Here is a 57671-nt window from a genome sequence, read left to right on the forward strand (position 1 = left end):
CGCCTTCTTTTGCTTACTTTTCTTGGCGAGACAAGAAAAGTGAGCGGCTGCCGGGCCGCCCCCGGCGCTCCGTTCCGCCCGGAGAGAGAAAATAATTAAGCTAGAGCGCAGGAAGACATTCCGTGCAGACTACCCAAGAAAACAAGCAAACAATTTCCGAGAAACAACAAAAACAATCCCAAAAAACCCCAGCCGAATAAAACTGGCAAAATCTCGCCTGAGCGACACAAGATTCCATACCTGCGCATCACCAATCATCGGCAACAATCCTCAGTCTCACCTCCGATTTTCGTCGACGAATCCACTTATAACTCCAGGTTAATAATGGCTATGTCATAGCCCTTACATCCCTCCCATGAAATTGAACGACATTAGCAACGCTGCCAGAACAATGCGAAAAGCACCCCCACCAGCAACGCCCATTTTTTGCCTGACCCAGCCTGACCAGCCCGCACAAGAGGATGGACAGCATCAGACAAGTTTTCCGGCGAATAAAAACGGACCAAACGGAGACAACCCACAATGAACGCCTTGAACAAGTTCTTCCGCCTGGAAGAAAACGGCACCACCGTACGCACGGAGCTACTGGCCGGCCTGACCACTTTCCTGACGATGGCCTACATCATCTTCGTCAACCCCAGCATTCTGGGCGATGCCGGCATGCCCAAGGACTCGGTCTTTGTGGCCACCTGCGTGGCGGCGGCTGTCGGCACGCTCATCATGGGCCTGTATGCCAACTACCCCATTGGCCTGGCCCCCGGCATGGGCCTGAACGCCTACTTTGCCTATGCTGTGGTCAAGGGCATGGGCTTCCCGTGGCAGGCTGCGCTGGGCGCGGTGCTGATCTCGGGTTGTTTGTTCCTGCTGGTGAGCGTACTGCGGGTACGCGAGCTGATCATCAAGAGCATCCCGGCCTCGCTGCGCACGGCCATTCCGGCCGGCATCGGACTCTTCCTGGCCATCATCTCCCTCAAGAGTGCCGGCATCGTCGCGGCCAACCCCGCCACCTTCGTCACCTTGGGCGACCTGCACCAGCCGGCCCCGGTGATGGCCATCATTGGCTTCCTGGTGATCGTGGCGCTGGACCGCCTGAAGGTACGCGGCGCGCTGCTGATCGGCATCCTGCTGGTCACGGTGCTGTCCTTCCTCTTCGGCGGCAACCACTTCTCCGGCATCTTCGCCGCCCCGCCCTCGGTGGCCCCGACCTTCCTGCAACTGGACATCAAGGGCGCCATCTCCATGGGCCTGTTGAATGTCGTGCTGGTGTTCTTCCTGGTGGAACTGTTCGACGCCACCGGCACCCTGATGGGCGTGGCCACTCGCGCCGGGCTCATGAAGGAAGGCAAGATGGAGCGTCTGAACAAGGCCCTCATGGCCGACAGCACCGCCATTGTCGCCGGCTCCCTGCTGGGCACTTCCTCCACCACCGCCTACATCGAAAGCGCCGCTGGCGTACAGGCCGGTGGCCGCACCGGCCTCACCGCCGTCGCCATCGCCGTGCTGTTCCTGCTGTGCCTGTTCATCGCCCCGCTGGCCGGTGTGGTCCCGGCTTATGCCACCGCACCGGCGCTCTTCTTCGTGGCCTGCCTGATGCTGCGCGAACTGGTCCACATCGACTGGGAAGACACCACCGAATGCGTGCCGGCCGTGATCACCGCCCTGGTGATGCCCTTCACCTACTCCATTGCCAACGGCCTGGCGCTGGGCTTCATCAGCTATGCCGGACTGAAGCTGCTCACGGGTCGTATGAAGGATGTTTCAGTGGTAATCTGGATCATCGCCGCGGTCTTCCTGTTCAAGATCATCTACCTCGGCGGTGAGTGAGCCCTGCGCGGGAACATGAAGTAAATTGAAAAAATCGAGGAGGCAGCCCGGCACGACACGGGCTGCCTCTTCGGGATCGTGACAAGAGGGAACCCGACAATCGTCCGCAACAATCGCGCGCGGACAATCCGTTTCCTCTTTTGACGACCCCGGCACGTTTCTTGAATGCCATCCGGCCACGGGAGACACCACAGGCCGGCCCCGCCCCAAGCGGACAGGCCGCCTGAAAGCAGATCCAACAACAAGAAGCACGCCCCACGATACGCCCTGGAGCGCGCCATAAAGCAGTCTGTTTTGTAGACAATCCATTTCGAGTAAAGCCAAATGCCAGAGACTACCCGCCCCATCCAGTTCTACTTTCGCGGCCAGACCCACGAAGTAGCAGGCCAACCCACGACCCGCACCGTTCTGCAGCATCTGCGCGAGGACCTGCATTGCACCGGCACCAAGGAAGGCTGCGCCGAAGGCGATTGCGGTGCCTGTACCGTGGTCGTGGGTGAATTGCGCGATGACCGGCTGGAACTGAAGACGGTCAATGCCTGCATTCAATTCCTGCCCACGCTGGACGGCCGCGCCCTGTTCACCGTGGAAGACCTGAAGCAAGCCGATGGCTGCCTGCATCCGGTGCAGCAGGCCATGGTGGAATGCCATGGCTCGCAATGCGGCTTCTGCACGCCGGGCTTCGTGATGTCGCTGTGGGGCCTGTACCTCAAGCACGACAAGGATGGCATCACGCCCGGCAAGCGCGAGATCGACGATGCCCTCTCCGGCAACCTGTGCCGCTGCACCGGCTATCGCCCCATCATCGATGCGGCACGCCGCATGGGCGAACTGCCCAAGGTCGAGTTCGACCGCGAGGCCGTCAAGACCGCCCTGCGCGCCATCGACCAGGACACGCCGCTGGCCGTCACGCATGCAGGCCAGACCTTCCACGCACCGCGCACCCTGGCACAGCTGGTGCAGCTGCGCGCCGAGCTGCCCAAGGCCCGCATCCTGGCCGGCTCCACCGATGTGGGCCTGTGGGTGACCAAGCAGATGCGCGAGCTGGGCGATATCGTCTACATCGGTCGCGTGGAAGAACTGCGCGCCATGCAGGTGCAGGACGGCATGCTGGAGATCGGCGCCGGCGTCTCGCTGGAAGAGGCTTACGCCGAAGCCGCGCGCCATTATCCGCAAGAGCTGTCGGAACTGTGGCAGCGCTTCGCCTCCCTGCCCGTGCGCAATGCCGGCACGCTGGGCGGCAACGTCGCCAATGGTTCGCCCATCGGCGACTCCATGCCCTGGCTGATCGCACTGGGTGCGCAGATCGTATTGGCGTGCGTGCGTGGCCAGCGCGTCATGCCGCTGGAAGACTTCTACCTGGCTTACCAGAAGTCGGCCCTGCAAGCCGATGAAGTGGTGCAGGCCGTACGCATCCCGCTGCCGCGCAAGGACCTGCGCTTCCGGGTTTACAAACTCTCCAAACGCTTCGACCAGGACATCTCTGCGGTCTGTGCCGCCTTCGCGCTGCGTATGGAGGGCGACATCATCGCCGAGGCGCGCATCGCCTTCGGCGGCATGGCCGCCACCCCCAAGCGGGCCGCGCAGGCTGAAGCGCTGCTGCAAGGCGCTGCCTGGAGCGAAGCGCAAGTGCAGGCAGCGATGGCTGCACTTGCACAGGACTATGCGCCCCTGTCGGACATGCGGGCCACCTCGGCCTATCGCTTGCGCACGGCGCAGAACCTGCTCTATCGCTATTGGCTGGAAACCCGCACCGAGGCGCCGCTGGCGCCTCAGGATGTGCGCGCCTTCGCGGTCAGCGCCGCGTGAAGCCCTTGGACCGAACCAGCAGGAGAACCGCATGAACAAGCAAACCGAACAATTCCTCAACACCCTGGTCCAGCCGCCCAAGGACTGGGCCACCGTGGGCAAGCCGCATCCGCATGAATCGGCGATGCTGCACGTGACCGGCGAAGCCACCTATACCGACGACATCGTCGAGCTGCAAGGCACGCTGCATGCGGCGCTGGGGCTGTCGCAAAAGGCCCATGCCCGGGTGCGCGCGATCGATCTGGAGCAGGTCAGGGCCGCGCCTGGTGTGCGCGCCGTCTTCACCGCCAACGATATTCCCGGCGAGAACGAATGCGGCGCCATCATCCACGATGACCCGGTGCTGGCCGATGGCCTGGTGCAATACGTGGGCCAGCCAGTCTTCATCGTGGTCGCCGACAGCCATGACCAGGCCCGCCGCGCCGCACGCCTGGCGGTGATCGACTACGAAGAACTGCCGCCGATCCTGACCCCGCGTGAGGCGCACGCTGCGCAATCCTACGTGCTCCCGCCGATGCACCTGACGCGCGGCGAACCGGCGGTGGCTCTGGCGCTGGCGCCGCACAAGCTGCGCGGCCAGTTCGACGTGGGCGGCCAGGAGCAGTTCTATCTGGAAGGACAGATTTCCTATGCCATCCCCAGGGAGGGACGCGGCATGCACGTCTATTGCTCGACCCAGCACCCCAGCGAAATGCAGCATCACATCGCCACGGTCCTGAAACTGGCCTCGCATGACGTGCTGGTGGAATGTCGGCGCATGGGCGGCGGCTTCGGCGGCAAGGAATCGCAATCGGCCCTGTGGGCCTGCGCCGCGGCGGTGGCGGCAGCGAAACTGAGGCGCCCGGTCAAGCTGCGCGCCGACCGCGATGACGACATGATGGTCACTGGCAAGCGTCACTGCTTTGCCTATGACTATGAGATCGGTTATGACGACGATGGCCGCATCGTCGCTGCAAAAATCGACATGATCTCGCGCGCCGGTTTCTCGGCCGACCTGTCCGGCCCGGTGGCCACACGCGCGGTCTGCCACTTCGACAATGCCTACTATCTTTCGGACGTGGAAATCCACGCCATGTGCGGCAAGACCAACACCCAATCCAATACCGCCTTCCGTGGCTTCGGCGGACCGCAGGGTGCCTTGGCCATCGAATACATCCTCGACGAGATTGCGCGCAACCTCGGCCGTGATCCGCTGGAGATCCGCCGCAACAATTTCTATGGCCCCAGCGAGGCCGAAGGACCGGAGGCGCGCAACGTCACCCATTACGGGCAGAAGGTGGAAGACAACATCATCCACGGCCTGGTCGACCAGCTCGAACGCACCAGCCGCTATCAGGAACGTCGCCGCGCGGTCGCCGAGTTCAATGCCGCCAGCACGGTGCTCAAGAAGGGCCTGGCTCTGACGCCGGTGAAGTTCGGCATTTCCTTCAACGTGCCGCACCTGAACCAGGCCGGCTCGCTGGTGCACGTCTATACCGATGGCTCGGTGCTGGTCAATCACGGTGGCACCGAGATGGGGCAAGGTCTGAACACCAAGGTGGCGCAAGTGGTCGCCCATGCCCTGGGCGTGCCGCTGGAACAGGTGCGCTGCACCGCCACCGATACCAGCAAGATCGCCAACACCTCGGCCACCGCCGCCTCCACCGGCAGCGACCTCAACGGCAAGGCGGCGCAGGATGCAGCCCTGCAGATCCGTGCACGCCTGGCCGAGGTGGCCGCGCGGCATTTTGGCGTGGAGGCAGCATCGGTACGCTTTGCCGATGGACTGGTGCTGGCAGGCGAGCAATCACTGCCCTTCGTCGAACTGGTGATGAAGGCTTATCTGCAACGCGTGCAATTGTGGTCCGACGGTTTCTATTCCACGCCCAAGGTGCATTGGGATGCCAAGCGCATGCACGGTCATCCCTTCTTCTATTTCGCCTATGCGGCGGCGGTATCCGAAGTGGTGATCGACACCCTCACCGGTGAATGGAAACTGTTGCAGGCCGACCTGCTGTATGACGCCGGCGAGAGCCTCAACCCGGCGCTGGACATCGGCCAGGTCGAAGGCGGCTTCATCCAGGGCATGGGCTGGCTGACCACCGAGGAACTGTGGTGGAACAAGGACGGCAAGCTGATGACGCATGCCCCCTCGACCTACAAGATTCCGGCCATCTCGGATTGTCCGGAAGCCTTCCGTACCGAGCTCTATGCCAACAGCAATGTGTCCGATACCATCCACCGCTCCAAGGCCGTGGGGGAACCGCCGCTGCTGCTGCCGTTCTCGGTGTTCCTGGCAATCCGCGATGCGGTATCGGCGGTGGGCGCGCATCGTGTCAATCCCCCGCTGCGCGCACCGGCCACCAGTGAAGCCATCCTCGACGCGGTCGATGCCGTGCGCGCGGCCACGCTTACTCAGTAATACGCGGCGGAGAAACATCATGACCACATGGCTGAGCGCATTGCGTCGCATGCAGCAGGACAGCGTCCCGGCGGTGCTGGTGACGGTGGCACAGATCCAGGGCTCGACGCCGCGCGAGCCCGGAGCGCGCATGCTCTATACCGCCGGGGGCCAGTTCGACACCATCGGCGGCGGCCACCTCGAATGGCGCGCGGCGCAGATTGCGCGGGCCATGTTGCAGGCCGACGCCGACCCGCTGACCAACCGCCGCCGGCTCGAACGCATCGCCCTCGGGCCCAGTCTGGGCCAGTGTTGCGGGGGCGTGGTGTTTCTCTGCTTTGAGCGCATCGAGGCCGATGCCATATCACTGCACACGTGGCAGGCGCTGGAACAGGCGTGGTCCGAAGGCAGCGACCTGTGGCGCGCCCTGCCGCTGGATCAGGACGGGCCGCTGCAACTGATGGATAACGATGGCGAGCCCTGCCCGCCTGATGGCCCCGAACTCGGCTTGCCGCGCGAGGCATTGCGCCACGCGCGGCAGACGCAACTGGTACGCGACGCACAGGGCCGCCGCTGGCTGCTCGACCTGTGCCGGGCACATCAACCGCAGGTGCTGCTGTTCGGTGCCGGCCACGTCGGCGCGGCCATCGTCAAGGTCTTGTCCAACCTGCCCTGCCGGGTGCTGTGGGTCGATGAGCGTGAAGACATGTTCCCGCCCGATCTGCCGCCGCAGATCCGCATCGAGGCTACCGATGTGCCCAATGCTGCGGTCGACATGGCCGAACCCGGCGCGTATTATCTCGTGATGACCCACAGCCACGCCCTCGACCAGCAATTGAGCGAACGCATCCTCAAGCGTGACGATGCGGCGTGGTTCGGGCTGATCGGGTCCATCACCAAGCGCAAGCAGTTCGAGCATCGCCTTGCTGAGCGCGGTTACTCGGCGGCGCAGCTGGAACGCATCACCTGCCCCATCGGCATTCCCGGCATCTATGGCAAGGAACCCGCCAGCATCGCCATTGCCGTGGTGGCGCAACTGATGCAGCTGTGGGAACTGCGCTTTACCCAACCCAAACCCAAGGCATGGCCACTGAGTCTGGCCACACACGCTCTGGACGGCAGAGGCTGAAGGAACACCCTGCCGTCACCCCTTCCGGGAATCCTGTCGACACGTCCTGGCTGATCGCACGGGGTTCCCCTTCGATTCCACTTTCGCAACACGGAAAGCATCGTCACGACCGTGCCTTCCAGTATGATGACCACTGAATCGACGGCCCGCGCCCGTGCGCGCGGCGCCGCCTGCATCGAGGAAACACCATGAGCCCATCCCTGCAAGCCTACCGCGCCAGCCTGCTGTATTTCACCAACGATCCCGCCTTCGACGAGCACGCCACCCAATGGCACAGCGATGGCCTGCTGCTGGTGCAAGACGGCAAGATCCAGGCCGCCGGCGACTACGCCACGCTGGCCGCCACCCTGCCGCCCGGCACCGCCATCGAAGACCTGCGTGGCAAGATCCTTTGCCCCGGCTTCATCGATACCCACATCCACTACCCGCAGACCGACATCATCGGCTCGCCCGCGCCTGGCCTGCTGCCCTGGTTGGACAACTACACCTTCCCGGCTGAGCGCCGTTTCCAGCAACCGGAACACGCCAGCGAGGTGGCCGATTTCTTCCTGACCGAACTGCTGCGCAATGGCACCACCAGTGCCGCCGTGTATTGCACGGTACATCCGCAGTCGGTGGATGCCTTCTTCGCCGCCAGCCATGCACGCAACCTGCGCATGGTGGCCGGCAAATGCCTGATGGACCGCAATGCGCCGGATTTCCTGCGTGATACGGCCGAGTCGGGTGTGCGCGAGAGCGAGGAATTGATCGGGCGCTGGCATAACAAGGGACGTCAGCACTACGCCATCACGGTGCGCTTCGCGCCGACCTCCACCCATGAACAGATGAAGCTGGCCGGCGAACTGGCGGCACAGTATCCGGACACGTATATACAAACCCACGTGGCCGAAAATACCGACGAAGTGAAATGGGTGAAGGAGCTCTACCCCGATGCCCGCAGCTACCTGGACGTATATGACGGCTATGGCCTGATGCGCCAGCGCGCGCTGTATGCCCACTGCATCTGGCTGGACGACCAGGACCGCGCCCGTATGGCGGCCACGCAATCGGCCGCCACCTTGTGCCCGACGTCCAACCTGTTCCTGGGCAGCGGCCTGTTCGACTTCGCCCGTGCCGATGCGGCGCGCGTGCCACTGTCGCTGGCCACGGATGTCGGCGGCGGCACCAGTTTCTCGATGCTGCAGACCATGAACGAGCTCTACAAGGTAGCCCGCATGGGCGGCACCTACCTCCCGGCGCAACGCATGTTCTATCTGGCTACCCTGGGCGGTGCCCGCGCGCTCCAGCTGGAAGGCAGCATCGGCAGCTTCACACCGGGCTGCGACGCCGACTTCATCGTGCTGGATCCGCAGGCCACGCCCTTGCTGGCCCGCCGCAGCGCCACCACCGACAGCCTGGAGGAACAATTGTTCGCACTGGCCATTTTGGGTGATGACCGTACCATCGCCGCGACCTATTCGGCGGGGGTGCGGGTGCATCAGCGCTGAAATCGTTCATATCGGCCCCGATGCGGGGGAAGCCGGGCTTGCCGTTGAGGCAAGTCCGGCTTTTTTTACGGCCCATTTTGTAGCGGTTTATCCCATCTTTTCGAAACCGCTGTGCGACAGCCTGAGGGAACATCAAACCTCAACGTATCCCACATGCAACATCAATTGATTATCTCCATTAATAAACTGATCAATTGATTTAATATTGGAGCTTCCGCCATGTCAGCGACCCGATTGCAGGTGCAACACTTCCTCACCCGCTTGGGTGCCTTGCCCTCCCGGGACATCATCTTGTCGCGTCAGCGCAAGACACTGGAATTCATGGCGCAAATCGATTTCGAGATGGTGGATGTGGTGCGCGAGCTCAAGCAGCTCCGCATCGAAGACTACAGCTACGGCCCTGGCCAGAACGACTGGGGCACAGGCTGGGTCTGGCACTTCGGCAAGACGGTAGCGCAGCACATGGGCGGGCAGGAGCGGGGCCATCGCGTGTACATCAAGCTCTGTCTGGCAATGTCGCGCGAGGGACGCCGGACGACGTGCATGTCATTTCACCCGCCTGAAAGACCAATGCAGTTTCCCTTCAAGAAGCCCCCTGTGCAATGGAGTGTTTGATGGAGTGTTTGATGGACCTGAAGCCCTTTGAAATTTGCCCCAACTGTGCCGGCGAGGGAACAGTGCATCTTGTCAGCACGACGGAAGCCCGTATCGTGAACAAGGAAACGTTTGACGTACCGGTGGATTATTTCGCCTGCGGCCGCTGTGGCGAGAGCTTCCAGACGCTGGACATGGAAGACAGCCTGGTCAAGGCGCGCGCGCTGTATCGCGCGCGGCATGGAATGGTTGAGCCGGACCGGCTGATCGCCTGGCGCAAGTCGCTGGGGCTGTCACAAGTCGAGCTGGCTGCGGTGCTGGGCTGGGGCGTGGCCACCGTGAGCCGCTACGAAAACGGCAAGCTGCAGTCCGACGCGCATGACAAGGCCATGCGCATGGCAATGGGCTCGGTCGACACCCTCATTGAACTGGTCCGCAGTGCGCGTGATCTTGCTCCGCAAGTACGTACCCGGCTGCTGGCCGAACTGGAAAAGCGAGCGGGCGCCGCTGCGCTGGAGAAGGCCTTCGTGAGCACCGCACGTACCGCCCCTGCCGAGAGCCTTCGGCTGGACAAGCTCGAACAAGTCGTGCTCTTGCTCAGCGAAGGCGAAGGTGTCTTCGTGACCAAGCTCAACAAGCTGCTCTTCTACAGCGATTTCAAGCATTACCAGCAGCGAGGAAGAAGTCTCTCGGGGCTGGCTTATGAACGCCTGCCCTACGGACCGGTGCCGTCAGCTTTCCGCCTGCTGTTTTCCCTGCTGGAGCAGCGTGGACTCATCGAACAGACGGAGGTCCAGGTCGGCGCGATGGAAGGGACCCAGGTGCGGGCCTTGCGCAGTGCCGACCGCAATCACTTCGATGAGGACGAACTGGGCCTACTGCTGGCCATCAAGAAGCGCTTTGCCAAGATGAGCGCCAGTGACATTTCCGAAACTTCGCACCGGGAACAGGCGTGGACTCAGACGCCCATGGGCGCCCTGATCGACTACCGGCACGCTGCTGCACTGAGCTTCTGAATCCTTTCAGCGCGGCTGATACAGATAAAGAAAAGCCTCCACCGCCCGCTGGGCCGACGCCTGCAGCTGATCCGCCGGGATCTCGGTGACCACGTTGAGCATGCGCACTTCCATCCATTCCGCTTCGATCAACGCGCGAAACTGCATGGCGGCGATCCAGGCGTCAGAGGAGCGCAGCTTGCCCTCCTCCATTTTGACCTTCAGGAAATCGGCAATGCGCGTCCAGCCGCGTTTGGGCCCGCGCTCATACAGCAGCGGCCCCAGTTCCGACTTGCCGGCGTAATACATCGCCAACCGCTTGACCGCCACGATCTCCGGCCGGAACACCACCCCCAGATAATGATTTGCCAAGCGCAATAAACCGGCCCGTACTTCGTCTTCATTACGCAAGGCCATGAACAACTCTTCAAACTGGCAACCCACCTGCTTGATCATCACCTCCACGAAGATTTCTTCCTTGGAGCTGAAATAGTTGTACAGCGTGGCCTTGGAGCCCCCGATACGGGCCGAGATTTCCGCCATGGAGGCGCCTTCGAAACCGATTTCGTTGAATACCTCGGCCGCGATGTCGATCATCTGCTGCCGCCGCTCTTCACTCTTCTTGCGCATGATTGTCCTGTAATGCCGGCCAGAAAACCGGCCAATCCCGAATTATAGGCGACGATGCCGCCGAAAGCCGCCTGATTGCCCTCAAATACGGTAGAAAAAACCATGTTGCGGCAATGCCGCACAAAGACGAGCAATTTCTCGCAATGTGCCTTGACACTTCATAAAACCGAATACTATACTGAACTGTACAGTTAATAAACACCCGATTTTCTGATTCAGTCGTTCACTCCACTCTCCACGCAAATGAACAAGAACTCATCCCTCCCCGATCAGCGGGCGCCCCATCCGGCGCTGCGATCCGCGCGGCCTACCCTGCCGTGGCGGCGGGCGGTGGCGGTCTCGGCGGCCGTGCTGACGGCTACGCTCATGGCCGGCTGCGCCTCCTTCACCGATCTCGGTGCGCGCGCCGAACCGAAATCCATCGATCAGTACCAGACCCGCCAGACCCTGGCCGCTGACGCCGTACAAGCCGCCTGGCCCAGCGACCGGTGGTGGACGGTCTACGGCGACGCCCAATTGAATGCGCTCATCGATGAAGCCCTGCAAAGTGCACCCTCCATGGCCGTGGCCAAGGCGCGCCTGATGAAGGCCGAAGGCAGCGCCCAGCAGCAAGGTGCGGCCCTGTATCCGCAAGCAAGCGGCAACGCCTCGCTGGATCGCATGAAGCAGTCCTACAACAACGGCGTGCCGCCGGATTTCGTGCCCAAGGGCTACAACAACGAAACCCGCACCACGCTGGACTTCAGCTACGAAATCGATTTCTGGGGCAAGAACCGCGCGGCCCTGGCCGCCGCCACCTCGGAACTGGAAGCCAGCCGTGCCGACGCCGCTCAGGCGCGCATCACGCTGGCCACCTCGATCGCCTCGGCCTACGCCGAACTGGCCCAGCTCTACGCCCAGCGCGATACCAATGTCGCCGCCCTGAAGGTGCGTGAAGAGACGCTGGACCTGTTCAACCAGCGCTTCAACAACGGTCTGGAAACCCGTGGCTCGGTCAAGCAGATGGAAGCCCGCCGCGCCATCGCCCAGGCCGATCTGAAAGCCACCGACGAATCCATCGCCCTGCAACGCAACAAGCTGGCCGCGCTGGCCGGTGCCGGTCCGGATCGCGGGCTGCGGCTGGCGCGTCCGCAGATCGATCTGTCCAAGCCCTTCGGCCTGCCGCAGCAACTGCCGGTGGAACTGCTGGGCCGTCGTCCCGACATCGTGGCCGCACGCCTGCGCGCTGAAGCGGCGGGCAAGCAGATCAAGGTGGCGCGTGCGGCCTTCTATCCGAACGTGAACCTGTCGGCTTATTTCGGTTTCCAGTCGCTGGGCATCGACATGCTCACCCGCAGCGGCTCGGACATCGGCAGCTTCGGCCCGGCCATCTCCCTGCCCATCTTCAATGGAGGTCGTCTGCGCGGACAGTTCCGTTCGGCCAGCGCCAGCTATGACGAAGCCGTGGCCAACTACGACCAGGCCGTCACCCAGGCCCTGCAGGACGTGGCCGATGTCGGCGTGAGCGAGAAGGCCCTGGCCGGTCGCCTGCACGACGTGCAAGCCGCCGCCGACGCCGCCGACGAGGCGTATCGCATCGTCAGCAACCGCTACAACGGTGGCCTCAACACCTATCTCGACGTACTCAACGCGCAGGACACGCTCATCAGCAACCTGCGCCAGCTCTCGGACCTGCGCTCGCGCATGTTCACCCTGGATGTCGCGCTGGTGCGCGCCCTGGGCGGCGGCTACCGTGCCGCCGACGACAGCAAGAGCCAAGACAGCGCCACCGCGCCCCACACCGAACAGCAAGCGAAAGGTTGAACATCATGTCCCACAGCGATTCCCAGGCGGCCCACACCCTGGCCGAAGAAACCCGTCAGCGCAATGAAGCGGCCAGCAAGGCGGCCGCCGCGCAAAAGCGCAAGAAGCTCTTTTCCATCTTCGGCGGCGTGGTCGCCATCGTCGCCATCGGTTACGGCACCTACTGGTACCTGATCGGCTCGCGCTACGTCGAGACCGACAATGCCTACACCGCCACCGAAGTGGCCACCGTCACCCCCGCCATCAACGGCATCGTGGCCGCCGTCGACGTGGTCGACACCCAGGCCGTCAAGAAAGGGGATGTCCTGGTGCGCATCGATGATGCCGACGCCAGGCTGGCCGTAGACCAGGCCGCCGCCGACCTGGACCGCACCGAACGCAAGGTCAAGGGCTACTTCGCCAACGATGCCGGCCTGGCGGCCCAGGTGCTGGCCCGCGAAGCGGACCAGAAGCGCGCCAGTGCCCAGTTGCTGTCGGCCCAGGCCGACCTGCAGCGTGCCCAGATCGACCTACAGCGCCGCGAAGCGCTGGCCAAGTCAGGGTCGGTCTCCGGTGAAGAACTGAGCAATGCCCGTACCGCCCTGCTGACCGCCCAGGCCAATCTGAAGGCGGCCGAAGCGGCTGAAGTGCAGTCCCGCGCCAACATCAAGGCCACCCAGGGCGCAGAAAAGGCCAGCACCGTGCTGACCGCCAACACCACGGTGGCCGACAACCCGGAAGTGGTGCTGGCCCGCGCCAAGCTGGATCAGGCCAGGCTGGACCTGGAACGCACCGTGCTGCGCGCCCCGGTCGATGGCGTCATCGCCCGCCGCCAGGTACAGGTCGGCCAGCGCGTGCAGAGCGGTGCCAGCCTGCTGTCGGTGGTGCCGCTGCAACAGATGCACGTGGATGCCAACTTCAAGGAAGGCCAGTTGACCAAGGTGCGCATCGGCCAGCCGGTGACCATGACGGCAGACCTCTATGGCAGTTCGGTGCAATACCACGGTGTGGTGACGGGCCTGTCCGGTGGTACCGGTTCGGCCTTTGCGGTGATCCCGGCGCAGAACGCCACCGGTAACTGGATCAAGGTGGTGCAGCGTCTGCCGGTGCGCATCTCGCTCGATCCCAAGGAACTGGCGCAGCGTCCACTGTCGGTGGGCCTGTCGATGGAAGTGGAGATCGATACGCGCGGCCAGATCAAGGCCGGCGACGTACAGCCCAAGACGGCCAGCACCGAGGCCAAGGCCGCCGCGCTGTAAGCGAGCGACCACCAGGAAAGACTCATCATGTCATCCACACCAAGCGCAACGGCTGGCGACCTGCCAGCCCCCAAGCCCGCCGCCCAGCCTGGTCTCTTCCAGGCCCCGCTGACCGGCGGCCAGCTGGTGGGCGCCGGCATTCTGCTGGCGGCTGCCAACTTCATCGCGGTGCTCGACACCACCATCGCCAACGTCTCGGTCTCGACCATCGCCGGCGCGCTGGGGGCTTCGACCAGCCAGGGCACCTACGTCATCACTTCCTACGCGGTGGCCGAAGCCATCACGGTGCCCCTGACCGGCTGGCTGGCCAATCGCTTCGGCACGGTGCGCGTGTTCATCCTCTCGATGGTCATGTTCGGCCTGTTCTCGGCGCTGTGCGGCCTGGCCAATTCGCTGGGCATGCTCATCGCCTTCCGCGTCATGCAGGGCCTGGCCGGTGGCCCGCTGATGCCGCTCTCGCAAACCCTGCTGCTGCGCATCTTCCCCAAGGAAAAAGCACCGGCGGCCGTGGGCCTGTGGGCCATGACCACGCTGGTGGCGCCGATTGCCGGGCCGATCCTGGGAGGGGTACTGTGCGACCAGTACAGCTGGCCCTACATCTTCTGGATCAACGTGCCGGTGGCGCTGATCTGCGGCTATCTCGGCTGGCGCATGCTCAAGCGCTTCGAGACCAAGACCAGCAAGCTGCCCATCGATCGCGTGGGCCTGATCCTGATGGTGGTCTGGGTGGCGGCACTGCAACTGATGCTCGATGAAGGCAAGGAAAAGGACTGGTTCGCCTCCACCGAGATCGTGCTGCTGGCCGTGACCGCCGTGGTGTTCTTCATCGCCTTCCTGATCTGGGAGCTGACCGAGCACAATCCCATCGTCGACCTGCGGGTGTTCCGCCATCGCGGCTTCACCGCCAGCGTGACCACCATCTGCCTGGCCTTCGGTGCCTTCTTCGGCTCGGTGGTGCTGACACCACTGTGGCTGCAGGGCTACATGGGCTATACCGCCACCTGGTCCGGCTGCATCTCGGCGCTGACCGGCATCCTGGCGGTGATGACCGCCCCTCTGGTGGCCAAGATGTCCACCACCGTGGATGCGCGCAAGCTGGTCTGCATCGGCGTGACCTGGCTGGGTTTCATCACCTTCCTGCGGGCCTTCAACACCACCGACATGTCGTTCTTCCAGATCGGCTGGCCATTGTTCCTGCAAGGTATCGGATTGCCGCTGTTCTTCGTGCCGCTGACCGGGCTGGCACTCTCCAGCGTGAACGAGGAAGAGACCGCATCGGCCGCCGGCCTCATGAGTTTCTGCCGCACCATGGCCGGGGCGATTGCCACCTCCATCGTCAATACCAGCTGGGAAAACGACGCCACCTACTTCCACGCCGAACTGTCCGGCCTGGTCGATCGCGGCGGCGATGCGGTCAAAACCATGATGGCTGCCGGCATGAGCGCCGAACAGGCCACCGCATCCCTGGCGCAGACCGTGCAGAACCAGGCCGTGATGCTGTCCACCAACCACATCTTCATGATGGCCGCAGTGTCCTTCTCGCTCGCGGCGCTGGCGGTGTGGCTGGCCCCCAAGCCGACCCGGGTGGCCGATACGACAGCGGCGCACTGAGCCTTGCCCTTCTCCCCCCACAGTCCGTCTCCCCCTGCGGACTGGGCAGGCGGCCACTTCGGTGGCCGCCTGTTTTTTTGGGCGGGAATTTGGGCGGGAAGATGGACGGGCTTGGATGCCGAACTTTCTGGATATTCACCCACAGCTTTGCCCCTGCGCCGGGCCGCGCCGGGCGCAACCCTTGGCTGCACCGCCCCAATGCGCGTACAATCCCGGCTCATGCATGCGGACCACGGTCCGCATTTTTGATTTATGGCGACCTCCCCATCGCGGCCGCCATGACGTCCCGCCGCCAGCCGTGGCTTGATGAACCCGTGGTGTCCACGGAGATCCAGGCCAGCCCGCGCGGCCATGCTTCCCGAACTTGCAAGAAGCGATGCCCGCATCGCCCCTGACCCATGACCAAAGACCTCGCCGCCCACACACCGATGATGCAGCAGTATCTGCGCATCAAAGCGGACCACCCCAACACGCTGGTGTTCTACCGCATGGGCGATTTTTACGAACTGTTCTTCGAGGATGCCGAAAAGGCGTCGCGCCTGATGGGCGTGACGCTCACCCAGCGCGGCTCCTCCAACGGCAACCCGATCAAGATGGCCGGTGTGCCCTTCCACTCGGTGGAGCAATACCTGGCGCGCCTGATCAAGCTGGGCGAGTCGGTGGCGATCTGCGAACAGATCGGTGACCCGGCCACCAGCAAGGGCCCGGTGGAGCGCAAGGTGGTGCGGGTGGTCACGCCCGGCACCCTGACAGACTCTGACCTGCTGCCCGAAAAGGCCGAGCGCTGCCTGCTGGCCATGCAGCTGCTGCCGGCCAAGTCGCGCAAGCAGATGCAGGTCGGCCTGGCCTGGCTGTCCATGGCCAGCGGTGCGTTGAAGATGATGGAATTCTCGGTCGACAGCGCCCTGCTCGATGGCCGCGTCAAACAGGAGCTGGAACGCATCTCGGCCGCCGAAGTACTGGTGGCCGATGGCCAGCTGGAGCAGTGTGAGCCGCTGCTGCCCAACCGTGCCGTGACGGTGCCGGACTGGCATTTCGACCAGCCCAGCAGCGAGAAGGCCCTGCTCGATCAACTGGGCGTGGCCACCCTGCACGGCTTCGGCGCCGACGGCCTGGGCCCGGCCATCTGCGCCGCGGGAGCCCTGCTGCGCTATGCGCAATCGACCCAGGGACGCGGCCTGCAGCACGTGCGCACGCTCACCGTCGAATCCGAAAATGAATTCATCGGCCTGGACGCCGCCACCCGCCGCAACCTGGAACTGACCGAAACCATCCGTTCGCAGGATGCCAATGCGCTGGCGCCCACGCTGTTCTCCACGCTGGACCACTGCCGCACCGCCATGGGTTCGCGCCTGCTGCGCCACTGGCTGCATCACGCCCTGCGCGACCAGCAGGTGGCGCGCGCGCGCCACGCTGCCATCAATGCGCTCATGCGCACCGATGCCTGCTCGGGCCTGTCGGCCACGCTGGCGGCGGTGCCCGATATCGAACGCATCACCACCCGCATCGCCCTGCTCTCGGCCCGTCCGCGCGATCTGGCGGGATTGCGCAGCGGTCTGCAGCAACTGGGGTCGCTGCGCGCCTACGTGGAAATGTGTGCACGTGACGCCGAAGCCCCGCTGCTGGGCCAGTTGCACGAAGACCTGGCGACGCCCGCGGAATGCCTGGACCTGCTGGAACGCGCCATCATGCTGGAACCCGCCGCCATGGTGCGCGACGGCGGCGTGATCGCGCGCGGCTATGACGCCGAACTCGACGAACTGCGCGGTCTGTCGGAAAACGCCGGCCAGTACCTGCTGGAACTGGAGGCACGCGAGCGCGAACGTACCGGCATCGCCAACCTGCGCGTGGAATACAACAAGGTGCATGGCTTCTACATCGAGGTCACCCACGGCCAGACCGACAAGGTGCCGGAAGACTATCGCCGCCGCCAGACCCTGAAGAATGCCGAGCGCTACATCATCCCCGAACTGAAGGCCTTCGAGGACAAGGCGCTCTCCGCGCAGGAACGTTCACTGTCACGCGAGAAATTCCTCTACGAACAGTTACTCAATGACATGGGCGTTCATATCGTGCGCCTGCAATCCATCGCCCATGCGCTGGCCCAGCTCGACACACTGGTGGCCCTGGCCGACCATGCCGTGCGCAACAACTGGTGCGCACCGCAACTGGTCGAAGAGCCCTGCATCCAGATCGAGCAAGGTCGCCACCCCGTGGTGGAAAACCAGATCGAGCGCTTCATCGCCAACGACTGCCAGCTGGCCGCCGAACGCAAGCTGCTGCTCATCACCGGTCCCAACATGGGCGGCAAATCGACCTTCATGCGCCAGGTGGCGCTGATCACGCTGCTGGCCTATGTGGGCAGCTTCGTGCCCGCCACCAGCGCAGTAATCGGCCCCATCGACCGCATCTTCACCCGCATCGGCGCGGCCGATGACCTGGCCGGGGGGCGTTCCACCTTCATGGTGGAGATGACCGAATCGGCCTCCATCCTCAACAATGCCACCGAGCATTCGCTGGTGCTCATGGATGAGGTCGGACGCGGTACCTCGACCTTCGACGGCCTGGCCCTGGCCTGGGCGATTGCCCGGCACCTGATCGACGTCACCCGCAGCTTCACGCTGTTCGCCACGCACTATTTCGAACTGACGCAGTTGCCCGACCTCCATCCGACGGCGGCCAACGTGCATCTCTCGGCCGTGGAGCACAAGGACAGCATCGTCTTCCTGCATGCCGTGCAGAGCGGCCCGGCTTCGCAGAGCTACGGTCTGCAGGTGGCACAACTGGCCGGGGTACCGGCAGCAGTCATCCGCGCCGCCCGCAAGCACCTCTCGGCACTGGAAAGCCAGTCCATGCAGCCGACGCCGCAGTTCGACCTGTTCAGCACCCCTTCCTTCATGGATACCACAGTGGAAACTGAAGAAGCGCACGATGAACGCACGCCGCCAGCCACGGTCGAACCTGATCCGCTGGCGCAGGCGCTATGGCAGTCGCTGGACGGCATCGACCCCGACGCCCTCACGCCGCGCCAGGCGCTGGATGCGCTCTACCAGCTCAAGGCCCTGCGCCGGGGGCAATGAAGACAGCCCCCACCGCCGCTACCTGCCACCCTTTGACCCGCACAGAGACTGCATGCCGATCCAGCCGCTCCGTCACCTCCTGCTGAGCACCTGCTTGGCGGCAGCCACCCTGCTGGCTGCCGGTGCGGCCCGCGCCGGCGCGCAGGATTTCGCGTTTGCCGTGATCAACCACGCGGCCGCCGGGGTCAAGGGCGACGCCGGGCTGCGCCAGGCGCTGGCCGAGACGGATGCCGACAATCTCGCCTTCGTGGTGGTCAATGGCATCAAATCGCCCTCCGAAAGCTGCGACGACGCGCTCTATGCCCAACGGCATGACCTGCTCGCCCAGGCGCAGAACGGTATCTTCGTCTCGCTGGCAGGCAGCGACTGGATCACCTGCCGCGACCGCGAAAACCGCTCGGACGCCATCGAGCGCCTGGCGCGCATGCGCGATATCTTCTACGCTGGCGAATTCTCCCTGGGCGCCAGCCGCCTGCCGATGCTGCGCCAGTCGCTCACGCCCAAATTTCGCAGCTATGCCGAGAACACCCGCTGGGAAGTCGGCAATGTCCTCTTCGCCACCGTCAACCTGCCGGCGGCCAATAATCATTTCCTGCTCGATGGCGGACGCAACAACGAGTTCGAGGACCGTCTCATCGCCAACCGCAACTGGCTGCAGCACCTCTTCGCCTTTGCCGCACTGAAGAAGAGTGCGGCCATCGTCTTCTTCAGCGATGGCAATCCCTTCGGGACGCCGCCCAGGCGCTCCTTTTTCCGGACCCAGCGCGACGGCTTTGTCGAGACGCGCAAACTGTTTTCGGAACTGGCGGGCAAGTTCCGCGGGCGAGTGCTGGTGGTACATGCTCAGGGCGGCAAGAACAAGGCCGCTGCCCACATCCTCTGGAGCGGCAACCTCGGCAGCGTGGGTGTGGGCGAGCGCTGGCTCAAGGTAGTGGTCGATGAGCACCTGCCGCAACTGTTTGCGGTGGCCGATGCGGATGGAGAACGGCGCTAGACGGCCAATACGGGTGGAAAACGACAGGAAAACGGCTGGAAAACGACTGGAAAACGACTTTTAGCGACTTATATGAAGAAAAACGCCCGCAGAGCGCATCTGCGGGCGTTTTTTAGTCATCGCCGGAAGGAATTTACCGATTTTCGGGACGCCCTCGGCGGCGATGCAGGATCAGTTCAGCGGCTGGCTGCGGAAGTGGTCGCCGGCGTCGCCTTCCTCTTCGTCATCGTGGTGGTGATGATGGCCATGGGCGCCATGCACGTGGCCGTGGGCCACTTCTTCCTCGGAGGCGGCACGCACTTCGGTCACCGCCAGTTCGAAGCGCAGGGCGATGCCGGCCAGCGGATGGTTGCCGTCCAGTACGGCCTTGCCGTCAGCGACTTCGGTGACCGTGAAGATGACCGATTCCTCGCTGTCATCGTCGGGCGAACCTTCGAACTGCATGCCCACTTCCAGCGGCTGCGGCAGGCGTTCGACCGGCTCGATCTTGACCAGCTCGGAATCGTATTCGCCGAAGGCATCTTCCGGCTCGACCTGGATCGTGGTGCTGTAGCCGGTTTCCTTGCCATCCAGTGCTTCTTCGATCTTGGGCAGGGTGTTGTGGTAACCGCCGTGCAGGTAGACCATCGGCTCGCTGCTTTGCTCGATCAGGTTGTTCTGGGCATCCGACAGCTTGTAGTTGACGGAAACGACGGTATTCTTGGCGATCTTCATCGTAAGGGTCCTTTGTATCGATAGTGGTGCGGGAGCGGCAGGGCTGCGGTTCATGCGCGCCAGGCACCTGCCACCCGGGTTGGGGCCTAAGAACCATCCCCTTGCCATTCCCGCGAGGCAAGGACTCTTTCAAAACGGTTTCTCGACCCTGCGATTATACCTGCATCAAACTTGGTCGCCGCCAATGGCTTGCTGCCGCGCCAGCCCGCCTATAATGGCGACCATGAAAAAACTCGATCTGCTCGGCGGCATCACGCCCGCCCAATTCCTGCGTGACTACTGGCACAAGAAGCCGCTCCTGATCCGCAACGCCCTCCCCGGTTTCACCGCACCGCTGCCGCGCCGCGAACTGTTCGACCTGGCCCGTCGCGAGGAGGTCGAATCGCGCCTCATCACCCACCGCAGCGATGGCTGGGACATGCAGCACGGCCCCATCAACAAGCTGCCGCCCTTGAAGCAGAAAGCCTGGACCCTGTTGGTGCAGGGCGTGAACCTGCATCATCCGGCGGCCGACGCCCTGCTGCGCCAGTTCCGCTTCCTGCCCGATGCGCGCCTGGATGACCTGATGATCAGCTATGCCACCGATGGCGGTGGCGTCGGTCCGCACTTCGATTCCTATGACGTGTTCCTGCTGCAGGCCCACGGCCAGCGCCGCTGGCGCATCAGCGCCCAGGATGACCTGACGCTGGAGGAAGGCGTGCCCCTGAAAATCCTCAGCCACTTCCAGCCGGAACAGGAATTCGTGCTGGAGCCGGGCGACATGCTCTATCTGCCGCCGCAATATGCCCACGACGGTGTGGCCGTGGGCGAGTGCATGACCTATTCGATCGGTTTCCGCGCACCGGCCTATCAAGAACTGGGCGAATCCTTCCTGGAATTCATGATGGATACCATCGACCTGCCCGGCCGCTATGAAGATCCGGACCTCAAGGCCAGCGCCAGGCCGGCCGAACTGCCGCTGGACATGGTGGCGCGCATCCGGGATGAACTCAACAAGATCCGCTTCACCGACGACGACATCACCATCTTCCTCGGCGAGCACCTGTCGGAGCCCAAACCCAGCGTCTTCTTCGAGGCACCGGCCCAGGAACTGTCCTTTGCTCGCTTTTTCCAGGGGGCCAAGAAACGCGGCCTGGCCTTGCACCGCAAGACACGCATGCTGTATCGCGGCTCCCACGTCTTCATCAATGGCGAATCCTTCCAGGTCAACCGCGGTGACAAGGCCATCCTGGCCCGCCTGGCCGACTCGCGTGTGCTCGACAAAAGCGACTTCGAGCAGGCCTCCGAAGACTTGCTGGAAGCCCTGCATCAATGGCATGAAAGCGGCTGGCTCGACATTATTCGAGATTAGTTAAAAATTATGGTGGCGACTTCTCGAAATTACTTTAGGAAATCCCGGGAAGTGGCTTGCATCAAGCTTTTGCGGCCGCAGGGCCGGGGATGTAAGTTCTTACAAATTCTTACGAATTCCCGTGGTGGCGATGTGATTTCGGAAAAAAATAGCTATAATGATGGGCTGGAAAGTTTTCGTTGTCAGGCATTGTTTCGGCAGTAAAAAGATACAAGAACCGAAGCTCGACCGTGAGGTCATACCCGCGGCGAAAGCCTCCTAGTAGAGCGATAATTACCGGTAATTATTCATCGCACAATTTTTAAATACTGAAGGAATATTCATGAAAAAGACTCTGTTGATCGCTTCGTTGTTGGCTGTTGCTCTGGCTGCTTGCGGCAAGAAGGAAGAAGCTCCGGCACCTGCTGCTGCTCCCGCTGCTGAAGCTCCGGCACCTGCCGCTGCTCCCGCTGCTGAAGCTCCTGCCGCTGCTGCTCCGGCTGCTGACGCTGCCAAGCCTGCTGACGCTGCCGCTCCGGCCGCTGACGCTGCCAAGCCTGCTGACGCTGCCGCTCCGGCCGCTGATGCCAAGCCGGCTGAAGCCGCTCCGGCCAAGTAATCTTCGGATTATCTTCGGAAAAAACCGGTCGCAAGACCGGTTTTTTTTTCGTCCGGCGTTTTGTCTCACGTACCGCTGGCATCGCGCCCTTCCCTTCACTTTTTCGCCTCAAGAACGCCGCCTCCTTGGTCGACAGGATCCGGCCCTCGTCCGACCGGGCAAGAATCCCTCAAAACGGCCAGGAAACGCATCGCCACCAGCGTCCCTGCAACCCCCACTGACAATCGACTGACAGCGCCTCCTGAGGCCGGATTTGTGATCGGCGTCAAAGACACAGACCCGGCAAGGGCGTACAACGTCCTGCAAGCTGAAGAAAAAGAGAAACAAATTGTTTCTGACGCGCCGCACACAAGAAGGAAGCAGCCTGACAAAGGACTGACCCACTCGCGTTTGGCAATCAGACGTCCAACCAAGAAAACCCTTCTTCCTGGCAGGCGATGCCGATCTCGCCGAAGGTGCTGCCGAGTACGCTCTCGATGGCCGCGCGGGCCAGTTCGGGGGTGTTGTTCTGCTGGCTCAGATGGGCGCCGATGACGCGCTTGAGCCGGCGCTTGTCGAGCAGTCGCAGGATCTCGGCACTGGCGTCATTGGCCAGGTGACCGTAATCGCCGCCGATGCGACGCTTGAGGAAGGCGGGATAGGGCGAGCGGTCCAGCATCTCGCGGTCGTGATTGCATTCCAGCAGCAGTGCATCGCAGGCGCCAAGCGCCTGCACCAGATGCGCCGTCGGCTGACCGGCATCGGTAAGCACTCCCAGGCGGCGATCACCATTGCTGGCCACATACTGGATGGGCTCGCGGGCATCGTGCGGAACGGTGTAGGGGGAGAGTTCGAGATCACCGATGGCGATCTTCTGGCCATCGGCGCAGAACCGCACGTCGACGTCATTGGCCTGCTCGGCCACGGCCTGCCAGGTGCCGTAACTCAACCAGACCGGAATGCGATAGCGCCGGGCAAACTTGAAGACACCGCTGACATGGTCCGAATGTTCATGCGTGACCACGATGGCCGCAACCTCGGAGGGATCCAGGCCCAGGCGCAGCATGCGCTTTTCGGCTTCCCGCAAAGTAAAGCCGCAGTCCAGCATGACCGTGGTCCCCGAGGAGGGACGCTGGTCGCCGGCTGCGGCCGAGATCAGCAGCGCATTGCCTTCGCTGCCGCTACCGAGGCTCGCGAACTTCATCTGAGCCCCGGGTCCTGCTTACTTCAGCTGTTCGTTGAGCAAACCGAGGATCTTGTCGGAGATACCCGAGGTATCCGGACCACCCTCGCCGTTCTGCACGACGATGTTGCTGCTGTCGGAACCGGCACCCTTGACCACGATGCGGTACTTGGCAGCCTTCTTGTCCTTGTCCTTGGAACTGAAGATGCGCGAGAAGAAACCTTCATCCTTCTTGTCCTTGGCATCCTGATCCTGGTCCACGTAGCGCACGTAGTAGATGCCCTGGCTGCGGTCGCGATCTTCCACGGTGAAGCCCACGCGATCCAGCGCCAGGCCGACACGGCGCCATGCGCGGTCGAAGCCCTCATCGACCTGCACGCTGCTGCCGGCCGCCGTCTTCTTCAGATGCGAACGGGCCTGCAGCGACGGGGCGCTGGCCACGGCGGCCTTGGCCTTGCTCTCCTGGACACCCAGACGCACCATCAAGCGCGACAGGAATTCAGCTTCCAGACCTGGATCGGAGGGACGCGCGGTCCACACCGAGGTCTCCTTGGCCGACCCGGTCAGCACTTCCTCGGCGCCGCGATGGCTGATGAAGATTTCGGTGGTGCCGTTGGGGCCGCGCTCCAGGCGGGTGCGGAACTTGTCGCGCTCACCGGTGGAATACAGGGAATCAAACACCTTGCCCAGCGTATTGCGGATGAAATCCTGCGGGATCTTGGCACGGTTCTCGGCCCAGTCGGTTTCCATCACGCCGGTCTCGGGTGATTCGATGTTGATCAGGAAACCGTTGTCCTGCCAGAAGTCCTTGATCTGCGGCCACAGTTGTTCCGGGGTCTGCTTGACCACCAGCCAGCGCTGCGAGCCATCGCGTTCGATACGTACCGCATCGCCCTGGGTGTCGGGGGCTACGGTGGCCACCTCGGTGGTCGGCTTGGTCTGCTGTTCCAGCTGGTAGCCGGAGGCAGTAGCCACGCCCTTGTTGGCTTCGGGGATGGCGTAGCGGTTGTCGCGCTGCAGCTGGGTCAGGTCGGGCGGCACTTCCAGGCGGGGGCCGCGGGCCTTTTCGGCGCTCTTGTAATCGATACGGTCGCCTTCGAGCATGCTGCCGACCGACGAGCAACCGGCCAGTCCGGCCAGCGCCAGTGCGACGACGATGCTGCGTTGGGTGAGTGTGTACGCGGAGCGGGAGACCGGACGAACGTTCTTGCTATTAGTCATATCGTTACTAGTGAAAGCGGAATCGGATTTCAGGAGACCTGCGCCAAAGCGGCCAAGCCGATCAGTTTAAGACGCCGGACTCGCGCAGGGCCGCGCGCACGGTGTCGTGGAAGGACTCACCCAGCGGCGCCAGCGGCAGGCGCATGCCCGACGGGATCAGACCCATCTCCTGCATGGCCCACTTGACCGGCACCGGGTTGGGCTCGACGAAGAGCTTGTTGTGCAGCGGCAGCAGCTTGTTGTTCAGTTCCACGGCACGGGCGATGTTGCCGCTCATGGCGGCCACGCACAGTTCGTGCATGTCGCGCGGGGCGACGTTGGCGGTCACCGAGATATTACCGGCGCCGCCGTAGAACATCAGCGCGATGGCGGTGGCGTCGTCACCCGAATAGACCGCGAAGCTCTTGGGTGCCAGGCGGATCAGGTCGGTGCCGCGACCGATGTTGCCGGTGGCATCCTTGACCCCCACGATGCCCTTGACCTGCGCCAGGCGCAGGATGGTCTCGTTGCTCATGTCGGCAACCGTACGACCGGGCACGTTGTACAGGATCACCGGCAGATCCACCGCTTCGGCGATGGTCTTGAAGTGCAGGTACATGCCTTCCTGGGTCGGACGGTTGTAGTAGGGCACCACCTGCAGGGAGGCATCGGCACCGACCTTCTTGGCGAAGGCGGTCAGTTCGATGGCTTCGGAAGTGGAATTGCCGCCAGTGCCGGCGATGATGGGAATGCGTTTGGCCGTGTGCTCGACCGCGACCCTGATCAGTTCGCAGTGCTCTTCCATCGAGACAGTGGGCGATTCGCCAGTGGTACCGACGATGACGATGCTGTCCGTTCCCTCGGCGATGTGCCAGTCGATCAGCTTGCGCAGGCCGTCGTAGTCGAGGCTGCCGTCCGGATACATGGGAGTGACGATTGCAACAATGCTACCCTTGATCATGGTGTGCGTATGTAAGGTGATGGTCAGAATAAAGGCCTGATTGTAGCGGATAGACGCCTCATCAGGTCAAATTGCGGCTGCTACAGATGAAAGCGGACGTAAAAAAAAACCGGAGAGCCCGCCCCCCTGCGGGCCGGACGGGATCATGGCCCCGCCTTGCCGCCGATCAATAAGGATCGGCAAGGTTCAATACCCCAGTCCCATCGCTTCGCGCACGTCGCGCATGGTGTCCTGGGCGAGCTTGCGGGCCTTTTCGCAGCCGTCGGCGACGATGGCCCGCACCAGGGAAGGATCATCCAGGTAAGGCTGGGCACGCTCGAGCATGGGTTGCTGCTCCTGCAGGATGGCATCGATCACCGGCTGCTTGCACTCCAGGCAACCGATCCCGGCCGAACGGCAGCCCTTGGCCGCCCATTCCTTCACTTCCGCGCTGGAATACACCTGGTGGAACTGCCATACCGGGCATTTATCCGGATCGCCCGGATCGCTGCGGCGCACGCGCTGCGGATCGGTCGGCATGGTCTTGACCTTCCTGGTGACCGAGGCGGCATCTTCCCGCAGAGCGATGGCATTGCCGTAGCTCTTGGACATCTTGGCACCATCCAGCCCCGGCAGGCGCGACGCCTCGGTGAGCATGGCCTGCGGCTCGGTGAGGATGAGCTTGCGGCTGCCCTCGAGGTAGCCGAACAAGCGTTCACGGTCGATCATCGACAGGTTCTGGGCATCATCCAGCATGGCCTTGGCCTGTTCCAAGGCTTCATCGTCGCCCTTTTCCTGGAATTGGGTACGCAGTTCCAGATACAGCTTGGCGCGCTTGCTGCCGAGCTTCTTGGTGGCGGCCAGGGCCTTTTCCTCAAAACCCTTTTCCTTGCCATAGAGGTGGTTAAAGCGCCGCGCAATCTCGCGCATGATCTCGATATGCGGCACCTGGTCTTCGCCCACCGGCACCTGGCTGGCGCGATAAATCAGCACGTCGGCCGCCTGCAGCAGCGGATACCCCAGGAATCCATAGGTGGCCAGGTCGCGGTCGGCCAGCTTTTCCTGCTGGTCCTTGTAGGTCGGCACGCGTTCCAGCCAGCCCAGCGGCGTGGCCATGGACAGCAGCAGATGCAGCTCGGCATGCTCGGGCACGCGCGACTGGATGAACAGCGTCGCCTGGGCGGGGTCGACCCCGGCGGCGAGCCAGTCGATCACCATTTCCCAGGTGCTGGTCTCGATCACGGAGGGATCGTCGTAATGGGTGGTCAGTGCATGCCAGTCGGCCACGAAGAACAGGCAGGGCAATTCGGACTGCAGCTTGACCCAGTTCTTCAGGGCACCGTGATAGTGGCCCAGGTGCAGCGCGCCCGTGGGGCGCATGCCGGAGACGACGCGGTCAGGATACATGGCGGTTGGCGTGGGTTGGTGGTTGGCGATTCGACATGAACGCTCAGAACAGCAAGGTGATGGGGAAGGTAATGAGCTGCAGCAGCTTGCCGGCAACGAACATCACGGGCGCCATCCACCAGGCATAGATCACCTTGAGCAGTACCAGCGCCATGACGATGAAGAAGCCATAAGGCTCGATCTGGGCAAATTTATACGCATATCGGTTCGGCAACAAGCTGGTGAGGATGCGCCCACCATCCAGCGGCGGGATCGGGAACAGGTTGAAAGCGAACATCACCAGATTGGTCTGCACCCCGGCCTTGGCCATGAGTGTGAAGAATTCTTCCTGCACCCCGGCCAGCGCCAGGCCATAGATGGCCAGCAACCACAGCAATGCCATGAAGAAATTGGCAGCGGGACCGGCCAGCGAGACCCAGGCCATGTCGCGCTTGGGCTTGCGCAGGTGGCCGAAATTGATCGGCACCGGCCTGGCATAGCCGAACAGGAAGGCACCGCTGGTGGCAAAGTACAGCAGCAGCGGAATGACGATAGTGCCGAAGGGATCGATGTGCTTGAGCGGATTGAGGCTCATGCGCCCCATCGAATAAGCCGTGGTATCCCCGAAAAACTTGGCCGCATAGGCGTGTGCGGCCTCATGCAGGGTAATGGCGAAGAGGACGGGCAGCGCGTATACCGCGACAGTCTGGATGAGTTCGTTCATGGGCGGGGATTTTAGCAGAGGGACAATACAATGCCCCGGAATCGCACGAAGCCCGACCGGCCGGCCAGGCTTTTTTGAAAAATCATTCGCTCAGGCAGCCTGCAAACCGAAGATGCTTGCGTCTCCCCTGCCCTGGCGTACCAGCACGGGTTCATTGTCATCGGTGAGGTCGATCACGGTGGTCGGCTCCAGGCTGCAGGCCCCGCTGTCGATGACCAGTTCGATTCTCTTTTCCAGATGACTGCGGATGTCCTCGGCGCTGGTCAGCGGCAGGTCTTCGTCCGGCAGGATCAGGGTGGTGCCCAGGAGCGGCTGGCCCAGCTCCTCCAGCAGCATGTGGGCGATGCGATTCTCGGGCACGCGCAGGCCGATGGTCTTGCGCGAGGGGTGCGAGAGGCGGCGCGGCACTTCCTTGGTGGCTTCCAGGATGAAGGTATAGGCCCCTGGGGTGGCGGCCTTGAGCAGGCGGTACTGGCGGTTGTCCACCTTGGCGTACAGGGCGATCTCGGAAAGGTCGCGGCACAGCAGGGTCAGGTGATGCTTGTCGTCCACGCCCCGGATGCGGCGCACGCGCTCGACGGCATCCTTGTTGTCCAGCTGGCAGACCAGGGCGTAGCAGGAGTCGGTGGGCAGGGCCACCAGGCCGCCCTTGTGGATGATCTGCGCGGCTTGCTTGATCAGGCGCAGTTGCGGGTTGTCGGGGTGAATCTCGAAAAACTGGCTCATGATGCGGTTTCCGTTTCCAATCCAAATCCAAATCGTAAAAAGCACAACGGCGGTGTCGCCACCGCCGTTGTCGCTGCCCGCCGGGCTCAGCGCTGGCCGCGCAGGGCGGCGATGCGCTGTTCCAGTGGCGGGTGCGTCGAGAACAGTTCCATGATGCCGGGCTTGTCGCTGATGCCCAGGGCGGCCATGTTCTGCGGCAAGCCTTCCGGGGAGAAGCCCCCCAGCCGCGCCAGCGCATTGATCATCGGCTGGGGCGTGCCCAACAGGCGCGCCGCGCCGGCATCGGCCCGGAATTCGCGATGGCGCGAGAACCAGGCCACGATCATCGAGGCACCGATGCCGAAGACCACCTGGCACACCATCACCGTGACCATGTAGCCGATACCGGGACCGGAGTCGTCGTTGTTGCGACGCAGGGCCGAGTCGACGAAATAGCCGACCACGCGCGACAGGAACACCACGAAGGTGTTCACCACGCCCTGAATCAGCGTCATGGTGACCATGTCGCCATTGGCGATGTGGGCCACCTCGTGGCCCAGCACGGCTTCCACCTCTTCCTGCGTCATGCCTTGCAGCAGCCCGGTGGATACCGCCACCAGGGCCGAATCCCTGAACGCGCCGGTGGCAAAGGCATTGGGTTCACCCTCATAGACCGCCACTTCGGGCATGCCGATACCGGCGCGCTGGGCCAGCTTGCCTACGGTCTGCAACAGCCAGGCTTCGGTGCCGTTCATGGGCGTCTCGATCACGCGCGCGCCGGTGGACCACTTGGCCATGCTCTTGCTCATCAGCAAGGAGATGATCGATCCGGTAAAACCGACCACCAGCGAAAACACCAGCAGCATCGGCAGGTTCAGCCCGGAGCGGGTGAGGAAGCGGTCCACGCCCAACAGGGAGAGGATCACGCTCATCACCACCAGCACGGCGATGTTGGTGGCGATAAACAGCAGGATGCGTTTCATCGGGGAAAACTCCTATCGGAAAAGTGGGTATTAGATAGGAATCAGCCTGCCGAATTCAAGAGCTTCCGGGGCGGGCGGGCTTTCACAGTCCCCAGTCATGCCACACCGGCTTGACCCCGGTGGGCAGCGGCGGCAGCGCGCCCAGATCCATGCGCGACTCGCCCGGACCATGGAAATCCGAACCCATCGAGCCCAGGAAGCCATAGCGGCGGGCGACCTGGGCATATTCCTGGTACTGCTCCGGCGTATGGCTGCCGGTATTGACTTCGATGGCCACCCCGCCCAGTTGCTTGAACTCGTCGAAGAGCGCGCCAAACTGGGTCGGCGTGTACTTGTAGCGGCCCGGATGAGCGATCACCGCCACCCCGCCCGCGCCGCGGATCCAGCGCACCGATTCTTCCAGCGTGGCCCAGCGATGCGGCACGTAGCCGGGCTTGCCCTCGGTGAGGTAGTTGGCGAAGACTTCCTTGGTATCGCAGCAGGTGCCGCATTCCACCAGGTAGCGGGCGAAATGCGTGCGCGAGATCAGGTCCGGATTGCCCACGTGCTTCAACGCACCTTCATAGGCCCCGCCGATGCCGTGCCGCTCCAGCGCCTCGGCGATCTCGCGGGCGCGACGCTCGCGGCCGTTGCGGGTGGCGGCCAGGCCCGCGATCAGGGTCGGGTCGGTTTCGTCGATGCGCAAACCCACGATATGCACCGTATGCCCGGCCCAGGTGACCGAAATTTCCACCCCGGCCACGTGCTCCATGCCCGCTGCCCGGGCTGCCGCGCGGGCGCGCGCCACACCGCCCACTTCATCGTGGTCGGTCAGCGCCCATACGCCCACGCCATTGGCTTTGGCGCGAGCAGCCACCTCTTCCGGCGACAGCAGGCCGTCGGAGACGTTGGAATGGCAGTGCAGATCGAACTTGAGTTCAGACATAGGAAACCACAATGAAGACGCAACAAGCACAACGACCGGGCCGGTCGCTTGTGGCTGCCGCCGATCAGGGAGTGCTGGGGGATAGGAATGACTTCATTCTACGCGCTTGTGGCCGCCCCCGCTCGGCGTGACCGCCTCAGGCCGGCGGCAGCGGCTGCTGCAGGAATGTCTCGATCAATTGCGCAAGGCGCTCGGGCTGGTCATGGTGCAGCATGTGACCGGCATCGGCGATCATCTCCACCTGGGTGCTGGGGATGCAGGCAATGCGACGGTCGATTTCTTCGCGCTTCAACGAGGCCGAACCGAAGAAGCGCCAGATATCGCTGTCGATGGCCTCGATCCACAGTACCGGTGCGGTGATGCGGCTCCAGCAGGCCATCATTTCGTCGACCCGGTACAGGATGGGACTGACCTGCTTGTGCGCCGGGTCGCCCAGGATCTGCCACAACCCGCTCTCATCCTGCTGCGCCCAGTGCCGGGCCAGGAAACCGGCACGCTCGTCCGACAGGCGCGCATTGTTCTTCTGCAGGCGCGCGGCCACTTCGTCCAGCGTCGCGTAGCCACGCAGGACGGGACGATTCTTCATCTCGTCCAGCCACTGGGTGAAGCGTCCCGGTGCCTGCTCCGGCTTGGCCGTGGGCAGGCCGATGCCTTCCAGGTTGATCAGGCGGGCGATGCGCTGGGGCCGCACCCCCGCATACAGGCTCACCACATTGCCGCCCATGCTGTGACCGAGCAGGTTGACGGCCTGGTCGCCGGCATAGTGGTCCAGCAGGACATCGAGGTCGGCCAGGTAATCCGGGAACCAGTAGGATTGCGCCGGACTGCGCTCGGTCAGGCCGAAGCCGCGCCAGTCCGGCGCGATGACATGCCACTCCCCTTGCAGGGCATCGACCATGAACTGGAACGAGGCTGACATATCCATCCAGCCGTGCATCATGAAGATCTTGGGCGCCTGCGGGTCGCCCCAGTGGCGTACGTGATAGCGCAGGCCGCGCACGGTGAGGAATTCTGAGCGGGAAGCTTTCTTGGCGATGATTGAGCGCATGGCGTTGTCGTTGTTGTATCTGCTGTGAAGAATCAAGCAGCAAAGTATAGACAAAAGAGAACGATCGTGCGCGAAGCCGGGATTTCAGGGCAGGAAGCGCCCGAGGTCGAAGGTGGAGGTATGGCCGATCTGGGCGAAGTTCTGCTCCAGCCATTCCGAGGCGCGTTCGCGGCCCTGCTGGAACAGGCTGCCGATGAAACTGGCCTGGGTATTGAGCTTGGAGAGGTTGGTCAGTTGCTCCATCAGTTCGTTGGCATCGATCATGTGGAGGTTCAACTGGCGCAGCCGCCGCTCCAGCGAGCCGAAGGCCAGCGTCGAATTCTCGGCCTCGCGCTTGGCCAGGGCCAGCCCGCTGAGCTCGGTGAAGAAGGCCGAGCTGAAGCTGATTTCCGAGAGCCGCTGGCCGATATCGTGGCTGGAGGTGGGCGTACCGGCACGGCGGCTGGGATGCAGCAGTACCACCATCACGTCGCGCGCGGTACAGGAATGCAGCAGCGGATAGATCGGCGGATTGGCCGTGAGCCCGCCGTCCCAGTAGGCTTCGCCATCGATCTCGATGGGTCGGTGCAGCGAAGGCAGGCAGGCCGAGGCCAGCAGCACGTCCACCGACAGGTCGGCATTGCGGAAGATCTTCAGCGTGCCGGTGCTGACCTGGGTGGCGGCGATGAACAATTTGAGCGCGCGCTGGCGGCGCAGGCGTTCAAAATCCACTTGCGCCACCAGGATGTCGCGCAGCGGGTTGATATCCAGCGGATTCAATTGCGTGGGCGAGAAGAAGCGCGTCATCGCCAGCAGCGCCTGCATCCCCGGCATGGGCGTGGGATTGGCGATGACAGGGGCGCCTTCGGTCGTCACGTGGTCCAGCGGGACGCCATTGGAGAGCGCCGTCCAGAAGCGCTCCAGCGCCGCGCGAGCGCCATCGCGCCCATCCTGCACATAGCCTTGCGCCATCACGGCGGCATTCATGGCCCCGGCCGAAGCACCGCTGATGCCTTCCAGGTCCAGCCGCCCATCCTCCAGCAGACGATCCAGCACGCCCCAGGTGAAGGCGCCATGCGAGCCCCCACCCTGCAGAGCCAGACTGACGATCTTGTTCGACATGATGTCCCTTATCTTCACTCACCACCTGACGCAACAGCTGCGCCTGCACTGCCTCACTGTTGCCGTCATTGTCACGGTGACTGTCACTGTCACGCCGACGTCACCACTGCCACTTATGCTGCACTGCACTATCATGGTATAACAGGAACACGACTGGAGATAGTGGCTACTTGGGGCGACGATTTGATTCTCTCGGGAAACATGAGCAGACCACCTCAGCCATTGTAGCCAAGGACTGACGTAACGACGGACACAGCAGAGGACACATGAAATCGATTTGCGTATATTGCGGCTCTTCTCCCGGTGCATCCCCGGCCTATGCCGAGGCGGCGCGCAAGCTGGCGCAGGAGATGGTAAAGAACAACATCGCCCTGGTGTATGGCGGCGGCAATGTGGGGCTCATGGGCATCATCGCCAGTGAAGTCATGAAGCTGGGCGGCGAAGCCACCGGCGTCATCCCCAAAGCCTTGCTGGACAAGGAACTGGGCCACGACGGCCTGACCCGCCTGCACATCGTCAAGGACATGCACGAGCGCAAGGCCATGATGGCCGAGCTGGCCGATGGTTTCGTGGCCATGCCGGGCGGCATGGGCACCCTGGAGGAACTGTTCGAGGTGCTGACCTGGGCCCAGCTGGGCTTCCACTACAAGCCGATCTGCCTGTACAACGTGGACGGCTTCTACAACAACCTGATCGCCTTCGTCGACCATCTGGTCTCGCAGCGCTTCGTCAGCAGCGACCAGTCCGGGCTGATGATGCACGAAGCCGATCCGGCCAGGTTGATCGAACGCTTCCAGAACTTCAAGCCGACCTACAAGACCAAGTGGGCCGACCGCGAGGCAGTGGCCAATCTGGTGCCCTGACACCGGTTTTTTGCAAAATCGTTCATCTGGCAGCACCAAGAACAACGCCCGTCCCTCTTGCGAGGCGACGGGCGTGTTTTTTTCTTCACTTCGGCCTGGAACCGCCGTCCTGGCGGGCTTGGGCCTCAGCCTGCCAGCGCCTGGCGGAAATCCTCGACCAGGTCATCGGTATCCTCCAGCCCCACCGAGACGCGGATGAGTGACTCGGCGATGCCCATGCTGGCGCGGCGCTCGGCGCCCATCTCGTAGAAGATGGTGTGCGCCACCGGGATCACCAGAGTACGGGTATCGCCCAGATTGCTGGCGGCCACGGCCAGGTTCAGGCGGTTGAGGTAGTCGAAGCAGTCAATGCTGTCCTTCAGTTCAAAGGACATGAGACTGCCGAAGGAACGGAACAGCGCCTTGCTCAAGGCATGCTGCGGATGCGATTCCAGCCCCGGATAGTGGACCGCTGCCACGCGCGGATCGGCTTCCAGCATCTGCGCCAGCGCCAGCGCATTCCTGCATTCGCGTTCCTGGCGCAGGGCCATGGTCTCGGCGCCCACCGCGATGTGGTGCGCCGCTTCCGGGCCCAGCGTGCCACCGAAGTCGCGCAGGCCCTTGGCGCGGATCTGCGCCATGCCCCATTGCGGGGCCGGGTTCTTCTTGTAGCTGTCGGCGATGTGCGGGTAGCGGGTCCAGTCGTATTCACCGGTATCGGTCAGAGCCCCGCCCAGCGCATTGCCGTGACCGCCGATGGACTTGGTCAGCGAATTGACCACCAGCCCGGCACCGACCGTCTTGGGGCGGAACAGATAGGGCGAGGTCATGGTGTTGTCCACCACGTAGAGGATACCGCGCTCGCGGCACAGCTCGCCGATGCGCTGCAAATCGGCCACCTGGGTGCGCGGGTTGGCGATGGTTTCCACGAAGACCAGGCGGGTCTGGGGCGTGATGGCCGCTTCCACGTTCTTCACATCGGTGGCATCGACCATCGAGACCTTGGCGCCTTGCGCGGCCACCGTCATCCACAGGCTATTGGTATTGCCGAACAGGAATGCCGAGGACACCACATGATCGCCCTCGCGCAGCAAGCCCTGGACGATGGCGCCAATGGCGGCCATGCCGGTGGCAAAGCAGATGGTGGACTTGCCGTCTTCCATCTTGGTGATCTTGTCTTCCAGCGCCGACACCGTGGGGTTGCCCTGGCGGCCATAGCGATAGCCCGACTGCTTGCCCTGGAACACTTCGGCCAGCTGGCGCGCATCTTCATAGCCGAAGGTCACGGAAGTGTGGATGGGCTTGTGCAGGGAGCCGTGCTCGATGCCCTTCTGGCGGTCGCTGTGGAGGATGGTGGTGGTGAAGCCGTAGGTCTTTTTATCGTTCATCGCGTGATCGGGAAAGCAGAAGTGAGGGGCAAGGCCGCCGCGCGGCCAGATGCAAAATGATAAGCCAGATTCCCGTCGGTCGGGTTGTCGAGCAGATCCATGCAAAACGCCGGTGCCGCCAAAGCGGCCACCGGCGTCCTGGTCCAGCCTGGGGTCAGGCGGCGAAGATCAGTCCACGCGCGCCAGGTTCAGGTTCAACTGCGAACGCACCACATCTTCCAGCGCCGGCTTGGGATTCTTGCGGGCGTATTCGATGCGGTCCAGGTATTCCTGGGTGATGTCGCCGGTGATGTAGTGACCGTCGAAGCAGGAAGCCTCGAATTGCTTGAGGGCCGGGTTGGCGTCGGAGATGGCGCGCTTCAAGGCTTCCACATCCTGGTAGACCAGGGCGTCGGCGGTGATTTCGCGGCAGACTTCTTCGTCGCTGCGACCGAAGGCGATCAGCTCGTCACGGGTAGGCATGTCGATGCCGTAGACGTTGGGATACTTCACCGGCGGTGCAGCCGACGCGAAGATCACGTTCTTGGCACCCGACTCGCGGGCCATCTGCACGATTTCACGGCTGGTAGTGCCGCGCACGATGGAGTCATCCACCAGCAGCACGTTCTTGCCCTTGAATTCGCTGCCGATGGCATTGAGCTTCTGGCGTACCGACTTCTTGCGCAGTGCCTGGCCCGGCATGATGAAGGTGCGGCCGATGTAGCGGTTCTTGATGAAGCCTTCACGGTACTCGATGCCCAGCTTCAACGCCAGTTCCATGGCCGCCGGACGCGAGGAATCGGGAATCGGCATGACCACGTCGATCTCGCCATGCTTGAACTGGCTGCGGATCTTGTCGGCCAGGAATTCGCCCATCTTCAGGCGAGTGGCGTAGACCGAGGCGCCATCGATGATCGAATCCGGACGGGCCAGATAGACGTATTCGAAGGCGCAGGGGTTCAGGGTCGGGTTCTCGGCGCATTGCTGGTTGTACAGCTTGCCGTCGTTGTCGATGAAGATCGCTTCACCCGGGTTGACGTCGCGCAGGAAGCGGAAGCCCATGCCTTCCAGGGCCACCGATTCGCTGGCCATCATGTATTCGATGCCCTTGTCGCTCTCGTTGAAGCCCAGGCACATCGGACGGATGCCGTACGGATCGCGGAAGCCCAGGAGACCATAACCGGCGATCTGCGCCACCACGGCGTAGGAGCCGCGCACACGCTTGTGCACCATGGCCACGGCCTTGAAGAGCGCCGCCGGATCGAGCGAGTAGCCGGTGGTGGCTTGCTGGATCTCGTGGGCCAGCACGTTCAACAGCACTTCGGTATCGGAATCGGTGTTGATGTGGCGGCGATCGTTCTTGAACATCTCGATCTTCAACTGTTCCGCATTGGTCAGGTTGCCGTTGTGCGCCAGGATGATGCCGAAGGGGGCATTGACGTAGAAGGGCTGCGCTTCTTCTTCCGAGGACGAGCTGCCTGCGGTCGGATAGCGCACCTGGCCGATGCCGGTGTTGCCGGGCAGCGAGCGCATGTTGCGGGTACGGAACACGTCGCGCACCAGGCCATTGGCCTTGTGCATCGAGAAACCGTTGCTGTGGTTGGTTGCGATCCCCGCCGCATCCTGACCGCGGTGCTGCAGCAGCAGCAGCGCGTCATACAGCATCTGGTTGACGGGACTATGAGAGACGATACCGACGATGCCACACATGGTGGACTCCTAACGAAAAACGAAAACGAAAATGAACCACGACTGCAACCCGGTCCAAACGATCTGATGCGCTCCGCCACGGAGCCTGTTGTCAGACCGGGGTGGAAAAACTTACATGCTCGGCCAGCTTGCCCGGCAGGTAGGGCAGCACCGCTTCGGCGGCCTGCTCGACCCAGGGACTGAAACGCGCCTGCTTCCAGAAATCCTGTTGCGGAATGGCCGTGGTACCGCACAGCAAGGCCACCGCCACCACCAGCAATACCCCGCGCGCCACGCCAAACACACTGCCCAGCGTGCGGTCCACGAAACCCAGACCGGTCGCCTTGACCAGTTCGCCCAGCGTCTTGGCCACCAGCGCCATCAACAGGCGCGTACCGATGAACAGCGCGATGAAGGCCACGATGAGCCGCGTCAGTTCACCCGGCACCACGTCCGGCAACATCGCCGAGAGCGCCTCGCCATAAGTATTGGCCACCACCAGCGCCACGATCCAGCCGGCCAGGGACAAAACTTCACGCACCAGTCCGCGCAGGGTGCCGATGATCACCGAACAGGCCAGGATCAGCAGCACCAGGTAGTCAAATATCGTCACGATGACAACAATATGCGGCTATTTGTAGCCAAATTCAAGCAGGAATAATGGTGGCATTCAGGCCCAGCTTCTTGATTCGCCCGCCCATGCGTTCGGCTTCCTCGCGGCTGGAGAAGGGGCCCACGCGAATGCGCGTACGCTCACCGGCCTGGGTTGCAATCTTCTGCGTATACGAACGGATACCGGCTGCACTCAACTTGTTGCGCAATTCACTGACCTTGTCCTGGGTGGCCAGCGCGGCCACCTGGATGACGAACTTGCCACCGGCTGCGGCCGGTTTCTTTTCCGCCGGGGCCGCTGCCGCGCTGCTGCCGGACTTGCCTTCCAGGATCGCCAGCGCGCGCGCCGCATCGTCGTCGGCGGCATGGGGCGTGGCCTTGGGCCGGGCGACTTCCTTCTTCGGTTCTTCCTTGTGCTCGGCTGAGGCCGGCTTCTTTTCCTCGGCCTTGGGGGGCGCCTTTTCAACGGACTTCTCGACCGGCTTTTCTACCGGCTTTTCAACTGGCTTTTCTGCCGGCTTGTCCTCCTGCCTGGGTGCGACTGCCGCCACCGGCGGGCTGGCGGGCTCGGGCGCGATGCTGGAGGGCTCGACGATCTCTTCCTTCTGGTCCAGCGACGCCTGCTTGGCATCGCCCGTGCCAGGCTGGGCCGCCGCGGGGGCCGGCTGGTCCTTGGAGGGGATCTGGATGGCGATGTCGTCGTTCAAGGGCTTGGGCTCGGAATCGAGGATCATCGGCAACACGATCACCACCGCCAGCGCCAGCGCGACGGCCCCGATCAGGCGGCGCCGGGCGCGCTTCTTTTCCGGCAGCAGCGGGTCGGCGGCGGCATCCTTGCCGGCCTTGCTGCGACTGCTGCCGCGGGCAGAACCGGCGCTGCCATTGGCGGCGCTGCGACTGCTGCGGCTGCGGATGACGGAAGATTGCTCCTCGGAACGTGAACGGAAGGACCCTTGGTCAGCAGTAGCGTCCTGCTTGTTTTTACGGAAAAACGAGAACAAGCCCATGCGGAGTCGTCTTGAATTGATCTGGAAATCGTGGAAAACCTGCGTGGCCACTCAGGTCCTGGCGCCGGCGGGCCAAGCGTGGCCGGCTCCGGAACGCCGTCGGGATCAGTGCAGACCGGGGCGGCGCGCCTGCATGACGCCGGCTACAGTCAGGAAGGACCCGAAAACCACAATTCTATCATTCTCCCCTGCTCTGCTTAACGCATTTGCATACGCCTCGGCCGGAGTAGTGAAGGTTTCTACGCTGCGCGCCGCGTCCCGCCTGAATTCCGGCTGCACGCCGGCCCCCAGCAGGGCCTCCTTGAGCTGTTGCGCGCTGGCCGCGCGCGGCAGAGGCAGATCGGTCACGCACCAGTGGTCAATCTTGTCCTTGAGGTGGCTGATGACGCCTTCAATATCCTTGTCCAGCATGGAACCGAACACCGCATAGGTATAGGGATGGAAACCCATGTTGTCCAGATTCTGCGCCAGCGTGGCAGCGGCATGCGGGTTGTGCGCCACGTCCAGGATCACCAGCGGCTGGCCCGGCAGTACCTGGAAGCGGCCCGGCAGTTCCACCGTGGCCAGGCCGGTACGCACTTCCTGGGCGCCCACCGGCAGCACTTCGCGCAGAGCTTCCAACGCGGCCAGGGCCGCCGAGGCATTCAATAGCTGGTTGGCGCCACGCAGGCTGGGATAGGCCAGCGAATTGCGGCGCATGCCGCGTCCGCCATAGGCCCATTGCTGCTTGTCGCCCTGGTAGTTGAAGTCGCGACCCATGAGCCAGAGGTCGGCACCGATCTTCTCGGCATGCGCGATCAGCGACTTGGGCGGCACCGGGTCGCCGCACACGGCCACCTTGCCGGGACGGAAGATGCCGGCTTTCTCGAAACCGATCTCTTCGCGGGTCTCGCCCAGGTATTCGGTATGGTCGATGTCGATGCTGGTGACGACGGCCACGTCGGCATCGACCACGTTGACCGCATCCAGGCGCCCGCCCAAGCCGACTTCGAGGATCACCACGTCCAGCCTGGCATCGGCCAGCAACTTCATGATGGCCAGGGTGGTGAATTCGAAATAGGTCAGCGAGATATCACCGCGCTGCGCTTCCACCGCTTCGAAGGCGGCGATCAGCTGGGCATCGCTGGCCATGTCGCCGGACAGGCGGGCACGTTCGTTGAAATGCAGGAAATGCGGCTTGATGTAGAGGCCCACGCGGTAACCGGCGCGCATCAGGATGGACTCCAGCATGGCGCAGGTGGAGCCCTTGCCGTTGGTACCGGCCACCATGATGACGGGGCAGTCGAAGCGGATGTCGAGCTTTTCCTTCACGGCCAGCACACGGTCCAGGCCCATGTCGATCTGCTTGAAGTGACGTTGTTCCAGCAGGGCCAGCCATTCATTCAAGGTGGCGGGAGTCGGGGAGGCTTGGGAAGTCATGGCGCGTCTCGGTCGGTGAAGCTGCTGCTCGAAAAACGGATTACGGATTACGGCTTGCGGATGTCGAAAAGACAAAGCCCGGATTTGCACTTCTGCAAATCCGGGCCTGAAGTATAGCGGCTAATCAGGAAACCGTTTCGGCAGCCTGGTTTTGCAGCAGGGCCAGCAGATGGGCGATTTCCTCACGCATCTTGCGGCGGTCGACGATCATGTCGATGGCGCCCTTGGTGACCAGGAATTCAGCCCGCTGGAAGCCTTCCGGCAACTTCTCGCGCACCGTGTTCTCGATCACGCGCGGACCGGCAAAACCGATCAGGGCACGGGGTTCGGCCATCACCACATCGCCCATGAAGGCGAAGGAAGCGGACACGCCGCCCATGGTCGGGTCGGTCAGCACGCTGATGAAGGGCAGCTTCTTTTCCGACAGCTTGGTCAGCATGGCGGTGGTCTTGGCCATCTGCATCAGCGACAGCAGACCTTCCTGCATGCGGGCGCCGCCGGTGGCGGTAATGCAGATGAAGGGGACCTTCTGCTCCAGCGCCGCCTGGGCACCACGGACAAAGCGCTCACCCACCACCGAGCCCATGGAACCGCCCATGAATTCGAACTCGAAGCAGGCCACCACGACCGGCAGGGTCATGATGGCACCGCCCATGACCACCATGGCGTCGGTTTCGCCGGTGGATTCCATGGCGTCCTTGAGACGATCGGGGTACTTCTTGCTGTCCTTGAACTTCAGGGTGTCGACCGGCAGGGCTTCCTGGCCGATCTCATAGCGGCCGCCCTCGTCGAGCAGGGCATCCAGACGAGCACGGGCGCGGATGCGCATGTGATGGCTGCACTTGGGGCAGACATGCAGATTGGATTCCAGGTCGGTACGGTAGAGCACCGCTTCGCAGGAGGGGCACTTGACCCACAAACCTTCCGGGATGGCTTTGCGGCTGGTGGAACCGCGTTGAATCTGGGGTGGCAGCAACTTCTCGAGCCAGCTCATAGAGACCTCATAGATTTTTCCGGTGGCGCGCATTGTACCAGAGCCCACCGGCGGCGGACGTAAAGCACGGTCATGCTTTCCGCAAGGCAATAAAAAGTCTTCTGCCCGCTTGCGCCCTCTCAAAAAACAAAGCCTCCGGACACTGCCGGAGGCTGCGCATTGCACACCCCTGCCCTGCCGGACCGGGGTTGCAGCGGCTCAGGCGTCCAGCGCCTGGCGGATATCGCTGACGAAAGCCTGCACCGCGTCGCAGGCCTTGTCCTGGGGGGTGTTTTCCAGTTCGGCAATGATGCGGCTGCCGATCACGACGGCATCGGCCACGCTGCCCACGGTACGGGCGGTGGCGCCATCACGGATGCCGAAGCCCACCGCAATGGGCAGCTTCACGTGCTGGCGGATGGCGGCGATACGCTCGGCCACCTCGGCGGTGTCGATATGACCGGCACCGGTGACGCCCTTCAACGAGACGTAGTAGCAGAAACCGCTGCTGACGGCCGCCACCTGACGGATGCGTTCTTCCGACGAGGTCGGGGCCAGCAGGAAGATCGGATCCATGCCCCTGGCCTGCATCTTTTGGGCGAATTCTTCACATTCCTCGGGCGGATAGTCCACCACGATGGTGCCATCCACGCCCGCTTCGCTGGCCGCTGCGATGAAGGCATCGACGCCAAAGCGCTCGATGGGGTTGGCATAGCCCATCAGCACGATGGGGGTGTGGCTGTTGGTCTTGCGGAATTCACGCACATAGCCCAGCACGTCGTGGGTGCTGATGCCGAATTTGAGGGCGCGTTCGCAGGCGCGCTGGATCACCGGGCCTTCGGCCATGGGGTCGGAGAACGGCACGCCCAGCTCGAGGATGTCGACACCACCGGCCACCAGTGCATGCAGCAGCGGCACGGTGAGCTCGGGGGCCGGGTCTCCGGCGGTAATGAAGGTAATGAGCGCCTTGCGCTTCTGCTGGGCCAGTTGGGAGAAGGTGGTCTGGATTCTGGACATGGTGATATGAAGTTTTTTGTCGAATCAGCCGACTGGCCCCGAAGGGCCGGCCGGCACGTGCGGGCAGGCCGGGGGTCAACCCTGGTGCTGTTGCACGGTGTGCATGTCCTTGTCCCCACGGCCGGACAGGTTGACCAGCACGATCTGGTCCTTGGGCAAGGTGGCCGCCAGCTTGGCCGCATGGGCCAGGGCATGACTGGACTCCAGCGCGGGGATGATGCCTTCGATGCGGCAGCAGTTGTGGAAGGCTTCCAGCGCCTCTTGATCGGTGATGCAGGCATAGCTGGCGCGGGCGCTGTCCTTCAACCAGGCGTGTTCCGGACCCACGCCCGGATAATCCAGGCCGGCCGAGACCGAATGGGTCTCGATGATCTGACCATTGGCATCCTGCAGCAGGTAGGTGCGGTTGCCGTGCAGCACGCCGGGCGAACCCAGGGTCAGTGAAGCCGAGTGACGACCGGTATCCAGACCATCACCGGCAGCTTCCACCCCGACCAGTTTGACGTCGGGATAATCGATGTAGGGATAGAAGATGCCCATGGCGTTGGAACCGCCACCGACACAGGCCACCACGTAATCCGGCTGGCGCGAGGCGATTTCCGGCATCTGCTGGATGCACTCGTTGCCGATCACCGACTGGAAGTCGCGCACCATCATCGGATACGGGTGCGGACCGGCCACGGTGCCGATGATGTAGAAAGTGGTCTCGACGTTGGTGACCCAGTCGCGCATGGCTTCGTTGAGCGCGTCCTTCAGGGTCTTGGAACCGGACTCCACCGGCACCACCTTGGCACCCAGCAGGTTCATGCGGTAGACGTTCTGGAGCTGGCGCTTGACGTCCTCGCTGCCCATATAGACGATGCACTCCATGCCGAAGCGCGCGCAGATGGTGGCCGTGGCCACGCCGTGCTGGCCGGCGCCGGTCTCGGCGATGATGCGCTTCTTGCCCATGCGCTTGGCCAGCAAGGCCTGGCCGATCACGTTGTTGATCTTGTGGGCACCGGTGTGGTTCAGGTCTTCGCGCTTGAAGTAGATCTGGGCGCCACCGGCGATCTCGGACCAGCGCCTGGCGTGGTACACCGGGCTGGGACGGCCGACGAAATGCTTCAGTTCGGTATGGAATTCAGCGAGGAACTGTTCATCGTGCTGGTAGCGCGCATAGCCGTCGCGCAGCTCGTTCAAGGCCAGGGTCAGGGTTTCGGAGACGAAGCTGCCGCCGTAGGGGCCGAAGTGACCACGAGCATCAGGCAGGTTGTAATGGGCCGTCTGGTGCAGGGCGGCGGCGGGAATGGCCTGACGCTCGGCGAAACCGCCGAGGGGATTCAATTCTTTCATGGTGTTCCTCTGAAACGCTTGGGGGGTGTGCTACGCGGGGGTAGCATCCGCCAGACGCACGGCCTGGATGAAGGCCGCTATCCTGGCGGCATCCTTGATGCCCTTGGCGGCTTCGACGCCACTGCTGATGTCGACCGCGTAGGGACGAACGCCGACCACCGCCTCAGTGACGTTGTGTACGCTCAAGCCACCACTCAAAACGGCCCGAGGCGCGAGTTCTTTTGGAATGAGAGACCAATCGAAAACCTTTCCGCTGCCGCCATACTCCTCGACCAGGGTGTCAAGCAGCAGTCCGGAGAACAAGGGACTGGCGGAGCGATATGCCTGCTCGTATTCTAACAAATCCGCGGGCTGCGTCGAGCTTCCTATTCTGGCGGCACGTATGAAGGGTCTGACAACGGACTCGGCGATGGCGGCGCACTGCTCGGGCGTCTCGTCGCCGTGGAATTGCAGCACCGTCAGCGGCGTCTCGGCCAGCACCTGGCGCACCTCCTCCAGGGTCGGATTGACGAACAGCCCGACGATGCTCACGAAGGGCGGCACGGCACGGGCCAGTTCGCCGGCGCGCCGCGGGGTCACGTAGCGCGGGCTCTTGGGATAGAACACCAGCCCCATGGCATCGGCGCCGGCGGCCACGGTGGCGCGCACATCTTCTTCACGGGTCAGGCCGCAGATCTTGATGCGGGTACGAAAGCTCATGGACATTGCCTCATGGATGAAAACTTCGGTTGGTCTGCCTGCGCCACTCACAACCAGGGCCAGGAGCGCGCCTCCTGCGGCAGCGCCCAGCTATCGGGATAGTCGACCCGCGCCAGGTACAGGCCATCCGGCATGAAGGTCGGTGCGGCGCGGCTGCGGTCGCGCAGGGCCAGTACCTGGCCCATCCATTGGGGATCCTGCTTGCCGCTGCCCACCACGATCAAGGAACCGACGATGTTGCGCACCATGTGGTGCAGGAAGGCATTGGCCTTGAGGGTGAAGACGATCATGTCACCGTGGCGGCGCACGGCAATGCTCTCCATCTTGCGTACCGGGGACTTGGCCTGGCATTCGACGGCGCGAAAGCTGGTGAAGTCATGTTCACCGATCAGGTGTTGCGCAGCCCGGTGCATGCGATCCGCATCCAGCGGGCGGAAGGTCCAGCCGGCCTTGCCCGCCAGCAGCGGCGAGCGCACGGCGTGGTTGTAGAGCACGTAGTGATAGGTCCGGGCGATGGCTGAAAAGCGCGCATGAAAACCGAATTGCGCCAGGCTCTCGGCACCTTCCCGCGCGGTCCCGTGCAGCCCGGCTGCCTGGGCGGCGGCACTGGCCCCGGCGATGGCGGCATCATCCACCCAGGGCAGTTCGCAGGCCCAGCGTACCGCGATGGTGGGCGGCAGGAAGGCATTGGTGCCGCGCACCCAGGAAAAGGCATCGCGGGCAATGGGCGTATCGAAATGGACGATCTGCTCCAGCGCATGCACACCCGAATCGGTACGCCCGGCACAGGTCGTGGCAATGGGCGTGGTACTGAAACGCTGCAACGCCGCTTCCAGCTGGTCCTGCACGGTCTGGCGGTGCGGCTGGGTCTGCCAGCCCTGCCAGCGGGCGCCATCGTATTGCACGCCCAGCACGACGCGACGCAGGCCCGCGGATGGGAAAGAAAGTTCTGTCATGGATGTTCACTGCCCGCCGCCAGCGCCTGATGGACGGTGGATGGGTGCAGAAAGCTTCATACAGGCTGCACACCACCCTATCCGGCGGCACGAAAAAAAACGAACGGGCAGCTCATGCGAGCTGCCCGCGAGATGACGCTATTGTAATCGCTCCCGGCACCGGCCTCAGCCGAGGGCGGCGATCATGGACTTGGCGCGTGCCACCTGGGCGTCGTTGCCACCGCGCATCACTTCTTCCAGCAGTTCACGGGCGCCATCCTTGTCGCCGATTTCCTCATAGGCGGCGGCCAGGTCCAGCTTGGTGGTCATTTCCTGTTCGAAGGCCGACTCCTCGTCCTCTTCCAGGATATTGGCCGCCGAGGGCGCCGGGGTGTCTTCCGGCAGGCTCAGGTCCAGGTCGGCCAGGGAGCTGGCCGCAGGCGCATCTTCCTTGCTGTCCAGCAGCATGGACGCCGAAGCCGCCACGCCGGAGACCGGCAGGATGGGCTCGTCGGCATCCGGCTTGGCACCGTTTTCCAGATCGAGGTCGAAATCGATATCCTTGCCCAGGTCCATGGGCGCCGCCACCGGTTTGGCTGCCGGTTCGGCTTCGGGCTGGAGCTCGGCGGCCTTGAAGTCGGACAGATCGAATTCCATGCCCGGCTCTTCTTCCGCGACCGGCTCGGCCGGCGTGCCGCCGTAGAGCGGATTGGTCGGATCGATGGTCAGACCCAGTGCGGCCGCCTTGACCCAGGCTTCGTTGAGGCCGCCGCTCAAGGCATGCAGGTTAAGGGCGACGCGGTTGAAGCTGGCGACGTCACCACGCTTGGCATAAATCTCCAGCAGCTTGGCATGCAGGGCCTGACGCTCGGGCTGAGCCTGCAGAGCCAGCTTGAGGATATCCTCGGCCTGTTCGTCGCGGCCATAGGCGATGTACATGTCGGCCTCGGCGAGCGGATCGACCGGGGCCTCCTCCACGGGGGCTGCCACGGCCTCGACGGCCGGCACAGGGGCGGGAGCGGGCTCGGAAGACGGAGCCGGTTCAGGCTCAGGCTCAGGTTCAGGTGCAACGGCAGCGACGGCCGCTGCCACGGGTTCGGGTGAGGGGGCAGGCTCAGGCTCGCTGGCCGGCTCGGCCGGGCCGTCCTCGGACTTCTTCTTGCGGCGACGCATGGCCACCACGCCCCCGCCTGCGGCCAGCAGCGCCACCAGGACGCCGGCACCGGCCAGCACGTAGGGATTGTCCTTGATCTTGTCGAGGAAACCGCCGGACTTGGCGGACTTGTCCGCAGGTGCCGGCGTAGCCGGTGCCGCAGCCGTGGCCGGCGGCTCCCCGGGCTTGCTCTGGTCACCCTCTGCAGGCTTGTCAGTGGCGGCAGCGCCCGGCTTGGCGGGGTCGGCCTGCTTCTGCTGCTGGGCAGTCAGTTCGGCGATGGTCTGGTTCTTCAGCTCCAGCAACTTCTGGAGGTTGTCGACGTTCTTTTCCAGGTCCTTGACGCGGTCATTGGCGTCGGCCAGAGCGCGTTCGGCGGCGGCCTTCTCTTCGGCAGCGCCGGCGTTACCGGTCTTGCCACGGCCCTTGTTGGCACGCGAGAGCTCCAGGCGGTCACGCGCTTGCCCGGTACCGGAACGCTCCTCCACACGTGCCGTAATCTTGCCACCACCACTCTGGCGGTTGCTGCCAGCCTTGCCGGCCGGCCCATTGGCGACCTGGCCCGCCAGCTTGTTGCGATAGGCGTTGAAGTCCTGGGCTTGTGCGACCACCATGCTGCGTGCCTCGTCGCGGTCCACCGCCGCCGCCGTCGGCTGGTCGGGGATGGACAGGATCTTGCCCGCGCGCAGGCGGTTGATGTTGTTGCCCTGGAAGGCATCGGGATTGGCCCGGTACAGCGCAATGAGCATCTGGTCCAGCGAGACATTGGCCTGCTGGTTGCGCGTGGCGATGGCGCTGAGCGTGTCACCGGGCTTGACGCGGTAATCGCCGCTCTTGCCAGCGCTCGCAGGCGCCGCAGCGGGTGCCGCGACGCTGCCGGAGGCGGCAGGGCCTGCCGGTGCCGCCGCCATCGCATCGGGGCTGGCCGAAGCCGGCGTATTTTCGGGCGAGGCCTGCTGGCGACGGATCAGTTCTTCAGCCAGAGCGGAAGGAGCGGGACGCTGCACGATGGTGCTGGTCGGCTCTTCGCTACTGAACGGGATCGCCGCACTGGGTGCCGCAGCAGGCGGGGGTTCCGCCGCAGCAGGCGCTGCCGTTGCGGCCGGTGCTGGTGCTGGTGCCGGGGCCGGCGCAGCACTTGCCGCTGCCGGTGCGGCAGCGGCCGCAGCGGCCTCCGCATTGCTCGGCGTCAGCGGTGCCACCTGGGCATTGCGCGGGGTCTTGCTGTCGGGCGGATCCAGCAGGAAGGTGTATTCACGCAGTTGCCGGGCCTGACCGGAATCGAGCTCCAGCAGCAGGTCGACGAAGGGATCGCTGACCGGCTGGGACGAACTGATGCGGATCACATGCCGCCCCTGGCGCTGTTCCAGCACGATGGACAAAGAACTCAACACCGGGTTGTAGTCCATGTTGGCGCGGCGGAAGGCGTCGGCCGATGCCAGGCGCGCGGTGAGCTTGCCGGCTTCGTCGGCACTCACGGCAGTCACCTCGATCTCGGCGCGCAAGGGCTGGCCCAGCGACGAAAGCACGGTCAGCTTGCCCAGGGCCGCGGCATGCGCCCCCAGCGGCAAGGCCATGGCCAGGGCAATGGCGGCGCTCAGGGTCTTCATCCGGGACAAGGGAAGCTTCTTGTTGGTATGTACAGGCATGTTTTGTTTGGCTTAGAGAAACGTTGCGCTTCAAACCCGTCACGCTGGCGTTCAAGCCGGTACTGGCCTGGAAATGCCCTACAGATCCGTGAATGGGGCAGATGCCGCGCGGCCTGTGCAGCCGGCCCGCGCCACTCCGGTCCGTGCTGGCTTGCTGTTGTCACGCCTTTTCTTGCAGGCCAGCGGTCCGGAGCAGATCCATTTCATCAAATCCAGCAGGCGCTCTGCTAGGGCGCTGCCACATGTTGGCTTTCATGAAATGAATTGGCTTTTCAAATTAACATCAAGAACTTACACCCGCAAGTGTACTTACTTTCTCAAGATGAGAAAAACCCGCCAGCATCCATTCGCATGGACGCTGGCGGGCTATTGTTGCAGACTGACAACGCGTAAGGCAAGTCCTATTCGCATTGCAGCAACGCCGCGGCGCAACTGACCGGGATTTTCCCGGTCGCCGACATCACTCCAGGTTGCCCAGGATGATGCGCAGCATGCGGCGCAGCGGTTCGGCCGCGCCCCACAGCAGCTGGTCGCCGATGACGAAGGCGGAGATGTATTCCGGGCCCTGGTTGAGCTTGCGCACACGGCCCACGCCGATTTCCAGGCCACCGGTGATGGCCGCCGGGGTCAGTTCCTTGACCGTGATGGCGCGGTCATTGGGGACCCACTTCACCCAAGGGTTGCCGGCACGGATGATGGACTCGATGTCAGCCAGGGGCAGGTCGCGCTTCAACTTGATGGTCAGCGCCAGGCTGTGGCAGCGCATGGCGCCGATTCGCACACACAGGCCATCGACCGGGATGATCTGCTCGTTGCCCAGGATCTTGTTGACTTCAGCCTGGCCCTTCCACTCTTCCTTGGACTGGCCGTTTTCCAGCTGGGCGTCGATCCAGGGGATCAGGCCACCTGCCAGGGGCGCGCCGAAGAACTCGGTGGGCACGTCTTCACGGATGGTCTTGGCCACCTTGCGGTCGATGTCCAGGATGGCCGAGGACGGGGTCGCCAGCTCGTCGGCCACGGCCGCGTTGATGACGCCCATGCCCTTCAACAGCTCGCGCATGTGATTGGCGCCGCCGCCGGAGGCCGCCTGGTAGGTCATGGAGCTGACCCACTCGACCAGACCTTCCTTGAACAGGCCGCCCACGCCCATCAGCAGGATGGAGTTGGTGCAGTTGCCGCCGATGTAGTTCTTCACGCCCTTGGCCAGTGCGTCCTTGATGACGTTCTTGTTCACCGGATCGAGCACGATCACGGCATCATCCTTCATGCGCAGCGAGGAAGCAGCGTCGATCCAGTAGCCATCCCAGCCAGCGGCGCGCAGCTTGGGGAAGATCTCATTGGTGTAGTCGCCGCCTTGTGCGGTGATGATGATGTCGCATTTCTTCAGCTCTTCAATGCTGTTGGCGTCTTTCAGGGTCGTTGCCGTTTTGGCAAACGACGGTGCCTTGCCGCCCGCATTCGAAGTCGAGAAAAACACCGGTTCGATGTGATCGAAATCACCTTCGTCCTGCATGCGCTGCATCAGGACCGAACCCACCATTCCACGCCAGCCAACCAAACCAACCAGTTTCATCATCTTTCCCTATTTAGAACTTCCATGGTGAACAAATCAGATTGAACACAATTGCGCCGGACCATCCGGCATTTCAAGCACCCGGCCGCACCGCTTGGGGCACGGCCAGGCGACGTTGATCTCAGGCGAGGGCCTTGACCACGGCTTGCCCCATCTGCTGGGTGTTGACCTTGGTGCAGCCTTCTTCATAAATATCGGCGGTGCGCAGACCTTGCGCAAGCACTTTCTTCACTGCATTCTCGATGCGGTCGGCCTGTTCGGCACGGTTCAAGGAGAAGCGCAGCATCATCGCCGCCGACAGGATGGTCGCCAGCGGATTGGCGATGCCCTTGCCCGCGATGTCGGGTGCCGAACCGTGCGAAGGTTCATACAGGCCCTTGTTGTTGGCATCCAGCGAGGCCGAGGGCAACATGCCGATGGAACCGGTCAGCATCGCCGCCGCGTCCGAGAGGATGTCGCCGAACATGTTGCCGGTGACGATGACGTCGAAGTTCTTCGGGGCTTTCACCAGCTGCATGGCGGCGTTGTCCACGTACATGTGCGACAGCTCGACATCCGGATATTCCTTGCCGACTTCGGTGACGATGTCCTTCCAGAACTGGAAGGTTTCCAGCACGTTGGCCTTGTCCACGCTGCACAGGCGCTTGCCGCGCTTGGCGGCCGCCTGGAAGGCGACGTGGGCGATGCGGCGGATTTCCGGTTCCGAATAGCGCATGGTATCAAAACCTTCACGGGCGCCCTTGAAAGGACCGTCCGGTGCCTCGCGCATGCCGCGCGGCTGGCCGAAATAGATGTCGCCGTTCAGTTCGCGCACGATCAGGATGTCCAGGTTGGCCACCAGCTCGGGCTTCAGCGAAGAAGCGCCGGTCAGTTCCGGATAGCAGATCGCCGGGCGGAAGTTGGCAAACAGCTGCAGGTGCTTGCGCAGGCCCAGGATGGCTTGCTCGGGGCGCAGAGCGCGTTCCAGCTTGTCATACTTCCAGTCGCCGACCGCACCGAAGAGAATGGCGTCGGCTTCCTTGGCCAGCTTCAGGGTACCGTCCGGCAGCGGGTGGCCGTGGGCTTCATAGCCGGCGCCGCCGACGGGGGCGGTTTCCATTTCGAACTTCTCGTCCAGGGCGTTGAGCACGCGGACGGCCTCATCGACGATTTCAGGACCGATGCCGTCACCCGGCAGGATAGCAATCTTCATGGCTTCTCTTTCTCAGTGTTTCCAGCGTTCTTGGAATAGTAACGACAAGGGCGGCCATCTGACCGCCCTTTGCTGTTGTCTCGACGATCACTTCAGATCGTGTTGCTCAGCCAGGGCTGTTCGTGCAGGTGTTTCTCTTCGTAGGCACGAATGGTGTCGGCTTTGCGTAGGGTCAGACCAATGTCGTCGAAGCCGTTCAACAGGCAGTACTTGCGGAATTCGCTGATCTCGAACGGATAGACGGCACTGCCATTGGTGGTGCTGACGGTCTGCTTTTCCAGGTCGATGACCAGGCGATAGCCGGGGAAGGCCTTGACTTCATTGAACAGGTGATCGACCTGCTGCTCGCTCAGGACGATGGGCAGCAGACCGTTCTTGTAGCAGTTGTTGAAGAAGATGTCGGCGAAGCTGGGCGCGATCACGGCGCGAAAGCCGTACTGGTCCAGCGCCCACGGCGCGTGTTCACGCGAGGAGCCGCAGCCGAAGTTCTTGCGCGACAGCAGGATGGACGACCCCTGGTAGCGCTCCTGGTTGAGCACGAAATCCGGGTTCAGCGGGCGCTTGGAATTGTCCATGCCCGGCTCGCCGTGATCCAGGTAACGCCATTCGTCGAACAGGTTGGGGCCGAAGCCGCTGCGCTTGATCGACTTCAGGAACTGCTTGGGGATGATCGCATCGGTATCGACGTTGGCGCGATCCAGCGGCGCCACCAGTCCTTCATGCACGATAAATTTATTCATGAGCTTGACCTTGGGTCGGCGGGGCGATTGCTCTGCCCTACCCTTCCTGTTTCCTGTTCAAAAACTGAAGCTGCGGCACGCTGGCCGCAGCCTTGCACTGTCTGATCCTGCTGATTTCTGCTTATTTCTTGCTGGCGTCCTGCATCTTTTCGCCGACCTTTTCGACATCCTTGCCGAAACCGTTGACGGTATTGCAACCGGCCAGCGCACCCAGGGTAACGGCCAGCAGAACCAGAGCGGAGATTTTTTTCATGTTTGTCCTCTCGAAAAGATTCACACAAGCAGGGGATTACAGCGAACGCACATCCACGAAATGACCGGCAATGCCCGCTGCGGCTGCCATGGCCGGGCTCACCAGGTGGGTACGACCACCGGCACCCTGACGACCTTCGAAATTGCGGTTCGAGGTCGAAGCGCAGCGCTCGCCCGGTTCCAGGCGGTCGGCATTCATGGCCAGGCACATGGAGCAGCCCGGTTCGCGCCATTCGAAACCGGCATCGCGGAAGATCTTGTCCAGGCCTTCACGTTCAGCCTGCTCCTTGACCAGACCGGAACCCGGCACCACCATCGCCAGCTTGACATTGGAGGCGCGGAACTTGCCGCGCACGACCTTGGCGGCTTCGCGCAGGTCTTCGATGCGGGAGTTGGTGCAGGAACCGATGAAGACCTTGTCGATGCGGATATCTTCAATGGGGGTATTGGGCTTCAAGGCCATGTAGGCCAGCGCCTTTTCCATGCCGTCGCGCTTGGTCGGATCCTTTTCCTTGTCGGGATCAGGGACGCGGGCGTCGACCGCCACCACCATCTCGGGCGAAGTGCCCCAGGTGACTTGCGGCTTGATCTCGGCGGCGTTCAGGGTCACCACCATGTCGAACTTGGAGCCCGGGTCCGAATGCAGCGTGCGCCAGTACGAGACGGCGCGCTCCCAGTGCGGGCCGGAGGGCGAGAAGGGACGACCCTTCAGGTATTCCAGCGTGGTGTCGTCGAAGGCCACCATGCCGGCACGGGCGCCTGCTTCGATGGCCATGTTGCAGACCGTCATGCGGCCTTCCATGGACAGCGAGCGGATGGTCGAGCCAGCGAATTCGATCGCGTAGCCGGTGCCGCCTGCGGTACCGATCTTGCCGATCACGGCCAGCACGATGTCCTTGGCGGTCACGCCAGCGGGCAGCGCACCATCGACCTGCACCAGCATGGCCTTGGACTTGCGCGCCAGCAGGGTCTGCGTGGCCAGCACGTGTTCGACTTCGGAGGTGCCGATGCCATGGGCCAGCGCGGCAAACGCGCCGTGGGTGGAAGTGTGCGAATCACCGCAGACCACCGTCATGCCCGGCAAGGTGGCGCCCTGTTCGGGGCCGATCACGTGCACGATGCCTTGACGCTTGTCGTTCATGCCGAAGTACGTCAGGCTGAATTCTTTTGCGTTGCCATCCAGGGTTTCGACCTGCAGGCGCGAGATGGGGTCGGCGATGCCTTGGGCGCGGTCGGTGGTGGGGACGTTGTGGTCCGCCACCATCAGGTTGGCCGAGTTCCGCCAGGGTTGGCGACCGGCTAGCTTGAGGCCTTCGAAGGCTTGCGGGCTGGTCACTTCATGGAGCAGGTGGCGGTCGATATACAGGATGGCGGTACCGTCATCTTCCGTATGAACGACGTGCGACTCCCAGAGTTTGTCGTAGAGCGTCTTGAGCATGTTGCGGTCCGGCGGAATCGAAAAAGGGATGCTGAACGGGAAAAATAGCTTTTGATTATGCCATAAAGCGACAGGTCTGACCTCCCCGCCGTGTTTTCCGCCGCGTCGCAACAACAGGGAATAATGCTGCAAAGCAGCAGAAAAAGCGCAGCAAGTGCGGCAGCCATGAAAAAACCGGCATTTCTTCCGGAGCTGGAAGAAATGCCGGTGGCTCGCCAGGCAGGACAGCCCGGATCAGTGCTTGCGGGTCTGCTGGTACAGCGGCTCCACGCGCTGGGCGTAGACCGTCAGGTCGGCGATGCGCTCGCTGCTGGAGGGGTGGGTGGACATGAACTTCATCGGCTCGTCGCCGCCCAGGCTGGCCATCTTCTGCCACAGCGTGACGGCGGCCTTGGGGTCATAGCCGCCGCGCGCAGCCAGTTCCACGCCGATGCGGTCGGCCTCGGTTTCATTGGCGCGCGAATTGGGCAAGCCCATCAGGCCCATGTAGAGGTATTGCCCGCCCTGCTTGCCGACATCGCCCAGCCCCAGCAGCGCCGCGCCAATCGAGATGGCCGAATTGGCCACCACCTGCTGCGAAGCGCGCTCGCGCGCGTGTTCACGCAGGGCGTGGGCGATCTCGTGGCCCATGACGGCGGCCAGCTCATCGTCGGTGATCTTGAGCTTGTCGATCAGGCCGGTATAGACCGCGATCTTGCCACCGGGCATGCACCAGGCATTGGTCTCGTCGGAGCTCAGTACGTTGACTTCCCAGTTCCACTTCAAGGCATCCGGGCGGAACACCCCAGTCTGCGGGATCAGGCGACTGGCAATGGCGCGCACGCGTCGCACCTGGGCCGCATTGCGATTGAGCAGGCCCTTGCTCTTGGCTTCGGCCAGTACCTGGGCGTATTCCTTGGTGGAGGCGGCCTCCATCTCGGCCGAGGACACCAGCATCTGCTGCTTGCGGTCGATGCCGACGGCACCGCCCTGGGTGGTCTGTACGGTTTCGCAGGCCACCAGGCCCACCAGGGCTGCGGCCAACAGGCTGTTCTTGACGATAGGGTTGAGCTTCATGCCCGCCTCCATTGAATAATTGATCTTGATCCCGGGGTCGGTCTGCCGGCGTGCGTGCTGCCGCCAGTCAGCCTTGAGCCGCTTCGACCCGGCTCTTTGCAAATTGTTTCAGACAAGAAAAAACCGGCGACCGCATGCGCGATGGCCGGCTTGCTGGCAAGGCTGCCCGGCCTGTCAGCGCAGGGCCGGGGTCTCCACCTTCACATCGCCGCATTGTGCGCGATGACGCAGGGCGTGATCCATCAACACCAGCGCCAGCATGGCTTCGGCAATGGGCGTAGCACGGATGCCCACGCAAGGATCGTGGCGACCGAAGGTTTCCACCGAGATCGGCTGGCCGTTCTTGTCGATGGACGGGCGCGGCGTGCGGATGCTGGAGGTCGGCTTGATGGCGATGGAGGCCGTGATGTCCTGACCGGTCGAGATGCCGCCCAGGATGCCGCCGGCATTGTTGCCGACGAAACCTTGCGGGGTCAGCGCATCACCGTGCTCGGAGCCCTTTTGCGCCACCGAAGCGAAACCGGCACCGATCTCCACGCCCTTGACGGCATTGATGCCCATGAGCGCATAGGCGATCTCGGCATCGAGCTTGTCGTACAGCGGCTCGCCCAGTCCCACCGGGACGTTCTGCGCCACCACGTCGATGCGCGCACCGATGGAGTCACCGTCCTTGCGCAGGGCATCCATGTAGTCTTCCAGGCGCCCGATGATGCTGGCGTTGGCGGCGAAGAAGGGGTTGTCGGGCACGTGTTCCCAGGATTCGAAGGGAATCGCGATCTCGCCCAGCTGGCTCATGCAGCCCTTGAAGGTGGTGCCATATTTCTCGAACAGCCACTTCTTGGCGATGGCCGCCGCACCCACTACCGGAGCGGTCAGGCGCGCCGAGGAACGACCGCCGCCGCGCGGATCGCGGATGCCGTACTTGTGCCAGTAGGTGTAGTCGGCATGGCCGGGACGGAAGGTATCGAGGATGTTGCCGTAATCCTTGCTGCGCTGGTCCTGGTTGCGGATCAAGAGCGCAATCGGGGTGCCGGTGGTCTTGCCTTCGTAGACGCCGGAGAGGATCTCCACCGTATCCGGCTCCTGACGCTGGGTCACGTGGCGCGAAGTCCCGGGACGGCGGCGATCCAGTTCGGGCTGGATGTCGGCTTCGGAGAGCGTCATGCCCGGGGGGCAGCCATCGATCACGCAGCCGATGGCCGGGCCGTGGGATTCGCCGAAAGTGGTGACGGTGAAGAGCGTGCCGAAGGTATTGCCGGACATGATGGAATTCGCGCAAAAATTGGGGGAAGCCGCGATTCTACCAGCCTCGGGGGCTGCCGACGAGCCGCGCCAGGCGGCGCGCTCGCCCCGGCAGGCTTATTTCCAGTCGCCGCGCAGCACCCTGACCTGCTCCTGCAGGCCCTCCGGGCTGACCGCTGCGGGCGCGATCGGCTCGCCCACTGCCAGTTCCAGGCGCGAGAACAGTCCGCGCTTGAAGGTGCGCGCCACCGGATTGCTGGGGTCGCGCGAGAACAGGCTGCCCCACAGCCCGCGCAGGGCCATGGGCAAGACCGGCACCGGGCTGCGGTCGATGATCTTCTGCACGCCGCCCTTGAAGGGGTTGATCTCGCCATCGCGGGTCAGCTTGCCTTCCGGGAAGATGCACACCAGCTCCCCTTCATGCAGGGCCTGGGCGATATCGACGAAGGCTTTTTCGGTCAGCCACGGGTCTTCCTTGACCGGTGCAATCGGGATGGCACGCACGTTGCGGAACAGCCAGGACATCACCGGAATCCTGAAGATCTGGTGATCCATCACGAAGCGTACCGGGCGCGGGCTGGCCGCCATGATGGCAATCGCATCCACGTAGCTGACGTGGTTGCACACCAGCACCGCCGGCCCCTCCTCAGGAATGGCCTGGCCATTGATGATGCGCACGCGATAGAAGGTATGGATCAGGATCCATGCCAGGAAGCGGATCAGGAATTCCGGTACCAGCGAGAAGATGTAGACCGCCACCACGCCATTCATGATGGCCGTGGCCAGGAAGATCTGCGGAATGGTCAGCCCCGCCTTCAACAACACCATCGCCACCAGGGCCGACACCACCATGAAGAGCGCATTCATGATGTTCATCCCGGCGATGGTGCGGGAGACGTGGGCTGGGTCGCAGCGGGTCTGGATGAGCGCAAACAGCGGCACGATGTAGAGCCCGCCGAACAGGCCGATGCCCAGGCAATCGACCAGAATGCGCCAGCTGCCGCCCTGCGCCAGGAAGCCGCCCAGGTCCAGCATGGCCGCTGGAGTGACGTAAGCCTGACTGGCGAAATACAGTTCCAGCCCGAACACCGAGAGGCCAATCGAGCCGAAGGGCACCAGCCCGATTTCCACCTTGTGGCCGGAGAGCCGCTCGCACAGCAGCGAACCGACGCCGATACCGACCGAGAACACCGCCAGCAGCAGCACGAAGACACTGTGGTCGCCATGCAGGTAATTCTTCGCGTAGACCGGGAATTGCGCCAGCATGATGGCGCCATAGAACCAGAACCAGGAATTGCCCAAGAGCGACAGGAACACCGGCCGGTTGCGGCGCGAAAAACCGATGTTGCGCACGGTCTCGGTGAAGGGATTCCAGTTCACCTTCAACTCCGGCACGGGGGCCGGCGAAAGCGGAATACGCAGGCTCGCCAGCCAGCCCAGCACGGCAATCCCGATGGTCATGCCGGCCACCAGGTGCAGGCCCCAGGGCTTGTGTACCACCAGCACCGCGCCCAGGATTTCACCCAGCAGGATGCCGACGAAGGTACCCATCTCGATCAGACCATTGCCGCCCACCAGTTCCTCGCGCCTCAACTGCTGCGGCAAATAGGCGTATTTCACCGGTCCGAACAGAGTGGAATGGATGCCCATGCCGACCACTGCGGCAATGAGCAGCCACAGGTGATGCGTCATCCAGCCATAGGCGGCGATGCCCATGATGGCGATTTCGAGCAGCTTCACGAAGCGCGCCACCCTGCCCTTTTCCAGCTTGTCGGCCAGTTGGCCGGAGGTGGCCGAGAACAGGAAGAACGGCAGGATGAACAAACCCGGAATGAGGTTGTTGAGCAGGCCCGGATCCATGTCCGTCCACGCCAGCGCGTCATAGGTGAGGATGGTCAGCAGCGCCGTCTTGAACACGTTGTCATTCAGGGCGCCGAGGAACTGGGTCCAGAAGAAGGGAGCGAAGCGCCGTTGAGTGAAAAGCGTGAACTGGCTGTTCTTTTGCATGGGCAATCAGGTGAGGGAGAAAGCGGGCAGCCTACGCTGCATCAGACAGGATTGACAACAACACCAAAGGGCAGGAAGCGCGGAACAATAAAAAACCGCTCCAGCAGGAACGGTCATGACAGCGCCGCCTGCACCGGGCAGGCGGGGACTCCCGGAGCAACACCAGAGGCTCAGCTGTTGCCTTCGCGCTCTTCTTCCTCGGCCGGCCAGTCGCGGATGTAGGCCTTGAGCATCTTGTTCTCGAAGCCCTGCGCATCCAGCACCGCCTTGGCCACGTCGTAGAAGGACATCACGCCCAGCACCGTGCGCGCCTCCATCACCGGCACGTAGCGCGCGTGTTTTTCCAGCATGATGCGGCGCACTTCGTTGAGGTCGGTATCGGGGGTCACGGTGATGGGCGCATCGTTCATGTGCTTGCGCACGGTCGAACCGCCCAGCTCGCCACCGTTCTTGTGCAGCGTCAGCAGCACTTCGCGGAAGGTCAGCATGCCGACCAGGTCGCCGTATTCCATGACGACCAGCGAGCCGATGTCTTTCTCGGCCATGGCGGCCACGGCCTCCTGAATCGGGGTATCCGGCGTGACGGTGAAGAGGATGTTGCCTTTGACCTTGAGGATTTCAGAGACTTTCATGATGTCGTCCTGGTTTGGTTATATGAAGCTGTTTTGACTGTAGGCGATGACGCCGGGAAAATCCAATTCATGGGGGCAACAGGATAACTGATCCTGACCGCAGCCGCTCTGGATGCCTCCTCCACGCCTGCTTTGCAGGAAGGAAAACACATGGTACGGGCAAGGACGACATTTGGGCAACCCGCAAAGACGCTGCTGCGCAGTATTTCCATACAGAATTTGCATTTGATAGCTGAAGCTTGCTTCAGCACAAGGATTGCAAACGAGCGCGCTGCTGACTAATCTGGAGAGGTCAGGACTCTCCGGAGAAGACCATGGCTGCCACCCTGCCCGAACGCCATTACGCCAGTTTCAGCGAGTTCTATCCGACCTACCTGAGCGAGCACGCGCACCGGGTCAACCGGCAGCTGCATTTCCTCGGGTCGACGCTG

The 57671-nt window shown here is 63.2% G+C and carries 48 protein-coding genes (1 of these 48 running past the window's edge); 16 read left to right on the plus strand and 32 right to left on the minus strand.

From position 1 onward, the window contains the following. The first annotated feature begins 522 nt into the window (after window positions 1-522). The 7 genes from HWE01_RS15490 to HWE01_RS15520 all read left to right on the plus strand — a co-directional run bounded on the left by HWE01_RS15490 (window position 523) and on the right by HWE01_RS15520 (window position 10239). A complete protein-coding gene (locus HWE01_RS15490; RefSeq protein ID WP_008330741.1) occupies window positions 523-1824 on the plus strand; it encodes an NCS2 family permease in 1302 nt (433 codons plus the stop codon). A 324-nt stretch (window positions 1825-2148) separates the two neighbouring features. Further along, complete coding sequence (gene xdhA / locus HWE01_RS15495; RefSeq protein ID WP_241822278.1) at window positions 2149-3633, plus strand: xanthine dehydrogenase small subunit; 1485 nt, start codon at window positions 2149-2151, stop codon at window positions 3631-3633. Between the two features lie 31 nt (window positions 3634-3664). Then, a complete protein-coding gene (gene xdhB, locus HWE01_RS15500; RefSeq protein ID WP_241822279.1) occupies window positions 3665-6034 on the plus strand; it encodes a xanthine dehydrogenase molybdopterin binding subunit in 2370 nt (789 codons plus the stop codon). Window positions 6035-6053: 19 nt separating this feature from the next. Then, a complete protein-coding gene (xdhC, locus tag HWE01_RS15505; protein ID WP_241822280.1) occupies window positions 6054-7142 on the plus strand; it encodes a xanthine dehydrogenase accessory protein XdhC in 1089 nt (362 codons plus the stop codon). A gap of 188 nt (window positions 7143-7330) precedes the next feature. After that, window positions 7331-8629, plus strand: a complete 1299-nt coding sequence (gene guaD, locus HWE01_RS15510) for a guanine deaminase (RefSeq protein ID WP_241822281.1) — start codon at window positions 7331-7333, stop codon at window positions 8627-8629. Between the two features lie 219 nt (window positions 8630-8848). Then, complete coding sequence (locus HWE01_RS15515; RefSeq protein ID WP_175343412.1) at window positions 8849-9244, plus strand: hypothetical protein; 396 nt, start codon at window positions 8849-8851, stop codon at window positions 9242-9244. Window positions 9245-9255: 11 nt separating this feature from the next. Next, window positions 9256-10239, plus strand: coding sequence for a type II TA system antitoxin MqsA family protein (locus HWE01_RS15520; RefSeq protein ID WP_249791678.1), 984 nt, complete (start codon window positions 9256-9258; stop codon window positions 10237-10239). A gap of 6 nt (window positions 10240-10245) precedes the next feature. On the opposite strand, the gene HWE01_RS15525 is transcribed toward HWE01_RS15520, so the two are convergent. After that, window positions 10246-10848: a TetR/AcrR family transcriptional regulator gene (locus HWE01_RS15525; protein ID WP_008330781.1), complete on the minus strand. Its 603-nt coding sequence runs from the start codon at window positions 10846-10848 to the stop codon at window positions 10246-10248. Between the two features lie 243 nt (window positions 10849-11091). On the opposite strand from HWE01_RS15525, the gene HWE01_RS15530 reads away from it, so the two are divergent. The 5 genes from HWE01_RS15530 to HWE01_RS15550 all read left to right on the plus strand — a co-directional run bounded on the left by HWE01_RS15530 (window position 11092) and on the right by HWE01_RS15550 (window position 19574). After that, window positions 11092-12651 (plus strand): efflux transporter outer membrane subunit, encoded by a 1560-nt coding sequence (locus tag HWE01_RS15530; protein ID WP_283817519.1) that lies wholly within the window; start codon window positions 11092-11094, stop codon window positions 12649-12651. A gap of 5 nt (window positions 12652-12656) precedes the next feature. Beyond that, entirely contained in the window at window positions 12657-13889 is a 1233-nt protein-coding gene (locus HWE01_RS15535) for an HlyD family secretion protein (RefSeq protein WP_175343410.1), read from the plus strand. 27 nt (window positions 13890-13916) lie between these two features. Then, window positions 13917-15500 carry a DHA2 family efflux MFS transporter permease subunit gene (locus HWE01_RS15540; RefSeq protein ID WP_241822283.1) on the plus strand — a complete coding sequence of 528 codons (1584 nt, stop codon included), beginning with the start codon at window positions 13917-13919 and terminating at the stop codon, window positions 15498-15500. Window positions 15501-15898: 398 nt separating this feature from the next. Next, on the plus strand, window positions 15899-18580 hold the full coding sequence (gene mutS, locus HWE01_RS15545) for a DNA mismatch repair protein MutS (protein ID WP_241822284.1): 2682 nt from the start codon (window positions 15899-15901) through the stop codon (window positions 18578-18580). A 52-nt stretch (window positions 18581-18632) separates the two neighbouring features. Beyond that, a complete protein-coding gene (locus tag HWE01_RS15550) occupies window positions 18633-19574 on the plus strand; it encodes a hypothetical protein (RefSeq protein WP_241822285.1) in 942 nt (313 codons plus the stop codon). 171 nt (window positions 19575-19745) lie between these two features. Here the strand turns inward: HWE01_RS15550 and HWE01_RS15555 are convergent, their stop codons facing one another. Next, the gene (locus HWE01_RS15555; protein WP_008330810.1) at window positions 19746-20288 is read right to left on the minus strand and encodes an FKBP-type peptidyl-prolyl cis-trans isomerase; all 543 of its coding nucleotides are present in this window, start codon (window positions 20286-20288) and stop codon (window positions 19746-19748) included. A 223-nt stretch (window positions 20289-20511) separates the two neighbouring features. Here HWE01_RS15555 and HWE01_RS15560 point away from each other — a divergent pair, with 223 nt between their 5' ends. Then, the gene (locus HWE01_RS15560; protein ID WP_241822286.1) at window positions 20512-21639 is read left to right on the plus strand and encodes a cupin domain-containing protein; all 1128 of its coding nucleotides are present in this window, start codon (window positions 20512-20514) and stop codon (window positions 21637-21639) included. A 322-nt stretch (window positions 21640-21961) separates the two neighbouring features. Beyond that, window positions 21962-22237: a hypothetical protein gene (locus tag HWE01_RS15565; protein WP_008330814.1), complete on the plus strand. Its 276-nt coding sequence runs from the start codon at window positions 21962-21964 to the stop codon at window positions 22235-22237. 397 nt (window positions 22238-22634) lie between these two features. Here HWE01_RS15565 and HWE01_RS15570 read toward each other — a convergent pair whose 3' ends face one another. The 10 genes from HWE01_RS15570 to HWE01_RS15615 form a co-directional block, all read right to left on the minus strand. Next, entirely contained in the window at window positions 22635-23420 is a 786-nt protein-coding gene (locus HWE01_RS15570; RefSeq protein WP_241822287.1) for an MBL fold metallo-hydrolase, read from the minus strand. Between the two features lie 18 nt (window positions 23421-23438). Continuing rightward, window positions 23439-24620 carry an NlpB/DapX family lipoprotein gene (gene bamC / locus HWE01_RS15575; protein ID WP_034350780.1) on the minus strand — a complete coding sequence of 394 codons (1182 nt, stop codon included), beginning with the start codon at window positions 24618-24620 and terminating at the stop codon, window positions 23439-23441. 61 nt (window positions 24621-24681) lie between these two features. Next, window positions 24682-25560, minus strand: coding sequence for a 4-hydroxy-tetrahydrodipicolinate synthase (dapA, locus tag HWE01_RS15580; RefSeq protein WP_008330820.1), 879 nt, complete (start codon window positions 25558-25560; stop codon window positions 24682-24684). 186 nt (window positions 25561-25746) lie between these two features. Further along, entirely contained in the window at window positions 25747-26946 is a 1200-nt protein-coding gene (locus HWE01_RS15585; RefSeq protein ID WP_008330822.1) for a tryptophan--tRNA ligase, read from the minus strand. A gap of 43 nt (window positions 26947-26989) precedes the next feature. After that, complete coding sequence (locus HWE01_RS15590; RefSeq protein WP_008330823.1) at window positions 26990-27649, minus strand: site-2 protease family protein; 660 nt, start codon at window positions 27647-27649, stop codon at window positions 26990-26992. A gap of 90 nt (window positions 27650-27739) precedes the next feature. Then, window positions 27740-28375: an L-threonylcarbamoyladenylate synthase gene (locus HWE01_RS15595; RefSeq protein ID WP_008330824.1), complete on the minus strand. Its 636-nt coding sequence runs from the start codon at window positions 28373-28375 to the stop codon at window positions 27740-27742. 86 nt (window positions 28376-28461) lie between these two features. Further along, window positions 28462-29337 (minus strand): protease HtpX, encoded by an 876-nt coding sequence (gene htpX, locus HWE01_RS15600; protein ID WP_008330825.1) that lies wholly within the window; start codon window positions 29335-29337, stop codon window positions 28462-28464. 82 nt (window positions 29338-29419) lie between these two features. Continuing rightward, window positions 29420-30262 carry a 3',5'-nucleoside bisphosphate phosphatase gene (locus HWE01_RS15605; RefSeq protein ID WP_008330828.1) on the minus strand — a complete coding sequence of 281 codons (843 nt, stop codon included), beginning with the start codon at window positions 30260-30262 and terminating at the stop codon, window positions 29420-29422. Window positions 30263-30398: 136 nt separating this feature from the next. Next, entirely contained in the window at window positions 30399-31310 is a 912-nt protein-coding gene (locus HWE01_RS15610; protein ID WP_241822288.1) for an alpha/beta fold hydrolase, read from the minus strand. A gap of 84 nt (window positions 31311-31394) precedes the next feature. Then, window positions 31395-32411, minus strand: a complete 1017-nt coding sequence (locus HWE01_RS15615; RefSeq protein ID WP_175343403.1) for a patatin-like phospholipase family protein — start codon at window positions 32409-32411, stop codon at window positions 31395-31397. Window positions 32412-32677: 266 nt separating this feature from the next. On the opposite strand from HWE01_RS15615, the gene HWE01_RS15620 reads away from it, so the two are divergent. Next, window positions 32678-33274: an LOG family protein gene (locus HWE01_RS15620; RefSeq protein ID WP_008330836.1), complete on the plus strand. Its 597-nt coding sequence runs from the start codon at window positions 32678-32680 to the stop codon at window positions 33272-33274. A gap of 125 nt (window positions 33275-33399) precedes the next feature. Here the strand turns inward: HWE01_RS15620 and HWE01_RS15625 are convergent, their stop codons facing one another. The 20 genes from HWE01_RS15625 to HWE01_RS15720 form a co-directional block, all read right to left on the minus strand. Then, on the minus strand, window positions 33400-34641 hold the full coding sequence (locus HWE01_RS15625) for a cystathionine gamma-synthase family protein (protein ID WP_008330838.1): 1242 nt from the start codon (window positions 34639-34641) through the stop codon (window positions 33400-33402). Window positions 34642-34809: 168 nt separating this feature from the next. Further along, entirely contained in the window at window positions 34810-36330 is a 1521-nt protein-coding gene (gene purF / locus HWE01_RS15630) for an amidophosphoribosyltransferase (protein ID WP_008330840.1), read from the minus strand. A gap of 91 nt (window positions 36331-36421) precedes the next feature. Further along, complete coding sequence (locus tag HWE01_RS15635) at window positions 36422-36922, minus strand: CvpA family protein (RefSeq protein WP_175343401.1); 501 nt, start codon at window positions 36920-36922, stop codon at window positions 36422-36424. A 34-nt stretch (window positions 36923-36956) separates the two neighbouring features. Then, complete coding sequence (locus HWE01_RS15640) at window positions 36957-37928, minus strand: SPOR domain-containing protein (protein WP_241822289.1); 972 nt, start codon at window positions 37926-37928, stop codon at window positions 36957-36959. A gap of 105 nt (window positions 37929-38033) precedes the next feature. Then, window positions 38034-39347: a bifunctional tetrahydrofolate synthase/dihydrofolate synthase gene (gene folC / locus HWE01_RS15645; protein WP_175343399.1), complete on the minus strand. Its 1314-nt coding sequence runs from the start codon at window positions 39345-39347 to the stop codon at window positions 38034-38036. 124 nt (window positions 39348-39471) lie between these two features. Further along, on the minus strand, window positions 39472-40341 hold the full coding sequence (gene accD / locus HWE01_RS15650; RefSeq protein ID WP_008330851.1) for an acetyl-CoA carboxylase, carboxyltransferase subunit beta: 870 nt from the start codon (window positions 40339-40341) through the stop codon (window positions 39472-39474). A 198-nt stretch (window positions 40342-40539) separates the two neighbouring features. After that, window positions 40540-41337 (minus strand): tryptophan synthase subunit alpha, encoded by a 798-nt coding sequence (gene trpA, locus HWE01_RS15655; protein ID WP_241822290.1) that lies wholly within the window; start codon window positions 41335-41337, stop codon window positions 40540-40542. A 75-nt stretch (window positions 41338-41412) separates the two neighbouring features. Continuing rightward, window positions 41413-42672 carry a tryptophan synthase subunit beta gene (gene trpB, locus HWE01_RS15660; RefSeq protein WP_241822291.1) on the minus strand — a complete coding sequence of 420 codons (1260 nt, stop codon included), beginning with the start codon at window positions 42670-42672 and terminating at the stop codon, window positions 41413-41415. A 30-nt stretch (window positions 42673-42702) separates the two neighbouring features. Continuing rightward, window positions 42703-43371: a phosphoribosylanthranilate isomerase gene (locus HWE01_RS15665; protein WP_241822292.1), complete on the minus strand. Its 669-nt coding sequence runs from the start codon at window positions 43369-43371 to the stop codon at window positions 42703-42705. 47 nt (window positions 43372-43418) lie between these two features. Next, entirely contained in the window at window positions 43419-44327 is a 909-nt protein-coding gene (locus tag HWE01_RS15670; protein ID WP_241822293.1) for a tRNA pseudouridine synthase A, read from the minus strand. Between the two features lie 165 nt (window positions 44328-44492). Next, window positions 44493-47108: a motility hub landmark protein FimV gene (locus HWE01_RS15675; protein ID WP_241822294.1), complete on the minus strand. Its 2616-nt coding sequence runs from the start codon at window positions 47106-47108 to the stop codon at window positions 44493-44495. A gap of 460 nt (window positions 47109-47568) precedes the next feature. Further along, window positions 47569-48681 carry an aspartate-semialdehyde dehydrogenase gene (asd, locus tag HWE01_RS15680; protein WP_241822295.1) on the minus strand — a complete coding sequence of 371 codons (1113 nt, stop codon included), beginning with the start codon at window positions 48679-48681 and terminating at the stop codon, window positions 47569-47571. Window positions 48682-48802: 121 nt separating this feature from the next. Next, window positions 48803-49873 (minus strand): 3-isopropylmalate dehydrogenase, encoded by a 1071-nt coding sequence (gene leuB, locus HWE01_RS15685; RefSeq protein ID WP_008330866.1) that lies wholly within the window; start codon window positions 49871-49873, stop codon window positions 48803-48805. Window positions 49874-49965: 92 nt separating this feature from the next. Further along, window positions 49966-50613, minus strand: a complete 648-nt coding sequence (gene leuD, locus HWE01_RS15690; RefSeq protein WP_008330867.1) for a 3-isopropylmalate dehydratase small subunit — start codon at window positions 50611-50613, stop codon at window positions 49966-49968. 121 nt (window positions 50614-50734) lie between these two features. After that, the gene (locus tag HWE01_RS15695; RefSeq protein ID WP_008330868.1) at window positions 50735-50866 is read right to left on the minus strand and encodes an entericidin A/B family lipoprotein; all 132 of its coding nucleotides are present in this window, start codon (window positions 50864-50866) and stop codon (window positions 50735-50737) included. A gap of 36 nt (window positions 50867-50902) precedes the next feature. Further along, on the minus strand, window positions 50903-52303 hold the full coding sequence (leuC, locus tag HWE01_RS15700) for a 3-isopropylmalate dehydratase large subunit (RefSeq protein ID WP_008330870.1): 1401 nt from the start codon (window positions 52301-52303) through the stop codon (window positions 50903-50905). Between the two features lie 234 nt (window positions 52304-52537). Continuing rightward, a complete protein-coding gene (locus tag HWE01_RS15705) occupies window positions 52538-53359 on the minus strand; it encodes a M48 family metallopeptidase (protein WP_008330872.1) in 822 nt (273 codons plus the stop codon). A gap of 174 nt (window positions 53360-53533) precedes the next feature. Beyond that, window positions 53534-54622 (minus strand): chorismate synthase, encoded by a 1089-nt coding sequence (aroC, locus tag HWE01_RS15710; RefSeq protein WP_241822296.1) that lies wholly within the window; start codon window positions 54620-54622, stop codon window positions 53534-53536. 96 nt (window positions 54623-54718) lie between these two features. Further along, window positions 54719-56608, minus strand: coding sequence for an MFS transporter (locus HWE01_RS15715; RefSeq protein ID WP_241822297.1), 1890 nt, complete (start codon window positions 56606-56608; stop codon window positions 54719-54721). A 170-nt stretch (window positions 56609-56778) separates the two neighbouring features. After that, the gene (locus HWE01_RS15720; protein WP_008330875.1) at window positions 56779-57240 is read right to left on the minus strand and encodes a CBS domain-containing protein; all 462 of its coding nucleotides are present in this window, start codon (window positions 57238-57240) and stop codon (window positions 56779-56781) included. 314 nt (window positions 57241-57554) lie between these two features. Here HWE01_RS15720 and HWE01_RS15725 point away from each other — a divergent pair, with 314 nt between their 5' ends. Beyond that, window positions 57555-57671, plus strand: the beginning of a protein-coding gene (locus HWE01_RS15725) for an Mpo1-like protein (RefSeq protein WP_008330876.1). Its footprint extends 204 nt past the window's final position; 117 of the gene's 321 nt are visible here — the first part of the coding sequence; its start codon is at window positions 57555-57557; the stop codon falls past the right edge of the window.

The sequence above is a fragment of the Herbaspirillum sp. C7C8 genome, from assembly GCF_022627875.1.
Classification (GTDB): domain Bacteria; phylum Pseudomonadota; class Gammaproteobacteria; order Burkholderiales; family Burkholderiaceae_D; genus Herbaspirillum.

What these genes read in the sequence shown, in the direction of transcription:
- HWE01_RS15490 (WP_008330741.1), top strand. Translation starts at nt 523, where the DNA reads ATGAACGCCTTGAACAAGTTCTTCCGCCTGGAAGAAAACGGCACCACC.
- xdhA (WP_241822278.1), top strand. Translation starts at nt 2,149, where the DNA reads ATGCCAGAGACTACCCGCCCCATCCAGTTCTACTTTCGCGGCCAGACC.
- xdhB (WP_241822279.1), top strand. Translation starts at nt 3,665, where the DNA reads ATGAACAAGCAAACCGAACAATTCCTCAACACCCTGGTCCAGCCGCCC.
- xdhC (WP_241822280.1), top strand. Translation starts at nt 6,054, where the DNA reads ATGACCACATGGCTGAGCGCATTGCGTCGCATGCAGCAGGACAGCGTC.
- guaD (WP_241822281.1), top strand. Translation starts at nt 7,331, where the DNA reads ATGAGCCCATCCCTGCAAGCCTACCGCGCCAGCCTGCTGTATTTCACC.
- HWE01_RS15515 (WP_175343412.1), top strand. Translation starts at nt 8,849, where the DNA reads ATGTCAGCGACCCGATTGCAGGTGCAACACTTCCTCACCCGCTTGGGT.
- HWE01_RS15520 (WP_249791678.1), top strand. Translation starts at nt 9,256, where the DNA reads ATGGACCTGAAGCCCTTTGAAATTTGCCCCAACTGTGCCGGCGAGGGA.
- HWE01_RS15525 (WP_008330781.1), bottom strand. Translation starts at nt 10,848, where the DNA reads ATGCGCAAGAAGAGTGAAGAGCGGCGGCAGCAGATGATCGACATCGCG.
- HWE01_RS15530 (WP_283817519.1), top strand. Translation starts at nt 11,092, where the DNA reads ATGAACAAGAACTCATCCCTCCCCGATCAGCGGGCGCCCCATCCGGCG.
- HWE01_RS15535 (WP_175343410.1), top strand. Translation starts at nt 12,657, where the DNA reads ATGTCCCACAGCGATTCCCAGGCGGCCCACACCCTGGCCGAAGAAACC.
- HWE01_RS15540 (WP_241822283.1), top strand. Translation starts at nt 13,917, where the DNA reads ATGTCATCCACACCAAGCGCAACGGCTGGCGACCTGCCAGCCCCCAAG.
- mutS (WP_241822284.1), top strand. Translation starts at nt 15,899, where the DNA reads ATGACCAAAGACCTCGCCGCCCACACACCGATGATGCAGCAGTATCTG.
- HWE01_RS15550 (WP_241822285.1), top strand. Translation starts at nt 18,633, where the DNA reads ATGCCGATCCAGCCGCTCCGTCACCTCCTGCTGAGCACCTGCTTGGCG.
- HWE01_RS15555 (WP_008330810.1), bottom strand. Translation starts at nt 20,288, where the DNA reads ATGAAGATCGCCAAGAATACCGTCGTTTCCGTCAACTACAAGCTGTCG.
- HWE01_RS15560 (WP_241822286.1), top strand. Translation starts at nt 20,512, where the DNA reads ATGAAAAAACTCGATCTGCTCGGCGGCATCACGCCCGCCCAATTCCTG.
- HWE01_RS15565 (WP_008330814.1), top strand. Translation starts at nt 21,962, where the DNA reads ATGAAAAAGACTCTGTTGATCGCTTCGTTGTTGGCTGTTGCTCTGGCT.
- HWE01_RS15570 (WP_241822287.1), bottom strand. Translation starts at nt 23,420, where the DNA reads ATGAAGTTCGCGAGCCTCGGTAGCGGCAGCGAAGGCAATGCGCTGCTG.
- bamC (WP_034350780.1), bottom strand. Translation starts at nt 24,620, where the DNA reads ATGACTAATAGCAAGAACGTTCGTCCGGTCTCCCGCTCCGCGTACACA.
- dapA (WP_008330820.1), bottom strand. Translation starts at nt 25,560, where the DNA reads ATGATCAAGGGTAGCATTGTTGCAATCGTCACTCCCATGTATCCGGAC.
- HWE01_RS15585 (WP_008330822.1), bottom strand. Translation starts at nt 26,946, where the DNA reads ATGTATCCTGACCGCGTCGTCTCCGGCATGCGCCCCACGGGCGCGCTG.
- HWE01_RS15590 (WP_008330823.1), bottom strand. Translation starts at nt 27,649, where the DNA reads ATGAACGAACTCATCCAGACTGTCGCGGTATACGCGCTGCCCGTCCTC.
- HWE01_RS15595 (WP_008330824.1), bottom strand. Translation starts at nt 28,375, where the DNA reads ATGAGCCAGTTTTTCGAGATTCACCCCGACAACCCGCAACTGCGCCTG.
- htpX (WP_008330825.1), bottom strand. Translation starts at nt 29,337, where the DNA reads ATGAAACGCATCCTGCTGTTTATCGCCACCAACATCGCCGTGCTGGTG.
- HWE01_RS15605 (WP_008330828.1), bottom strand. Translation starts at nt 30,262, where the DNA reads ATGTCTGAACTCAAGTTCGATCTGCACTGCCATTCCAACGTCTCCGAC.
- HWE01_RS15610 (WP_241822288.1), bottom strand. Translation starts at nt 31,310, where the DNA reads ATGCGCTCAATCATCGCCAAGAAAGCTTCCCGCTCAGAATTCCTCACC.
- HWE01_RS15615 (WP_175343403.1), bottom strand. Translation starts at nt 32,411, where the DNA reads ATGTCGAACAAGATCGTCAGTCTGGCTCTGCAGGGTGGGGGCTCGCAT.
- HWE01_RS15620 (WP_008330836.1), top strand. Translation starts at nt 32,678, where the DNA reads ATGAAATCGATTTGCGTATATTGCGGCTCTTCTCCCGGTGCATCCCCG.
- HWE01_RS15625 (WP_008330838.1), bottom strand. Translation starts at nt 34,641, where the DNA reads ATGAACGATAAAAAGACCTACGGCTTCACCACCACCATCCTCCACAGC.
- purF (WP_008330840.1), bottom strand. Translation starts at nt 36,330, where the DNA reads ATGTGTGGCATCGTCGGTATCGTCTCTCATAGTCCCGTCAACCAGATG.
- HWE01_RS15640 (WP_241822289.1), bottom strand. Translation starts at nt 37,928, where the DNA reads ATGGGCTTGTTCTCGTTTTTCCGTAAAAACAAGCAGGACGCTACTGCT.
- folC (WP_175343399.1), bottom strand. Translation starts at nt 39,347, where the DNA reads ATGACTTCCCAAGCCTCCCCGACTCCCGCCACCTTGAATGAATGGCTG.
- accD (WP_008330851.1), bottom strand. Translation starts at nt 40,341, where the DNA reads ATGAGCTGGCTCGAGAAGTTGCTGCCACCCCAGATTCAACGCGGTTCC.
- trpA (WP_241822290.1), bottom strand. Translation starts at nt 41,337, where the DNA reads ATGTCCAGAATCCAGACCACCTTCTCCCAACTGGCCCAGCAGAAGCGC.
- trpB (WP_241822291.1), bottom strand. Translation starts at nt 42,672, where the DNA reads ATGAAAGAATTGAATCCCCTCGGCGGTTTCGCCGAGCGTCAGGCCATT.
- HWE01_RS15665 (WP_241822292.1), bottom strand. Translation starts at nt 43,371, where the DNA reads ATGAGCTTTCGTACCCGCATCAAGATCTGCGGCCTGACCCGTGAAGAA.
- HWE01_RS15670 (WP_241822293.1), bottom strand. Translation starts at nt 44,327, where the DNA reads ATGACAGAACTTTCTTTCCCATCCGCGGGCCTGCGTCGCGTCGTGCTG.
- HWE01_RS15675 (WP_241822294.1), bottom strand. Translation starts at nt 47,108, where the DNA reads ATGCCTGTACATACCAACAAGAAGCTTCCCTTGTCCCGGATGAAGACC.
- asd (WP_241822295.1), bottom strand. Translation starts at nt 48,681, where the DNA reads ATGAAACTGGTTGGTTTGGTTGGCTGGCGTGGAATGGTGGGTTCGGTC.
- leuB (WP_008330866.1), bottom strand. Translation starts at nt 49,873, where the DNA reads ATGAAGATTGCTATCCTGCCGGGTGACGGCATCGGTCCTGAAATCGTC.
- leuD (WP_008330867.1), bottom strand. Translation starts at nt 50,613, where the DNA reads ATGAATAAATTTATCGTGCATGAAGGACTGGTGGCGCCGCTGGATCGC.
- HWE01_RS15695 (WP_008330868.1), bottom strand. Translation starts at nt 50,866, where the DNA reads ATGAAAAAAATCTCCGCTCTGGTTCTGCTGGCCGTTACCCTGGGTGCG.
- leuC (WP_008330870.1), bottom strand. Translation starts at nt 52,303, where the DNA reads ATGCTCAAGACGCTCTACGACAAACTCTGGGAGTCGCACGTCGTTCAT.
- HWE01_RS15705 (WP_008330872.1), bottom strand. Translation starts at nt 53,359, where the DNA reads ATGAAGCTCAACCCTATCGTCAAGAACAGCCTGTTGGCCGCAGCCCTG.
- aroC (WP_241822296.1), bottom strand. Translation starts at nt 54,622, where the DNA reads ATGTCCGGCAATACCTTCGGCACGCTCTTCACCGTCACCACTTTCGGC.
- HWE01_RS15715 (WP_241822297.1), bottom strand. Translation starts at nt 56,608, where the DNA reads ATGCAAAAGAACAGCCAGTTCACGCTTTTCACTCAACGGCGCTTCGCT.
- HWE01_RS15720 (WP_008330875.1), bottom strand. Translation starts at nt 57,240, where the DNA reads ATGAAAGTCTCTGAAATCCTCAAGGTCAAAGGCAACATCCTCTTCACC.